Origin of the sequence: Larkinella insperata, from assembly GCF_026248825.1 — a bacterium.
GTDB classification, from domain to species: domain Bacteria; phylum Bacteroidota; class Bacteroidia; order Cytophagales; family Spirosomataceae; genus Larkinella; species Larkinella insperata.
Map to the genome: position 1 here is coordinate 1,499,117 of NZ_CP110973.1, position 57,671 is coordinate 1,556,787.

At 53.1% G+C, this 57,671-nt stretch carries 51 protein-coding genes and 1 tRNA gene (2 of these 52 running past the window's edge); 24 read left to right on the forward strand and 28 right to left on the reverse strand.

From position 1 onward, the window contains the following. Positions 1-1,082, reverse strand: the 5' portion of a protein-coding gene (locus tag OQ371_RS06040; RefSeq protein ID WP_265992885.1) for a sigma 54-interacting transcriptional regulator. It extends 973 nt beyond the left edge of the window; the window shows 1,082 of its 2,055 coding nt (coding positions 1-1,082); it begins with the start codon at positions 1,080-1,082; its stop codon lies off the left edge, out of view. 55 nt (positions 1,083-1,137) lie between these two features. Here OQ371_RS06040 and OQ371_RS06045 point away from each other — a divergent pair, with 55 nt between their 5' ends. The 3 genes from OQ371_RS06045 to OQ371_RS06055 all read left to right on the forward strand — a co-directional run bounded on the left by OQ371_RS06045 (position 1,138) and on the right by OQ371_RS06055 (position 3,276). Beyond that, positions 1,138-1,380, forward strand: coding sequence for a hypothetical protein (locus tag OQ371_RS06045; protein WP_265992886.1), 243 nt, complete (start codon positions 1,138-1,140; stop codon positions 1,378-1,380). A 195-nt stretch (positions 1,381-1,575) separates the two neighbouring features. Then, positions 1,576-2,040, forward strand: a complete 465-nt coding sequence (locus OQ371_RS06050) for a nuclear transport factor 2 family protein (RefSeq protein WP_265992887.1) — start codon at positions 1,576-1,578, stop codon at positions 2,038-2,040. Between the two features lie 240 nt (positions 2,041-2,280). Continuing rightward, positions 2,281-3,276: an alpha/beta hydrolase gene (locus tag OQ371_RS06055; protein WP_265992888.1), complete on the forward strand. Its 996-nt coding sequence runs from the start codon at positions 2,281-2,283 to the stop codon at positions 3,274-3,276. Between the two features lie 92 nt (positions 3,277-3,368). On the opposite strand, the gene OQ371_RS06060 is transcribed toward OQ371_RS06055, so the two are convergent. After that, on the reverse strand, positions 3,369-4,286 hold the full coding sequence (locus tag OQ371_RS06060) for a pirin family protein (protein WP_265992889.1): 918 nt from the start codon (positions 4,284-4,286) through the stop codon (positions 3,369-3,371). A gap of 119 nt (positions 4,287-4,405) precedes the next feature. On the opposite strand from OQ371_RS06060, the gene OQ371_RS06065 reads away from it, so the two are divergent. Continuing rightward, positions 4,406-5,419: a bestrophin family protein gene (locus OQ371_RS06065; RefSeq protein ID WP_265992890.1), complete on the forward strand. Its 1,014-nt coding sequence runs from the start codon at positions 4,406-4,408 to the stop codon at positions 5,417-5,419. Between the two features lie 47 nt (positions 5,420-5,466). Here OQ371_RS06065 and OQ371_RS06070 read toward each other — a convergent pair whose 3' ends face one another. From OQ371_RS06070 to OQ371_RS06090, 5 genes are all read right to left on the reverse strand, one after another. Beyond that, positions 5,467-6,372: a ThuA domain-containing protein gene (locus tag OQ371_RS06070; RefSeq protein ID WP_265992891.1), complete on the reverse strand. Its 906-nt coding sequence runs from the start codon at positions 6,370-6,372 to the stop codon at positions 5,467-5,469. Between the two features lie 187 nt (positions 6,373-6,559). Next, positions 6,560-8,065 (reverse strand): RagB/SusD family nutrient uptake outer membrane protein, encoded by a 1,506-nt coding sequence (locus OQ371_RS06075; RefSeq protein ID WP_265992892.1) that lies wholly within the window; start codon positions 8,063-8,065, stop codon positions 6,560-6,562. A 23-nt stretch (positions 8,066-8,088) separates the two neighbouring features. Then, on the reverse strand, positions 8,089-11,571 hold the full coding sequence (locus tag OQ371_RS06080) for a SusC/RagA family TonB-linked outer membrane protein (protein WP_265992893.1): 3,483 nt from the start codon (positions 11,569-11,571) through the stop codon (positions 8,089-8,091). A gap of 32 nt (positions 11,572-11,603) precedes the next feature. Continuing rightward, on the reverse strand, positions 11,604-12,602 hold the full coding sequence (locus OQ371_RS06085; RefSeq protein WP_265992894.1) for a FecR family protein: 999 nt from the start codon (positions 12,600-12,602) through the stop codon (positions 11,604-11,606). Positions 12,603-12,666: 64 nt separating this feature from the next. Beyond that, positions 12,667-13,353, reverse strand: a complete 687-nt coding sequence (locus tag OQ371_RS06090) for an RNA polymerase sigma-70 factor (protein ID WP_265992895.1) — start codon at positions 13,351-13,353, stop codon at positions 12,667-12,669. Between the two features lie 341 nt (positions 13,354-13,694). On the opposite strand from OQ371_RS06090, the gene OQ371_RS06095 reads away from it, so the two are divergent. Beyond that, the gene (locus tag OQ371_RS06095; RefSeq protein ID WP_265992896.1) at positions 13,695-14,138 is read left to right on the forward strand and encodes a GNAT family N-acetyltransferase; all 444 of its coding nucleotides are present in this window, start codon (positions 13,695-13,697) and stop codon (positions 14,136-14,138) included. 35 nt (positions 14,139-14,173) lie between these two features. Here the strand turns inward: OQ371_RS06095 and OQ371_RS06100 are convergent, their stop codons facing one another. The 4 genes from OQ371_RS06100 to OQ371_RS06115 form a co-directional block, all read right to left on the reverse strand. Continuing rightward, positions 14,174-14,614, reverse strand: coding sequence for a VOC family protein (locus OQ371_RS06100; protein ID WP_265992897.1), 441 nt, complete (start codon positions 14,612-14,614; stop codon positions 14,174-14,176). 90 nt (positions 14,615-14,704) lie between these two features. Then, positions 14,705-15,331, reverse strand: a complete 627-nt coding sequence (locus tag OQ371_RS06105; RefSeq protein ID WP_265992898.1) for an NAD(P)-dependent oxidoreductase — start codon at positions 15,329-15,331, stop codon at positions 14,705-14,707. Between the two features lie 74 nt (positions 15,332-15,405). Beyond that, entirely contained in the window at positions 15,406-16,221 is an 816-nt protein-coding gene (locus tag OQ371_RS06110) for an AraC family transcriptional regulator (RefSeq protein ID WP_265992899.1), read from the reverse strand. A gap of 421 nt (positions 16,222-16,642) precedes the next feature. Then, positions 16,643-17,287 (reverse strand): CatB-related O-acetyltransferase, encoded by a 645-nt coding sequence (locus OQ371_RS06115; RefSeq protein ID WP_310586616.1) that lies wholly within the window; start codon positions 17,285-17,287, stop codon positions 16,643-16,645. Between the two features lie 204 nt (positions 17,288-17,491). Between OQ371_RS06115 and OQ371_RS06120 the strand changes: the two genes are divergently transcribed. Beyond that, a complete protein-coding gene (locus OQ371_RS06120; protein ID WP_265992900.1) occupies positions 17,492-18,640 on the forward strand; it encodes a glycoside hydrolase family 18 protein in 1,149 nt (382 codons plus the stop codon). 165 nt (positions 18,641-18,805) lie between these two features. Continuing rightward, positions 18,806-19,573 carry a glycerophosphodiester phosphodiesterase gene (locus OQ371_RS06125; protein WP_265992901.1) on the forward strand — a complete coding sequence of 256 codons (768 nt, stop codon included), beginning with the start codon at positions 18,806-18,808 and terminating at the stop codon, positions 19,571-19,573. A gap of 93 nt (positions 19,574-19,666) precedes the next feature. Here the strand turns inward: OQ371_RS06125 and OQ371_RS06130 are convergent, their stop codons facing one another. Further along, positions 19,667-20,836 carry an MFS transporter gene (locus OQ371_RS06130; protein ID WP_265992902.1) on the reverse strand — a complete coding sequence of 390 codons (1,170 nt, stop codon included), beginning with the start codon at positions 20,834-20,836 and terminating at the stop codon, positions 19,667-19,669. Positions 20,837-21,142: 306 nt separating this feature from the next. On the opposite strand from OQ371_RS06130, the gene OQ371_RS06135 reads away from it, so the two are divergent. The 7 genes from OQ371_RS06135 (at position 21,143) to OQ371_RS06165 (ending at position 32,356) form a co-directional block, all read left to right on the forward strand. Further along, positions 21,143-21,472, forward strand: coding sequence for a DUF6660 family protein (locus tag OQ371_RS06135; RefSeq protein WP_265992903.1), 330 nt, complete (start codon positions 21,143-21,145; stop codon positions 21,470-21,472). A gap of 103 nt (positions 21,473-21,575) precedes the next feature. Beyond that, positions 21,576-25,985 carry a CusA/CzcA family heavy metal efflux RND transporter gene (locus OQ371_RS06140; protein WP_265992904.1) on the forward strand — a complete coding sequence of 1,470 codons (4,410 nt, stop codon included), beginning with the start codon at positions 21,576-21,578 and terminating at the stop codon, positions 25,983-25,985. Next, entirely contained in the window at positions 25,982-27,220 is a 1,239-nt protein-coding gene (locus OQ371_RS06145; protein WP_265992905.1) for an efflux RND transporter periplasmic adaptor subunit, read from the forward strand. Before OQ371_RS06140 ends, OQ371_RS06145 begins: the two co-directional genes overlap by 4 nt. Positions 27,221-27,232: 12 nt before the next feature. Then, positions 27,233-27,853, forward strand: coding sequence for a hypothetical protein (locus OQ371_RS06150; RefSeq protein WP_265992906.1), 621 nt, complete (start codon positions 27,233-27,235; stop codon positions 27,851-27,853). 5 nt (positions 27,854-27,858) lie between these two features. Beyond that, positions 27,859-29,856, forward strand: coding sequence for a heavy metal translocating P-type ATPase (locus OQ371_RS06155; protein ID WP_265992907.1), 1,998 nt, complete (start codon positions 27,859-27,861; stop codon positions 29,854-29,856). A 5-nt stretch (positions 29,857-29,861) separates the two neighbouring features. Further along, positions 29,862-30,437, forward strand: a complete 576-nt coding sequence (locus OQ371_RS06160) for a YdeI/OmpD-associated family protein (RefSeq protein ID WP_265992908.1) — start codon at positions 29,862-29,864, stop codon at positions 30,435-30,437. Between the two features lie 77 nt (positions 30,438-30,514). Next, a complete protein-coding gene (locus OQ371_RS06165) occupies positions 30,515-32,356 on the forward strand; it encodes a M61 family metallopeptidase (RefSeq protein ID WP_265992909.1) in 1,842 nt (613 codons plus the stop codon). Between the two features lie 54 nt (positions 32,357-32,410). On the opposite strand, the gene OQ371_RS06170 is transcribed toward OQ371_RS06165, so the two are convergent. The 4 genes from OQ371_RS06170 to OQ371_RS06185 form a co-directional block, all read right to left on the reverse strand. Next, on the reverse strand, positions 32,411-34,450 hold the full coding sequence (locus OQ371_RS06170; RefSeq protein WP_265992910.1) for an OPT family oligopeptide transporter: 2,040 nt from the start codon (positions 34,448-34,450) through the stop codon (positions 32,411-32,413). Positions 34,451-34,558: 108 nt separating this feature from the next. Then, positions 34,559-35,017: a regulatory protein RecX gene (locus OQ371_RS06175; RefSeq protein WP_265992911.1), complete on the reverse strand. Its 459-nt coding sequence runs from the start codon at positions 35,015-35,017 to the stop codon at positions 34,559-34,561. A 167-nt stretch (positions 35,018-35,184) separates the two neighbouring features. Continuing rightward, positions 35,185-36,117 (reverse strand): RraA family protein, encoded by a 933-nt coding sequence (locus tag OQ371_RS06180; RefSeq protein WP_265992912.1) that lies wholly within the window; start codon positions 36,115-36,117, stop codon positions 35,185-35,187. Positions 36,118-36,127: 10 nt separating this feature from the next. Next, positions 36,128-37,063, reverse strand: coding sequence for an RraA family protein (locus tag OQ371_RS06185; protein WP_265992913.1), 936 nt, complete (start codon positions 37,061-37,063; stop codon positions 36,128-36,130). A gap of 296 nt (positions 37,064-37,359) precedes the next feature. Between OQ371_RS06185 and OQ371_RS06190 the strand changes: the two genes are divergently transcribed. Continuing rightward, the gene (locus tag OQ371_RS06190) at positions 37,360-38,832 is read left to right on the forward strand and encodes a mandelate racemase/muconate lactonizing enzyme family protein (protein WP_265992914.1); all 1,473 of its coding nucleotides are present in this window, start codon (positions 37,360-37,362) and stop codon (positions 38,830-38,832) included. 69 nt (positions 38,833-38,901) lie between these two features. Here the strand turns inward: OQ371_RS06190 and OQ371_RS06195 are convergent, their stop codons facing one another. From OQ371_RS06195 to OQ371_RS06210, 4 genes are all read right to left on the reverse strand, one after another. Then, on the reverse strand, positions 38,902-40,803 hold the full coding sequence (locus tag OQ371_RS06195; RefSeq protein WP_265992915.1) for a DUF3857 domain-containing transglutaminase family protein: 1,902 nt from the start codon (positions 40,801-40,803) through the stop codon (positions 38,902-38,904). After that, the gene (locus OQ371_RS06200; RefSeq protein WP_310586617.1) at positions 40,796-42,757 is read right to left on the reverse strand and encodes a DUF3858 domain-containing protein; all 1,962 of its coding nucleotides are present in this window, start codon (positions 42,755-42,757) and stop codon (positions 40,796-40,798) included. Before OQ371_RS06200 ends, OQ371_RS06195 begins: the two co-directional genes overlap by 8 nt. Before the next feature lie 61 nt (positions 42,758-42,818). After that, on the reverse strand, positions 42,819-43,511 hold the full coding sequence (locus OQ371_RS06205; protein ID WP_265992917.1) for a DUF1684 domain-containing protein: 693 nt from the start codon (positions 43,509-43,511) through the stop codon (positions 42,819-42,821). Beyond that, positions 43,423-43,875, reverse strand: a complete 453-nt coding sequence (locus OQ371_RS06210) for a hypothetical protein (protein ID WP_265992918.1) — start codon at positions 43,873-43,875, stop codon at positions 43,423-43,425. The genes OQ371_RS06205 and OQ371_RS06210 overlap by 89 nt, the downstream gene beginning before the upstream one ends. A gap of 578 nt (positions 43,876-44,453) precedes the next feature. Here OQ371_RS06210 and OQ371_RS06215 point away from each other — a divergent pair. The 3 genes from OQ371_RS06215 (at position 44,454) to OQ371_RS06225 (ending at position 46,612) form a co-directional block, all read left to right on the forward strand. Continuing rightward, positions 44,454-45,008 carry a DUF4142 domain-containing protein gene (locus OQ371_RS06215; protein WP_265992919.1) on the forward strand — a complete coding sequence of 185 codons (555 nt, stop codon included), beginning with the start codon at positions 44,454-44,456 and terminating at the stop codon, positions 45,006-45,008. 742 nt (positions 45,009-45,750) lie between these two features. After that, a tRNA-Gly gene (locus tag OQ371_RS06220) sits at positions 45,751-45,823 on the forward strand. A gap of 312 nt (positions 45,824-46,135) precedes the next feature. Next, the gene (locus OQ371_RS06225) at positions 46,136-46,612 is read left to right on the forward strand and encodes an SgcJ/EcaC family oxidoreductase (protein WP_265992920.1); all 477 of its coding nucleotides are present in this window, start codon (positions 46,136-46,138) and stop codon (positions 46,610-46,612) included. 66 nt (positions 46,613-46,678) lie between these two features. On the opposite strand, the gene OQ371_RS06230 is transcribed toward OQ371_RS06225, so the two are convergent. From OQ371_RS06230 to OQ371_RS06240, 3 genes are all read right to left on the reverse strand, one after another. Further along, positions 46,679-47,569 (reverse strand): Nif3-like dinuclear metal center hexameric protein, encoded by an 891-nt coding sequence (locus OQ371_RS06230; RefSeq protein ID WP_265992921.1) that lies wholly within the window; start codon positions 47,567-47,569, stop codon positions 46,679-46,681. 162 nt (positions 47,570-47,731) lie between these two features. Next, positions 47,732-47,908, reverse strand: a complete 177-nt coding sequence (locus OQ371_RS06235; protein ID WP_265992922.1) for a SpoIIAA family protein — start codon at positions 47,906-47,908, stop codon at positions 47,732-47,734. Positions 47,909-47,917: 9 nt separating this feature from the next. Then, positions 47,918-48,088, reverse strand: a complete 171-nt coding sequence (locus OQ371_RS06240; protein WP_265992923.1) for a hypothetical protein — start codon at positions 48,086-48,088, stop codon at positions 47,918-47,920. Between the two features lie 357 nt (positions 48,089-48,445). On the opposite strand from OQ371_RS06240, the gene OQ371_RS06245 reads away from it, so the two are divergent. The 4 genes from OQ371_RS06245 to nadD all read left to right on the forward strand — a co-directional run bounded on the left by OQ371_RS06245 (position 48,446) and on the right by nadD (position 50,653). Then, a complete protein-coding gene (locus OQ371_RS06245) occupies positions 48,446-49,060 on the forward strand; it encodes a sigma-70 family RNA polymerase sigma factor (protein WP_038120200.1) in 615 nt (204 codons plus the stop codon). Between the two features lie 147 nt (positions 49,061-49,207). Next, entirely contained in the window at positions 49,208-49,444 is a 237-nt protein-coding gene (locus tag OQ371_RS06250) for a zf-HC2 domain-containing protein (RefSeq protein ID WP_265992924.1), read from the forward strand. 6 nt (positions 49,445-49,450) lie between these two features. Next, entirely contained in the window at positions 49,451-50,050 is a 600-nt protein-coding gene (gmk, locus tag OQ371_RS06255; protein ID WP_265992925.1) for a guanylate kinase, read from the forward strand. Between the two features lie 30 nt (positions 50,051-50,080). Then, entirely contained in the window at positions 50,081-50,653 is a 573-nt protein-coding gene (nadD, locus tag OQ371_RS06260) for a nicotinate (nicotinamide) nucleotide adenylyltransferase (RefSeq protein WP_265992926.1), read from the forward strand. Between the two features lie 30 nt (positions 50,654-50,683). Here nadD and OQ371_RS06265 read toward each other — a convergent pair whose 3' ends face one another. Genes OQ371_RS06265 through cysS form a run of 3 tightly spaced genes read right to left on the reverse strand, consistent with a single transcriptional unit; the run spans position 50,684 to position 53,658 of the window. Continuing rightward, a complete protein-coding gene (locus tag OQ371_RS06265) occupies positions 50,684-51,115 on the reverse strand; it encodes a hypothetical protein (RefSeq protein WP_265992927.1) in 432 nt (143 codons plus the stop codon). Between the two features lie 16 nt (positions 51,116-51,131). Continuing rightward, entirely contained in the window at positions 51,132-52,139 is a 1,008-nt protein-coding gene (locus tag OQ371_RS06270; protein WP_265992928.1) for a M28 family peptidase, read from the reverse strand. A 19-nt stretch (positions 52,140-52,158) separates the two neighbouring features. Next, a complete protein-coding gene (gene cysS / locus OQ371_RS06275) occupies positions 52,159-53,658 on the reverse strand; it encodes a cysteine--tRNA ligase (protein WP_265992929.1) in 1,500 nt (499 codons plus the stop codon). A 168-nt stretch (positions 53,659-53,826) separates the two neighbouring features. Here cysS and OQ371_RS06280 point away from each other — a divergent pair, with 168 nt between their 5' ends. Together OQ371_RS06280 and OQ371_RS06285 are read left to right on the forward strand one after the other, a co-directional pair. Further along, positions 53,827-55,011, forward strand: a complete 1,185-nt coding sequence (locus OQ371_RS06280; protein ID WP_265992930.1) for a hypothetical protein — start codon at positions 53,827-53,829, stop codon at positions 55,009-55,011. Between the two features lie 89 nt (positions 55,012-55,100). Continuing rightward, positions 55,101-56,018: a PfkB family carbohydrate kinase gene (locus OQ371_RS06285; RefSeq protein ID WP_265992931.1), complete on the forward strand. Its 918-nt coding sequence runs from the start codon at positions 55,101-55,103 to the stop codon at positions 56,016-56,018. 61 nt (positions 56,019-56,079) lie between these two features. On the opposite strand, the gene OQ371_RS06290 is transcribed toward OQ371_RS06285, so the two are convergent. Then, complete coding sequence (locus OQ371_RS06290; RefSeq protein WP_265992932.1) at positions 56,080-57,363, reverse strand: M16 family metallopeptidase; 1,284 nt, start codon at positions 57,361-57,363, stop codon at positions 56,080-56,082. Between the two features lie 71 nt (positions 57,364-57,434). Beyond that, positions 57,435-57,671: the end of a type IX secretion system outer membrane channel protein PorV gene (gene porV / locus OQ371_RS06295; protein WP_265992933.1), read on the reverse strand. 1,014 nt of this gene lie beyond the right edge of the window; the window shows 237 of its 1,251 coding nt (coding positions 1,015-1,251); its start codon lies off the right edge, out of view; it ends in the stop codon at positions 57,435-57,437.

The window sequence follows — 57,671 nt, forward strand, 5'->3', positions numbered from 1 at the left end:
TGCGATACCTGGTTGAACACCCGCAGCAGGTGCTGACTGGTTCCGATGATTTCCTCGAAATTAGCCGCGGTTTTGACCTCTTCCAGCAGGTAAGAATTTTCCCGTTGGAGCTGCTCACTAAGCCGGGCCACTTCCTCAAACGCCAGAACACGCTCCAGCGTCAGCAGCATGGGTTGCTCCAGCCGTTCGAGCAGCGCCAGGTGACGGCCCAGGTAGGTCTCGGGCTGGCGGCTGAGAAAAGTAATCGTGAACGTTTCGGCCTGCCCGGTTTTCAGCGGCACCACCAGCGCCGATTGCAGCCGGAAGTTGGTTGCCAGCAGGTGGATGAAAGGATTCTGCTGGCTCAACCGGTCGAACGCTTCCTGATTGTAGCGGCCCGCCCCTTCGAAAACCAAGCTGGTCTGCATCCGGAACAGTTGCTCGGGCGTCGTTTTGGTAAGGTGCAGAAAATCGGTTTCGCGAATAATCTGGTATTCTTCAAATCCCACCCGGTAGTAGCTGTACGTGTGCTCGGATGCGGCTTTCTGGTGCCGAATGGTCAGGTAATCGAACGGGATGTGCGGCTGAAGCAGTTGCGCAGCCTTCAGCAGCTTGGTTTCCCAGGGCTCCTTTTCCGACAGGGCGTCGGTCAGGGCGATTTGCAGGGCCTTTTCTTCGCGCAGCTTCAGTTCCGCGCTGTGCGCATGCCGGTAGCGTCCGATTTCCAGCGTCGTCAGAATGTCTTTTTCCCGAAACGGCTTTACAATGTAACCGCTGGGTTGTGTGGCTTTTACCTGTTCGAGAATACTGCGGTTGTCGTTGGCCGAAATAAAAATAAACGGGATGGTACTGTCTTCCAGTTCTTTGGCCAGGTCAATGCCGGTTTCCTGGCCTTTCAGGTAGATATCCAGCAAAACCATATCCGGCTTCCGCTGGCCGATCATGCCCCGGGCTTCGGCCACTGATTCAGACACGCCCAACACGGAATACCCCGCTCCGCCCAGAATCAGACTCAAATCGTTCGCAATCACAAATTCGTCTTCGACGATGAGGACATGGCAGTCGACGGTCGAGGCCAGTGGCGTATTGATTGGTTTTTGCATGGTCTGAAAAGAGGTTTTTCAAGAAATAAGCAAACGATAACCCGCCCGGCGACCCGTGAAAAGCAAGGAAATCATCAGAAAAGCAATTGAAGCCGCTGATTCGCAGCGCGGCTTCAGGAAAACAGCAAGAATTAAACCCTTTCTGCTCCTTTCCCGAGTCGACAAGCCGGCATCATTGGGCGTTCTGGCTAGTGCCGGATGCAGTCAAATTTCCTGGACGAATGTAGCAGGTAAAAGTCTGATAGTCAATCTAAATAAGAAATCCGATCGTCTAAAAACCTCTGAATTGGAGTGCTAATGAGCTGGTAAATACCGACTTTCAAATTCATTTGAGTTTTGGAGAAACCCTCCAAAACTTCTGGATAACTCCAGATTTTCTGGAGAAACACCGATCAGGTCGGAATACGCACGGTATTTTGTTGGAGCTCTCCTTCGCCAAAAGCTGGCATTCCCCTTGATACAGAACGAACCCATACCGTTCCTCTCAGTCACTATGGCTTCTTCAAAGCACCTCATCGAAGAAATTTATGACCACATCGCCCGGGGAAATTTAAGCAAAGTGCTCCCGGTTCTGGACGAACACATCCGGGTGTACGTTCCCGAATCCCTGCCGTTCGGGGGCGCCTATCTGGGTCGTGACGGCTACGTTTCCATGCTCTCGAAGGCAATGCAAACCTGGCAAACACCGATTGTGCGACCTCAGCACTATTATCTTCCGGAGAACGCTTCCGACGACCTTCTGATTGTATCGGGCGAATTTGAGGTCACCCTTCCGGGAGCGGAGGCTACCAGCGTTTTTCCATTTGTGGACCAGTGGCGGGTGCGGGACCGCACCATTGTCGAACTGCGGATTTTTTACTGGGATACGGCCCGGCTACTGCTGGACCTCCACCGGGCAGCAACCGGCCTCACCTCCCAGAACAGCACCTCGGCGGCCGATCCGGAAAGCACGTTCTGATCCTCGTTGTGAATACCGCCCGTCGCGTTGCCCAGACTCCGGAAGTTTTGGAGTTTTCCGAAAATCTCCAGCGGATTCGGAGAGTGGTATTCGTGTACAACCGTCTTTCCGTAGCCCTTAGGCGGCTCCTACGGTCTGGATTCGGCGCTTTTTCACGATTTGCTCCGTAAACAAGCCACTGGCATACAAATGGCCCTGCTCTGAGCGACGTATCTTTTTTCACCAATCCAATCTAGCGGTATGACAAGCGCAATTCATTCCAAAGTAGTCCCCCTGGCGGTAGCCGATGATCCGGCAGTTTCCGAACAAACCAAAGTTTTTTTAGCCGCACTTAACTCCGCTGGCGGTCCCCCACTCGAAACCCTGTCGCCTGCGGAGGCCCGGAAAGTGCTGGTAGGCGCCCAGGCTTCCGTAGAAGTAGACGTATCCGGTATTGAGGAATCGGAGAAAACCATCACGGCCGACGGCTACACCGTTAAGCTGAACATTGTCCGTCCGGAAGGCATGGAAGGGGTTCTGCCGGTTTTTATTTTTATTCACGGCGGAGGCTGGGTGCTAGGCGACTATCCGACGCACAGGCGGATGGTGCGCGACCTGGTGGTTTTGTCGGGCTACTGCGCCGTCTTTGTCAATTACACACCCAGCCCGGAAGCGCAGTATCCGCAGGCAATCCAGGAGATTTATGCCGCAACGAAATGGGTCGCCGAAAACGGGGCCGAGATTAACGTGGATGGCCGCCGACTGGCGGTGGTGGGCAATAGCGTGGGCGGTAACATGACGGCCGTCACGGCGCTGATGGCCAAGGAAAAAGGCGGTCCGGACATCAAACTCCAGGTCATGTTCTGGCCCATCGTAGACGCCGACTTTGAAACCGAATCATACCAGCGGTACGGCGAAAACCGCTTCCTGACAACCTCCCTGATGAAATGGCTGTATGACCAGTACACCACCGACCCGGCGGAGCGGAAGCAAATTTACGCATCGCCCCTGCAAGCCACGACCGATCAGCTAAAAGGCCTGCCGCCAGCGCTGATTCAGGTGGCTGAAGCAGATATCCTGCGGGACGAAGGGGAAGCGTACGGCCGGAAACTCGACGAAGCCGGCGTTACCGTTACAACGGTTCGGTACAACGGCATGATCCACGATTTCGGGCTGCTCAATGGTTTAGCCACCTTACCGCAGGTTCGTTCGCTGTTTGTACAGGCCGCAGCCGAGTTAAAAAAATACCTGGGCTAACAAATACCGTCTGTCCTACCTCAAAACCGTGCTATAGGCCACTACGCTACCCCGGTTGGTCAATCAACATCAACCGGGGTTTTGCTATTTTCTTACGAAAAAGCCTGCGGTGACGGAGACGATCCGGCGGGCCGGGAATGGTCTTCGGGCAAGGGAACAAACTCTTTATCGTCGTTGGGCGGCAGGGCAATCCGACCCGCCTGCCAGTCGGCTTTGGCCTGTTCGATCCGGTCTTTGCGCGAGGAAACAAAGTTCCACCAGATAAACCGTTCGCCCAGCGGCTCCCCACCCAGCAACATGAGCGTACTGGCTTCGCGGGCTACGATGATGGGGTCGGTTCCGGGCGTAAAGACCAGCAATTGCCCAACGCCGTAGGTCCGCCCGTTTACTTCCACGCTGCCTTTGGCGACGTAAGCGCCCCGTTCCGGGTAGCCCTGCGGCAAGCCGAAGCGCGCACCGGGCTGAAGAACAACGTGCACGTAAAACAAGGGAGAATGCGTTTTAACGTCGTTTTGCAACCCGAAAGCATTTCCCGCAATAAGGCGCAGCCAGACGCCTTTGTCGGTGAAAATGGGCAGTTCGTGCGGCTGGTAATTCTCGAAGGTCGGTATGCTTTCCTCGGCGGCTTCGGGCAGGGCCACCCAGGTCTGAATCATTTCCAGCGATCCGCCCGCCAGCATGGCCGGGTCCTCAAACCGTTCGGAGTGAGCAATTCCCCGCCCCGCCGTCATCCAGTTGACTTCCCCGGGGCGGATTACCTGACGAACCCCCAGGCTGTCGCGGTGGGTAACCTGCCCGTCGAACAGATAACTGACCGTCGACAGACCGATGTGCGGATGGGGCAGCACGTCCATGCTCGGCGCCTGTTCCGCCGAAAAACTCACCGGACCGCCGTGATCCATGAAAATAAACGGCCCAAGCATCCGGCGCAGCCGGTACGGCAGAATCCGGCGGACGTTAAAACCGTTTCCAAGAGAAGCCGACCGGGCATCGATGATCTGATCTAACATACAAGAGGTTGGTTCAGCAGTGAGCGTTTGAGTAAGACTAAGGTAGGCAAACGGATTCTTTCCCGGCGTAATTTAGACACAAAAACGTATATTGTCCTCCTCCACCTACCTCCTGACGTATGTTCACTACCAAACGCGTTCCATTCACTATTCTGTTTCCATTTACCTGGCGGGCTGTTCTGCTTTTTCTGAGTTATTCCTTCCTGATCTGTTTTCTTTACGATGAAATGGACTGGAAGTTCCTTGCCATTCCGTTTGTTCCCGTCGCCACGATCGGTACGGCGGTGGCTTTCTACGTCGGCTTCAAAAACAATTCATCGTACGACCGGCTCTGGGAAGCCCGTCGGATCTGGGGCAGCATCACCAACGCCAGCCGGTCGTGGGCCATCATGGTTCTGGATTACATCTCTACCCAGCACTCGGCTCATACGCTGACGGACAGCGAGTTGCAGCAGATTCGAAAAGACCTGATTTACCGGCATCTGGCGTATATCACGGCGCTGCGGGTGCAGCTTCGCCAGAAACCGGTTTGGGAGCTGCACCACAACCCGGCGCACGAAGTCGTTGAGCGCATTGAGGCCTTCCGGCAGTGCAGTCTGGACAAGGAGCTGAGCCGGTTTTTACCGCTGAACGAAATCGAAAGCCTGATCCGTCACCCCAATCCAGCCACGTTTCTGATGCGCCAGCAGTCGGCCCAGCTCCGGGACCTGCGCGAAAACGGTCTGCTCAGCGACTTTCACCACGTTGATCTGGAGCGGATGCTGGTCGAATTTTACAACCAGCAGGGGGCCTGCGAACGCATCAAATCCTTTCCGTTTCCCCGCCAGTACGCCTTTTTCAGTTACGTTTTTACCTGGCTGTTCATCTTCGTGCTGCCCTACGGTCTACTAACCGAAATGGCAAAAGTGGGCAACTGGCACGTCTGGCTGACGGTACCGTTTTTCACCATCATCGCCTGGATTTTCAACACGATGGAAATTGTGGGCGACACCAGCGAAAACCCGTTTGAAAACAGCATCAACGACGTTCCGATGACGGCCATCTGCCGCAACATCGAAATCGACCTGCGCGACATGCTCGCGGAAACCGATTTACCCAAACGCGTTCAGGCCATCAATAACATTCTGATGTAACAGCAAAAAACCCGGCGATTGCCGGGTTTTGCACAAAGCAGTTGGCTTTATTTGGGATGGCCGTACGGCACATTGATATCCATTTTGCCTTTCCATTTCTTCGGAATCGGCTTGTTCAGCGCCCAGTGAATGCTGTTGACCACCAGATGCTGGAACGATTCAACCTGAAAATCTTCCGGGTGTCCCATCGTCGTCATGAACGCCCGGCCGCCCCACTGGTTTTTCCAGGTCCAGGCCACGGGGTTCTCAATCGCGGCTTTGTCGGCGTTAACGGATTTGCCCATCAGCAGGGGCGTTGATCCCTGGGCCGGATAATTGGGCTTGACGCGGTAGAGCCAGGAGGCAACGTGGAACGACGGCGCTACCCCGTTCAGAATCGGGTTCTTGGCCGCTTCCGGAACGATCGTTACGTCGGTGGTGCTGTTGTGGCCGTAGTGCGTGTGTTTGGCCGCGCCCCCCCAGCCCGGCGGACTCCCAAACGCAAACTCACCGAAGGCGTTCCAGCGTTGGCGGGGATCTCCCTCGGGGTAGTTAAAGGCGTGCGTAGTGGTCCGGAAACCGACCACGGGTTTGCCGGATTTCAGGTATTCGTCAATGTAATCCAACTGTTCCTGCGGAAGCAACCGCCAGCGCAGGTAAAAAACTGCCAGATCAGCTTCGCGCAGAGCTTCCAGACCGGGAATGTCTTTCTCCCCGGCGTAGTCGGGCACGGATTTCAGAACCTTCGTCCGCATTCCGTAATTTTTTTCGAGTTCGGCAGCCAGCAACGGCAAGGTTAGTTCGCTGCTGTATTCGTGGTCGCCCGTGACAAAAACAACGTACGGTTTGTCAGCCTTGGCGGAAAGAGAGGTCAGACTGTTGGCGAGGGCTTCGTTTCCGGTCAGACCCAGCAGGCCGGAAAAGCCCAGCAAGCCGGAGGTCTGTTGCAAAAAAGCTCTGCGTTTGGTTTTCATGAAGCGTCGGTTTGGGGTCACGGAAAATTTCTACTACGTAAGTCGAACGAGCGCCGAATATACCCATAAATTTATTGGAAACTCATTTTTAGCGCGGTATTGCGGGTTTGAAACAAACCCCGGCGGGAGCAACCGAATGAGCGTTGCGCACTCAGGTCGCTCCTGCCGGAGTTCAGATCACGAAACCTTAGTAACCCGGATTCTGAACCAGCTTGTTGCTGTTCCGGATTTCGGCCGTGGGAATCGGAAACAGCAACTCGCGCTCTTTCAGAACCGGGCCGTACGAAAACTTGTGACCGACGTAGTTTTCAAAGCTCTTCGTGGTTACGTTGAACGCTTTCCGGAGCCGGACCATGTCAAACCAGGTTTTGTTTTCAAAGCTCAGTTCATACCAGCGTTCTCTCCAGACCGCTTCCCGCAACTGCTCCTTGGTCAGCCCGGTCAGGTTGGGCAGGTTCGCCCGCCGACGGATTTTGTTGACGGCTTCGTAGGCTTCCGGTGTGGGGCCGCTCACCTCGTTCTGGGCTTCGGCATAGATGAGCAAAATCTCCGCGTAGCGCATCAGCGGCCAGTTCAGATCGCTGCTGGTGGTGGTTAGCTGAGCCGCTGTGTCGAAATGCTTGTAGATGTAATACCCACCCAGATCAACGGTTTGGGAGCGGTTATCGCTCAGCGTGTAAGTCCGGTAGTAAAACTGCTTCTCTTCGGCCCGCTTGTCGCCTTTTTCGTACGATTCAACGAATTCTTTGTTGGCGAAAATAGCCCCGGTTTCATCGGAATAGGCCGAAATTCCCTGGTTGTAGGGAATGATGGACGTTTGCCAGTTGGACGGTTGAATGTTGGCGGCAAACTGAACCATAAAGATGTTTTCGCCCGTGTTCTTCTTGCTCGGGTCGTGCAGATCATCGTACGACGGGAACAGGCTGTACTGGTTGGACGTAATCACTTCGTTAGCCTTGTCGGCGGCTTTCTTGTAGTAGTCCGCCCCTTTTTGCAGCGGATACCCGGCCATGGTCAGGTACACACTCGCCAGCAGCGACTTCACCGCCCCCAGCGACACCCGACCGCTTTTGTCCAGGTACGGCAGTCCGGAGGCTTCGGCTTCGGTCAGATCGGCAACGATTAAATTGTAAACGGCTTCTTCCGTGGCGGCTTCCGGATACAAGTTTTCCGACGTTAATCCGACGGGCTCGGTAATGAGCGGAACTTTACCGAAAATCCGGACCAGGTTGTAATAATACCAGGCCCGCAGAAACCGGGCTTCGCCCAGGACCTTCTTCTTGGCGGTTTCATCCATCGAAATACCCGGAATTTTGGCAATGGCCAGGTTGGCGTTTCCGATGCCTTTGTAGCTGCTGACCCAGTACACCCGACCGTATTCGTTATCCGAGTTGTTGACCAGGTTGCGCACGAAGATGCTGTTGACGGCCTGCCCTAGCTCGGTGTTGGCCAGCCCGGTCGCAAACTCGAGCATCATCCAGGGCGCTCCGCCAAAACCGCCCCCGGTGGTGGTTTTCAGAGCGTCGTAAATGGAATTGACGGCGCTGGTCGCGTGTTCGGGTTTGGTAAAATAGTTCTCGACCGTGAAGTTAGACTGGTCGGATTCTTCCAGAAAGTCGGAACAACTGGCCCCGCTCAGCATCAGGGCCGTGCAAAGCATCCATTGTCCAACGGTTTTTAGGTTTCGTTTCATCGTGATGACAGGTTAGGGGGGGGTTAAAGACCAATGTTCAGACCGACCATAAACACGCGCGGTTTCGGATAATCGTACAGCGCAACTCCCTGGTCGAAGGCGTTGCCGGTGGTCGATACTTCCGGATCATAACCCGGATACTTGGTGCTCAGGAAAAAGTTCTGCACCGACGCGTAAGCCCGCAACCGGTTCAGCTTCAACTTGCTGACGGTTTGAGACGGGAACGTGTACGCAAACAGTAGGTTCCGGCCCCGCAGGAAGGAACCGTCTTTGACGCGGTGCGTATCTTCGTTGGTGTTGTAGCCAGCGGATACGGGGCGCAACTGAGCGATGGGCGTATTCTGATTTTCGGGCGTCCAGGCGTTCAGTACGGTTTTGAAGCTGTTAGCAATCCCGGTGCGGTCTTCGGCGGAGTGTTCGCTGCGGTACAGCACGTCATTGCCGGTCATAAACTGCAAATCCACCGTCAAATCGAAGTTTTTGTACTTAAACGTGTTCAGGAACGTACCAAACATATCGGGAATTCCTTTCCCAATGATCACGCGGTCTTTGTCGTTGATGACCCCGTCCTGGTTCACATCCTGGTACTTCACATCGCCCGGCCGTTTCAGGTATTTGGTCGCTTCCGACTCTTCCGAGGTGCTCCAGGTTCCCTGGTGAACGAAACCGAAGAACGAGCCCACCGGCTGCCCTTCCCGCACGACCGTTGAACCCACAAAAATGTCGGAGCCGCCGGTCAGGGCAATTACTTTGTTTTTGTTGTACGAAATATTGAAGGTCGTATTCCAGGAAAAACTACCCGCGTTGACGTTGACGGTGTTCAGGGCAAGCTCGATTCCCCGGTTTTCCATGCTGCCGACGTTTTTGGAAACCGTTTCATAACCACTGCTGTACGGCACGGGTGCGCTCAAGAGCATGTCGGTTGTCAGTTTGCGGTACACATCGAGTTCGACCGCAATCCGGTTCTGGAACAGGCCCAGTTCAATACCGGCGTCGACCTGGTGGGTTTTTTCCCAGCGCAGGTCCGGATTCGCCAGCCGCCCCATTCCGATACCGATGGCCCGTGCTCCGCCGAAGATCACCGAATAGTTGCCCATACCGGCCAGAGCCTGATACGCCGTGATTTCGGAGTTACCCGTTACCCCGTAGCTGGCCCGGACTTTCAGGTTCGAGATGGCCGGAATGTCTTTCATGAAATCCTCCTCAGCCACGCGCCAGGCTAGGGCCGCCGACGGGAAGAAGGCGTAGCGGTTTTCGGAACCAAATTTGGACGAACCGTCAATCCGACCGGTCAGCGTCAGCAAATACTTGTCTTTCAAACCGTAGTTGACCCGGCCGAAGTACGAGTTCAGACCGTACGCCACCGCTGATGAACTCGGAGCCTGCGGGTTGGAGCCAGCTCCGAGGTTGTTGAACAGGAAGTAGTCGTCCTGAAAATTCTGGGTTGACGCGGCCGCCGTAAACCGGTCGACGTGCTGCCAGGAAAGCCCCAGAAGCCCCGTAAACGAGTGGATGTTGTTGAACTGGCGGTTGTAGGTCAGGTAATTTTCAAATTGCCAGGAGTTGTGCCGTTCGTTGGTGACGCTGGCAATCCCGTTCTGGTTGCGGGAGATGTAATTGAGCGTGCGGCCGCTGTAGAGATCAATCCGCTGGTTGATGATGTTGGCCCCGACGGTGGTGCGCAGTTCCAGTCCTTTCGCCAGGTTGAGGTTGGCATACACGTTGCCGAGCAGGGTCTGGGTTTTGATGTAATTCAGCCGCTCTTTCAGGATGTTGATCGGGTTGCCGCCCCCTTCCATACCGGGGTAGTCTTCGTTGCCGCCCCAGCGCCCGTTTGGGTATTTGACGGGAATGATGGGCAGCGCTTCCAGCACCTGGCGCATGGCAATAATACCGCCCGCGCCCAGCGGATCGATCTGGTTCTCGTTCTGATCGTTGTAGCTCAGGCTCCCGCCCACTTTCAACCAGTTTTTGAGCTGGCTGTCGAACACAAACCGGCCAGAATACCGTTTCAGCCACGATTCCTTCACCAGACCGTTTTCGTTGCGGTAGCCAAGGTAAACCCCGTAGCTGTCGTTGGCGTTGCCGCCGGAAAACGAGAGCTGGTGGTTTTGCGTGAAGGCTTGCTGGAAAGCCTCGTCCTGCCAGTCGGTGTCGTACAGGGGCTTTCCGTTGGCGTCGAACAGCAGCGGATTGGTGCGCTTGGTTTTCGGGTCTTTGTATTTACCGCCCGCCCAGCCAACGGGATCGTATTTCTGGGCATTCTGGTAGGCAATGTCTTCGACTCTTAAAAACTCTTCGGAGTTCAGCAATTCCAGCTTACGGGGCAACACGCCAATGCTCAGGTCGGTGTCGTACGTTACGCGGCCGCCGGTCTGGCTACCCCGCTTGGTGGTTACCAGGATAACGCCGTTGGCGCCCCGGGCACCGTAAATGGCTGTGGCCGACGCATCTTTCAGGACTTCAATACTTGCAATGTCGTTCGGATTGATGTAGTCAATGGGCGTACTTCCGTTGGTCAGGCCGCTGGCGTTCAGGATAACCCCGTCGATAACGTACAGGGGGTTGTTGGCCACACTCACCGACGTATTTCCCCGAATCCGGATGTTGGCCCGTCCGCCCGGGCGACCCGAGTTGACCGAAACGTTCACCCCCGTAATTCGGCCCGAAAGCCCCTGGTTCAGCGAAGCCGCCGGGCGCTCCTGCAGAACTTCGGCTTTAACCGTTCCGACGGCCCCCGTTAAATCCGATTTCTTCTGAACACCGTATCCGACCACCACCACTTCGTTCAGGGTTTTCTGATCGGGCGCGAGCTGCACGTTGATGGTGGTGCGGCTGCCGATGTTTACTTCCTGGTTCAGGTAGCCCACAAACGAGAAAACCAGCGTGGTGGCGTCATCCGGCACGTTGAGTTTGTAATTGCCCTCGCCGTCGGTGGACGTACCGCGCGTTGTGTTCTTCACCACCACGCTGACGCCGGGCAGTGGCTCGCCGGTTTCGCTTTTCACCGAACCGCTGATGTTTTTTTCCACCACCATAACCGCGGTTGGCGCACCGGTGGCTTCGGGGAGCTTTTCGGCTCCGGTTGATGCCTGGGCAACGAGTTGGGCCATCGAAAGCGAAGCATCGAGTCCGGCGGTTCGGGGGCTTTTCCTTTCGCTGATCACCAGATACGAACTGGCGTTTACCTTTTTATACCGGAACCCAATCGGCCGCAACAGAGCGCTCAGGTTCTTCTCCAGACTAACATCGGGCCGGATGGGTTCGCCCGTCACGGAAACGCCCTCAACGGCCTGTACTTCAAAAAGAATATCGACGCGGTAACGCGTTTTCAGTTCTGTCAGCACCTCCTTGAGCTGGCGGGGTGCTCGGGCAAAAACCCGACGGTTCCGTTGCTGCGGGTTGCTGGCCAGCAGGTCAGACTGCGCCCAGCCCGGCTGAAAGTTCAGCAGCAGGAGGGTAAGCAGGAGCCCCGTTTTGGAAACTTTCTTAATAGAGTTGGTCATAACAATAAAGGGTAAGGGATATAGAGATTGGCTTAGTGGCTGTTTAATTGAACCTGACGGCCCTGACGGACGACGTTAACGTCCAGCAGTTCGGAAATCGATTGCAGCAACTGATCGACGTTGTCGGCCCGAAACGAGCCCATCAGCCGGCGGTTGGCCAGTACGGAATCATTAATACTGACCTCCAAACCGTAATTATCTTCCAGCAGATCAGCGACTTCCTGCAAGGGCGTTTCTTCAAACACGAATCGTTTTTCATCCCAGGTGGGAAGCCGTTGCGCGGTACTGACTTTTTTCAGCGCAAGGTGGTTCTGCGAATCGAGCGTTACCCGTTCGCCGGGCTTCATGGTTACCTGTTGCCGGGTGGTTCCGGTTCGGTAGTTCAGCCGCACCTGCCCTTTGTTCAGCGTGACGCGGGTACCCCGTTTGCGGGCAAAAACCGTAAACTCGGTACCCAGCACAACCACCTCGAAGTCCTTGGCCGTTTTCACCACAAACTTTTTGTGATCCGCTGTGTGGGCCACCGCAAAGCTGGCTTCACCGGTCAGCAACACGTCGCGCGTTCGGCCGCCAAACCCCCAGCGGGGCACCTGCAGGCTGGAATTGGCGTTCAGCAATACCTGACTGCCGTCGGATAAGTGCAGCGAGCGGGTTTCGCCGAAGGCCGTTTCGTAAGTCTGGTAGAGCAGCTGATCCTGAAACACCAGCCCCCCCAGGTTCAGCAGAAAAAGCAGCGAAGCCGCCACCAACCATTGCCGCCGGCTCCAGGGCGCATCTTTCCGCAGTTCGGGCGATTCCGGGGCTTCATCGGTCTGGGGGTTACTGGCTAAAAAAGCCGTATACCGCTGATGCGCTGCGTCGGTCTGGGCCCGGTACTGCGGGTGGCTGGTCTCCCACTCTTCCAGCCATTTGTAGTACTGTTCCTCGTTTTTTTCATCCCGTAGCCACTGCGCAATCAATTCCCGCTGCAACGGAGATGCCGTTCGGCCGAAGTAGCTAAAAATCAAATGTTTGTTGACTTCATAGTCCATATTTCATCACAAGTGTTTAAGGCGTAGGACTCCAGTTGATGAGCAATAAGGGAGACGGACAGCATTAGAGGAAAAGCGAATGACCCAGCGCCGAAACAACCACCAGCCAGTGGTCTTTCAGCCCGCGCCGGACGATGCTCAGGGCTTTTACCATGTGCACCTCAACAGTCTTGATTGAAAGGCCCAGCTCCGTCGCAATGTCTTGGTACTTACAGCCTTCAAACCGGCTCAGCAGGAATACTTTGCGACACTGCGGAGGCAGCGATTCCACCAGCGATTCGAGTTTGTGCGCCACTTCTTCAAACTGAAGCACCTGATCCGGCCGCTGGCTGAGCGCCCCCTCCCGAACCTCGGCGGTTTCAATGCCGTCAAGCTTCTGAAACTCCAGCCGGAGGTAGTTGTAGGCTTCGTTCCGGACGCTGCGGAAAAGGTAAAGGCGGTACGACGAAGTGACGGTTGCGTAGGCCCGGGTTTTCCAGAACTTACAGAAGACATCGCTCACCAGATCTTCCGCCGTTTCTTTCGAGTACACGTACCGCACGGCGTGGCTGCACAGCGCCTGATGGTATCGCCGAAACAGCAGTTCACAGCCTTTCTGCGGATTTTCTTCAAACGTCCGCCGGATAAACAGTTCCGTATCGTTGAGCGCCGGTTTTCCGTCCAGTCCATCATCTGGATCATTTTGATCCAGCGGTGTTGTATTTAGCGGAAGTTGCTGACTGGGGAAATCGATTCTTGGGTGAGCTTGCATAGTCCTGGCGTAACCTTAATTATCCCTCTAAAAGTCAATTCTGTATTTATAAAGACAACTTTCACCCAAAACCACCTTAGTTCTTTTTAAAAAAATCTGAAAAAAGTTAAAATAACTTGATTAGACCCCTCAGACGGGTTGTCAGACACCGTTCTGTTTTCGTCCGCCAGAAAAGCCGGACGTTGGACGGTGGTGTTGGCAAATTGGGAGTTATGCGATACTTTGCAGTCGTTTGAGGGCCTTCTGGAAGGAATTGCCTGATCTTTACAGCGCGGGATCTTTCTCCTGAAAACAGATCTGAAGATCGGTGTAAAACCGGAGCCATTTTACGTTCATTATCCATGCAACTGCTTATCACTGCCCTTGCGCCGACGGACTATCCTGAAGTTGTGGACGTTTGGGAAGCTTCCGTGCGGCCAACGCATCGCTTTCTGACGGAAGAAGATATTCAATTCTTCAAACCCCTGATTTTGAATGAATACCTGAAAACCGTTGCCCTGGTGGGCGTGCGGGATGAGCAGGGTAACCTGATGGGTTTTCTGGGAACGGCGCAGGACAAAATTGAGATGTTGTTTGTTCACCCGGCGGCTATGGGGAAAGGGATCGGGAAAACGCTCATGGATTACGCCATTCACCAACTGGAGGCCACAAAAGTAGACGTCAACGAAGATAATCCGCAGGCTGTCGGTTTTTATAAACACCGGGGTTTTCAGGTTCTGAGCCGCTCGGAGGTGGACCCCGCCGGCAAACCGTTCCCAATCCTGCACATGGCCCTGGTGAAGTAGCCGCTGCCCTTCACCAGGGTTCCGGAAATGCTCGTTTACAAATCAGCGATGCTGTTATGCGTCAGGGCATTGCCTGCTTCATCCAGCGGAATGTAGGGGTTGTAGGCAATTTCCAGAACGTTGCCTTCCACATCGGAGAAATAAAAGAAGTAGCCGCCAAAAAACGCTTCCGTCGGTTCCTGATACAGGGCTACCTTTCGCGCTTTCAATTTCGCAAACCATTCATCAACCTCCGCTCGGGTCGGCACGTTGTAACTGATCGTAAAAGCGCGAAAACCCGTTCCGTCGGGCTTGACGCCAATCAGCGGAGCGAGTTGTTCTTTTTTACAGATGCTAAACAGAAAGCCGTTGCATTTGATAAACAGAATATCCTGATTTTCAGCAACCGGCTCCCAGCCGAGCGTCTCCACGTAAAATTGTCGCATGGCCGGCAAATCGTCAGCCGCGAGCGTAATCACACTGATTCGTTGTTGCATTGAAAGGTTGTCTTTTCGTTGTTAACGGCATAAGCGGGCGGGGTGCCTGCGGAATAGCTCCGGTTTGCGAAGGTAGTCCGCCTTTGCATATCAATACGATAGCCCCGGTGTTTTCTTCATGTATTCGTCGGTGGTCAATTGCGTCAGCAGAAAGCCCGCTACGTCGGCGCGGGAAATTTTCAGGGTCAGCGATTTGGCGTCGCCGGAGAACCCGTGCCGGTAGTTTCCCGTTGCCGCCCCATCCGTAAAAGCCGCCGGGCGAACAATGGTCCAGTCGAGGTTGCTTTGCCGGACGTACTTTTCCTGCAATTCGTGGTCTTTCATCGCTTCTTTCAGCAAAAAACCAAACATGATGTACTTCCAGAAGAAATTCAGGTTGCCCCTGCTGTCGCCCGCTCCCAGAGTCGTCTGACAAACGAGCCGTTTGGTACCGGTTTTCTCCATTGCCCGGATGATGTTTTTCGTTCCTTCTGAGCGAACCGTTCCTTTGCGTCCGGCCCCGAGCGCACACACAACCGCGTCGTGACCCTTTACCGCCTGCTCCACCGACGCGGGGTTTAACGCATCGCCCTGGTGAATGGTCAACCGCGCCGGTGGCAGATCCTGCAAAACCGCCGGATTGCGGGCAAAAGCCGTAACGGTATGTCCCTGAGCCAGCGCCTGAGCAACGACCAGGCGCCCTACACTTCCTGTTGATCCAAAGATGATGAGTCTCATAGTTGTTGTCGTTTGTTGCGACAAAACTAGCTGAGCTTCACAGGCCGAAATAGAACGAAACCGACAGCCGCAATTTAGTAGATAAAAGACCGGTTTTCGGCAAACGGGTCGGCAAACCGGTGCAGATTCAGCGGGGAAAAACCGGTAAATTCCTTGAAAGAGCGAATGAAGTGCGACTGGTCAGCGTAACCGTTGTCAAAGGCAACATCGGATAGCTTCTCGTAACTCCGGCTGTTCAATTGCCGGAGCGTGGATTGAAACCGGCAGATTCGGGCAAACAGGCGGGGAGAAATGCCAACGTACTGCTCAAACCGTCGCTCAAACGTTCGTTCCGATACGGCCAGGGTTTTCTGCAACTCCGGGAGGGACGTATGACCGTTGGAAACCTGAATCCGGCTGACGGCAAAATCCAGCATCCGATCGGCTTTGGGATGGTTGAGCTGGAGCATTCGGAGTAAACAGGATGCTATCGTTTCGGCTTGTTCGGTTACCGAATCGGTGTGAGAAAGACCTTCCAGCAGCGGAACCCCGGAAAGGGTGGGCAACGGGCCCAGATCAAAACAGGTGTCGGTCAGTTCATCGGCTTTGATGCCCAGCAACGGCCGGATGGCGTAGGGATGCAGCAAAAAAATAAGGATCCGGAACCGCCCACCGGTTGTCATGTGCACCGGTTTTAGCGTTTGCCCATACAGAAAAACGGATAGAGACGAATAATAATCCTCATTCAGCGAAAGGCCCTGTTCCGACTGCTGAAAGAAAATGCCCGGGCAGCCATCGGCAAAAAACCGGAACGAATTCGACGAGATGACGTGCTCACAACCTTCCAGAACCAGAATGTCTTTCAGGTATGGTCGCAAAGCCGCGTGGCGATTGATGAGTGGCTGTACCATGCCGTTTGCCGTTAGGTGTTCCCGAAGCTATTGAAATGAAAACCATAACGCAACCGATAGGTGTTGAGCGGCTATTTTCTCATGTCCAGTTTTGCCAAAACGCGTGGCCCGTTCCACGCCGGACGCTCCGCATTTGATAAATGCTCCAAAATAATTTTGAAAAATTTTGCCGCCATTTTTCAACCTTTGAAACAACTTGTCCTGTTTCTTGTTATTAGTATATCTCTCACTCGAAGTAAGGATATGGACGGAAACGTGAATTATCCTTACCCATTGAGTGAACAGAAGCCAGACGACGAAAGCGTCTGGCTTTTTTTGTTACATCAGTTTCCAGAGCAGCGCCTGAAGCCCTATTAATTGATCGAAGCGCCGGCCATTCTGGGGTTGTGGCCGCCGGGGATTGAATGGATGACGAAAACCGTTAGGTGGGATCGCTGCGCACAGCGGCCAGAAAATCGGTTACGTTGCCCGTCAGCAATCCGGCGTAACGCGTAATCTTTTCCAGCGGCCAGTCCCACCAGGCGATTTCCAGCAGTTCGGCAACGGTTTCTTCTTTAAATCGGGAGCGAATGATCCGCCCGGGGTTGCCACCAACAATGCTGTAGGGCGAAATGTCGCGGGTGACAACCGAATAGGAACCGATGATGGCCCCGTGGCCAATCGTGACTCCGGGTAAAATGCTGGCCCGGTACCCCAGCCAGACGTCGTTGCCAATGACGGTATCCCCTTTTACCGGGTACGCTTTGCCGTCCATCGCCGTGGCCCAGTCCCCGCCAAAAATGGCAAAGGGATACGAACTGACCGCATCCACCAGGTGATTGGCCCCGTTCATGATAAATTCCACGCCGGACGCAATCATGCAGAATTTGCCGATCGTCAGCCGGTCGCAGGTAAAATCAAAGAGGTAGCGGATGTTTTTCTGAAAATTTTCGACCGACTCAAAGTCATCGTAATACGTATAATCGCCAACGGTAACCTGCGGATGCCTGACCACATTTTTCAGGAAACACAACCGCTCATAACCGGCCAGCGGAAAAACAGTAGACGGATCGACAAGTGCCATCATCAGAAAGATTTTGGCAAGAATACGGCGTCAGAGCGGTAAAATCAACCCAAAGGTCCGGTGACGGGTGAATCACGTTCATCCATCCGGCAGGTTTTTGTGCAACGTTCCGGCGAAAAGGGCGGCTTTTTCGGAGCGCTTTGCGGGTTCCGCCCCTCCTGTTAATTTTACAGTTTCAGTACTCTTTTATTTCTTACTAACCTTCTGATGAAACGATTTCACGCGTTAACCCTGCTGGCTCTTTTTTGCCAGTTTTCTCTTGTTTCCAAAACCGTCCTGGCGCAGTCGAAGCCCAAAAAATATGTCCTGATCGGCTACGTGGGTGGGGGCGGCTGGACCAAAAACGACATTGAAGCCCAGAAGCTAACCCACATCAACTACGCCTTTGCCGTACCGGCCGAAAATGGCGAACTGGCCCCCATCAAAGCTCGGGATTCTGTCAACCTTGCCACGTTGAATTCTCTCAAAATCGTTAATAAAGACCTGCAAATCCTGATTTCGATCGGCGGCTGGGGTGGGTGCCGGTATTTCTCGGATGCGGCCCTGACGGAGGCTTCCCGCAGGAAATTCGCCAACAGCGCGGTTTCGTTCATGAAAAAACACCGGCTCGACGGGGTTGACATCGACTGGGAATACCCCGATCAGATTGGCGAAAACAACATTTTCCGGCCGGTCGACAAGCAGAATTTTACGCTGCTGCTGAAGGAACTGCGTGACCAACTCGACGCGCAGGGCAAAAAAGACAACCGCCCGGCTGCCCGGCATTACCTGCTGACGGCTGCCACCGGGGGCGATACGGCGTTCGTAAACCACACCGAGCTGGGCAACGCGCAGAAATACCTCGACTACGTGAACATCATGACGTATGACCTGTACCACGGCAATGATAAAAAAACCGGCCACCACAGTCCGCTGTACCAATCGGCGCTGAGCGACCGGTCGCGCAATAGTTCAGACGATGCCGTCAACGGTCACATTAAAGCGGGCGTTCCGGTCGGCAAAATTGTGCTCGGCCTGCCTTTCTACGGACGCGGCTGGACGGATGTTAATCCCGTCAACAAGGGACTTTTTCAGCCGTCGGCGGGCAAGCACATGAGCCCTAATTATTATGACCTAGTGGATAATTACATTAACAAAAACGGTTACACCCGGTATTGGGACGACAAAGCCAAAGCGCCCTATCTGTGGAATCCGGAAACGCGTACGTTTATTTCCTACGCCGACAAAGAGTCGATGGTGTACAAAATTGAGTACGTGAAATCCAAGGGGCTGGCGGGTGCCATGTTCTGGGAGTATCCGCTGGATTACAAGAAAGACAAGCTGCTGGACGTGCTGGTTCGGGAGCTGGCCAAGTAACGAGTGGACCGGGGAGAACATCAAAACTTCCCGGTCTTTTTTTTACGGAGCTCCGCTTTTGTTACCGTAATATTATATCTTGAAATGGCGTGCTGAATTTTAGCAAGTACCCGGCTTGATTGACCCCATCTCGTTTACTTTTGCGAAGTCAATTTGCTTATTCGTATGAAAATCGTCTTCAATACCGCCATTGCCGCCGTTTTGCTCACTTGTTCTACTTTACCGAGCATGGCCCAAACCAAAGTAATCGCCCACCGGGGAGCCTGGAAAAACACCGGCGCTCCGCAAAACTCGATTGCCTCGCTGCAACAGGCCATCAAACTGGGTTGCTACGGCAGTGAGTTCGACGTGCACATGACCGCCGATTCAGCACTGGTGGTCAACCACGATCACGACCTGCAGGGCGTCAATCTCGAAACTGCCCCCGCGGCCCAGATCAACGCCCTGAAACTCAGCAACGGCGAGTCACTGCCGACGCTGGAAAGCTACCTGAAAGAAGGTCTGAAACAGAAGAAAACCCGTCTGATTCTCGAAATCAAAGCATCGAAAGTCAGCAAGGAACACTCGCTGGCCCTGGCGACAAAATGCGTGCAGGCCGTTAAAGCCCAAAAAGGCCGGAAGCTGGTCGATTACATCAGCTTTGATTACGACGTTTGCAAGAAAGTAAAAGAACTGGACCCTTCAGCCAATGTGGCCTATCTGATGGGCGACAAAACCCCGGAACAACTGGCCGCCGACGGTTTATACGGCCTGGATTACCACCACAGCATCATGAAGAAAAACGAAAACTGGATTCAGGATGCGCACCAGAAAAAGCTGACCGTCAACGTCTGGACCGTCAACGACCCGGACACCATGAACTGGCTCCTGGAACGCAAAGCGGATTTCATCACGACCGACGAACCCGAAAAATTGCTGACGCTGACGAAGTAATTTTTTAGAAGAAAAAAGAGGTGAGAAGAAAGTGTATCAACCATCTTTCTTCTCACCTCTTTCTTATTATCTCACCTCTCTTGTCTTTTCTCTTTATTCTCCTTTTACCTTACCGCCCATCAGCGCAACGCATAGGCCCATGCCGGCGATGATGGTGAACGAAAGCCGCAGGCTCGACCAACCCGCCACAAAACCGATTACCGGCGGACCAATCAGGAAGCCCAGAAAACCAATGGTTGAAACCGCAGCCAAAGCCACGCCCGGCGACATGACCGTTGACTTTCCGGCTGCGCTGTACACCAGCGGCACCACCGACGACACACCAAAACCCACGAGGAAAAAGCCGAGGATCGCCGTGCCCAGATACGGTAAAGCAACCGACGTCAGCAAACCGGCGGCAATCAGCACACCGCTCACTTGCAGCGTCCGCTTCAGGCCGTAGCGGGTCGCAAACCAGTCGGCAATGAAACGGCCCATTGCCATGGTGCTCATGAATGCCGTGTACCCAGCGCCAACCATTGATTTGTTAGCCATCACCACTTTTTTGAAATAAATACCGCTCCAGTCAAACATAGCGCCTTCGCAGATCATGGCACAGAAAGCAATAATGCCCAGCGTCAACAGCGTTTTATCCGGTTTGGCAAAAATGGGCTGATCGCCGTTGGTATTAACGTCTTCGGGCAAAATATACCGGGAAGCAACGGCCAGCAGCGCCAGTGCGAGAAACAAAACGGCCGCAAAATGCTGATACGGAACAATACCCGCGCCAATCATGAACGCTCCGAGCATGGCTCCGGCAAAACCCGCCAGACTCCACAGCCCGTGAAACGACGCCATCACCGGCCGATTGTACATGGCCTCAACCCCCACGGCCTGCGTGTTGATGGAAATGTTCGCCATGTTACCAAACAGCCCGAACATGAACAGACAGCCCATCAGTTGCGGGGTGCTTTGCGCCAACCCCAGGGTCAGCAAGGTGATTGCGTAAAGGCCAACCGCCAGCGTAGCGACTTTACGGCTCCCGATTTTGGCTGTCAGCCAGCCCGCAATCGGGAGCGACAACATCAGACCAGCCGGAAGAGCCAGCAGAACTCCGCCCAATGCCGCATCCGACAAGCCCAGCGTCTGCTGAATGCTTGGAATCCGGGACGCCCAGCTGGCAAACGACAACCCTTGCAGGAAGAACATAGTGCCCACAGCCATCCGGCGTACACTACGCGTGGAGAGTGATGGCGAGGGAAGTTGAAAAACTGTAAAATTCATTCTAGGAAAAAGTCAATATTTCAGGTTGTATTCAGATTTCGTTTAACGAATAACGGCGGCAAAAATAGCTTTATTTTACAGCACTTAAAAGCATTTTTCTGCAACCACATAATCAAAACTCTCTCAATTAAGTTCTTTGATTTAGTCAATTCTAAAACGTTTCGTATCTGTTACAGAAAATGTACAAAAAGCTTGTCAATTACCCTCGCGAGTCCAGCGGACTTGGGGTAAGTACTAGCAGCATTTTTTAGAGCCTGATGCATTTATGACTACCTGTTGCACGAGTTTTTCGGGTAGCTTTGCCGCATGAAGTCTCTGATTTGCTTGTTGATGAGCGTCCACCTGCTTTTTTTATCCGTTTGGCCCTGCGCCGACGGATGCCTGAAGGTGCGCGCCGACAAACAGGCAACAGCGACGCTTGCCAGCGACGACCACCAGCACGACGACGGCAATCCCGGCGCCGATCTGTGCTCTCCCTTTTGCGGGTGCGCCTGCTGCGGTACGGTGCTCGAACCCGGCCCGGATTTTCAGTTTGCCTTTGCGGTCTTTTCGTTTGCTTCTCCCCGGTACACAACTTCAGTACCAACCTTACCAACTGCCCCACTTTCTTTCTGGCAGCCGCCCCAGCTCGGCTGAGATAGGATACGTGCGCCCAATCGGTTCTGTGCAACCGGGTTGCATTGCCCGCCCCCGATGGCGGGTGTAAATCGCTTTCTTATCTTCTATTTTTCTCTACGGTATGCTGGATTCCATCATCCGATTTTCCATTCAGAACAAACTCATTATTGGCCTGTTGACGTTGGGGCTGGTGATCTGGGGCGGTTATTCGCTCAGCCGGTTGCCCATCGACGCCGTGCCCGACATCACCAATAACCAGGTTCAGATCATCACCCGATCACCCGCGCTGGCGGCTCCCGAGGTTGAGCGGCTGATTACCTTTCCGATTGAGCAAACCATGGCGACCATTCCCGAAATCGCCGAGATTCGCTCGTTCTCCCGTTTTGGGCTGTCGGTCGTGACCATCGTTTTTGGGGAAACAACCGATCTGTACTGGGCGCGCCAGCAGATCAGTGAACGGCTTTCGTCGGCCCGCAGCCAGATTCCGGCAGGAACCGGCGAACCCGAAATGGCTCCGTTGACAACCGGGCTGGGCGAAATCTACCAGTATGTCATTTACGCCAAACCGGGTTACACCGATAAGTATCCCCCAACCGAACTGCGCACCTTGCAGGATTGGGTGGTTCGGCGGCAGTTGCTGGGAACGCCCGGCGTGGCTGACGTCAGCAGCTTCGGCGGTTTGCTGAAACAGTATGAAATTGCCATCGACCCCGACCGGCTGCGTTCGTACGGCCTGAGCATCGGCGATTTGTTCACGGCATTGTCCCGCAACAACCAGAACACCGGGGGCGCTTACATTGACAAAAAACCGAATGCCTACTTCATCCGCTCGGAAGGACTCGTTGACAGTCTGGCCGACATCGGCCGGATCGTCATTCGCCGGACACCGGGCGGAGTGCCGGTTCTAATCCGCGACGTGGCCAGCGTGCAATACGGTTCGGCCAACCGTTACGGCGCCCTGACCCGCAACGGACAGGGGGAAGCCGTGGGCGCGCTGGTGCTGATGCTGAAAGGAGAAAACGCCAACCAGGTCATCGAACGGGTCAAAAACCGGATGGAGCAGATTCGCAAAACGCTGCCCGAAGGGGTTGATATCCACGCATTTCTGGACCGGAGCAAGTTGGTGGGCCGGGCCATTCATACCGTTACCCGCAACCTGATCGAGGGGGCGCTGATCGTCATTTTCGTACTCATTCTGTTTCTGGGCAACTGGCGGGCCGGGCTGATCGTCGCGTCGGTGATTCCGCTGTCGATGCTATTTGCTGTTGGCATGATGCAGGTGTTCGGCGTATCGGGCAACCTCATGAGTCTGGGCGCGATCGACTTCGGCCTGATTGTCGACGGTGCCGTCATCATCGTCGAAGCGACTGTTCACCACCTGGGTTTACGTAAAATAAGTCGGTTGACGCAGGCACAGATGGACGAGGAAGTCTTTGAATCGGCCAGCCGGATTCGCACCTCGGCGGCTTTCGGCGAGCTCATTATTCTCATTGTTTATCTGCCCATCCTTGCCCTGTCGGGAATTGAAGGCAAGATGTTTGGGCCGATGGCGCAGGTCGTCGGGTTCGCCATCGCCGGTGCGTTCATCCTCTCGCTGACGTATGTACCGATGATGTCGGCGCTGATGCTGAATAAACAGACGACAGCCCAACGGACCATTTCCGACCGGCTAATGGACTTTTTTCTCCGCCTGTACGAACCCGTCATTCAGGTTGTTATGCGTCGGAAAACCGTGGTACTGGCCGTAGCGACTTTGCTATTGCTGGGCGTGGGCTGGCTGTTTACAACGCTCGGGGGTGAATTTATTCCGACGCTCGACGAAGGAGATTTCGCCGTGGAAACCCGCGTTCTGACCGGTTCGTCGCTGAGCCAGACGATCGAGAAAACCACGCAGGCCGAGCGGATTCTGCTGCAAAAATTTCCGGAAGTCAAAGAGGTGATCAGCAAAATTGGCGCGGGCGAAATCCCCACCGACCCGATGCCCATCGAAGCCGCCGACATGATGGTCATCCTGAAACCCCGCTCGGAATGGACCACCGCGTCGGATCGCGAGGAGCTGGCCGGAAAAATGACCGAAGCCCTGGAAGCCATACCGGGCGTGACGTTCGGATTTCAGCAACCGATTCAAATGCGTTTTAACGAACTGATTTCAGGAGCAAAACAGGATGTAGCCGTGAAAGTATTCGGGGAAGATCTGAACGAGCTAACCCGGCTTTCAAAACGCATCAGTGGCCTGATCAGCAGTGTCGAGGGAGCCACCGATTTATACGTGGAGCAGGTGCAGGGCCTCCCCCAGATTGTGGTGAAATTAGACCGTGAAGCCCTGGCGCGCTACGGCCTGTCGGTCGAAGACGTTAACCGAACCATCAGCACGGCTTTTGCCGGAGAAAGCGCGGGCCTGGTTTACGAAGGAGAGCGCCGGTTTGACCTGGTGGTTCGGCTGGCGGGCGAAAACCGGCGGAACATCAACGACGTGCAGGCTCTGACCGTTGCCAGCGCCGACGGGCCGCCCATTCCACTCTCGGAAATTGCGGTGGTTGAACTGGTGCCCGGACCCAACCAGATTCAGCGCGAAGATGCCAAACGCCGGCTCACCATCGGTTTCAACGTGCGCGGCCGCGATGTGGAAAGCGTCGTCACCGAACTCCACCGCAAAATAGGTCAGCAAATCCAGTTCCCGACTGGGTATTACGTAACCTACGGCGGGCAGTTCGAGAACCTGGTTGAAGCCCAGCAACGGCTCCAGGTGGCGGTTCCGGTGGCGCTGGGGCTTATCTTTCTGCTGCTTTTTCTGACATTCCACTCCCTGCGCCAGGCATTGCTTATTTTCTCGGCCATTCCGCTGGCGGCCATTGGGGGCGTGTTGGCCCTGTGGATGCGCGGGATGCCGTTCAGCATCTCGGCGGCCGTCGGTTTCATTGCGCTGTTCGGGGTGGCCGTTCTGAACGGTATTGTCTTGCTGGCCGAATTCAACGACCAGCGACGCAACGGCATCACCGACCTCCAACAGGCGATTTTCCGGGGAACCCGCATCCGGCTCCGGCCCGTGCTCATGACGGCCACCGTGGCTTCCCTTGGCTTTTTACCAATGGCGCTGTCCAACACCGCCGGGACGGAAGTGCAAAAACCGTTGGCAACGGTCGTTATCGGCGGCCTGGTGACAGCGACGTTACTTACCTTGCTGGTGTTACCGGTTTTGTATTTTCTGGTGGAAAAACGATTTGGCAAACGAGATACCTCGCTGCTGCCCAACGCCAAAACCGTTGCGGCTGGCGGCTGGCCGGTCATTGGCCTTCTGACGCTGGGACTCGGTGCGGTTTCGACCAACGGCCACGCGCAGGTCCAAACCGTGCGAAATCCGTTTTCGCTGGAACAGGCGCTGAATCAAACCTTTCAGCACAATCCGCAGGTACGGGTTTCCACGCTGAACCAGGATTACCAGCAGGCGTTGAGTGGTACGGCAAAAGCCATTGATAAAACCGACATCGTAGTAACGGCGGGTCAATACAACAGCCGCTACGTCGATCAGTCGCTGCAAATCGGGCAACGACTGCCCGCGCCCGGGCTACTTCGCAATCAGAAGGCGCTGGCGGACGCCCGGATTGCCGGTGCCCAAGCCGAAAGCCGCGTCACCCGGCAGGAATTGACTTTTCAGGTAAAAGCCGCTTATTACGAACTGGTTTACCGGCGAACGCTCCACCGGGAACTAACTCGGCAGGACAGCTTGCTGAGCGCCGTCGTTCGGGCTGCGGGGGTTCGGCGACGCACGGGCGAAGGGTCACTGCTGGAGCAGACAGCCGCCGAGGTCGAAGCCCGGCAACTCCGGATGACGATGATTCAGAACCGGGCCGATCAGCAAATTGAGTCCCGGCGGCTGCAAACGCTGTTCGGAACTGATCAACTACCGGAAATTGCGGATTCGGTACTGACGGCCCGGGCGCTTCGTTTGCCGGATTCGGCGGCATTGACCCAGAACCCCGAACTCGCCCTGCTGCGCCAGCAGATCGAAATTGCCCGGCGCGAAACCGACGTGGAGCGGTCCCGGCTGAAACCCGATTACTCGATCAACGTGGTCAACCAGTCGCTGCGGGGGATTCAGACCATCAACGGAAATGACCGGTTTTACACGGGCGTTGATCGGTTTACGTATGGGCAGGTGGGTATTTCAATTCCGCTTGTCGCCAAACCGTTGCGGGCGCGGGTTCGGGCGGCCGAGTTGGGCCAGCAGCGCACCGAAGCGCAGTGGGCGGCCCGTTGGCGCAACTTGGAAGGAGCGTTTGCGGAACTCCTGCAAACCCACAAAAAAAACCGCGAGACGCTGACCTATTACGAGGAATCCGCCCTGCCGCAAGCCGCGCTGATCCGGCAACAGGCCGACCGAGCCTACCGCGCCGGGGAGATTGGATACATCGAACTGTTCCAGAACCTGCGAACGGCGAGCACCATTCAGACGGGTTACCTGGCCGCCCTGAACGCCCTGAATCAGACCATCATCAACCTTGAATACCTCCTGGGAAGTACCGAACCATGAAAAACATTCTGAAAATCAATCTCTTTCTCCTACTGCTAACCGTCCTTGGTTTCTCGGCCTGTAACCGGCAAACGGATACCGAGGCTCACGCCGACGGGCATCCCGAACAAGGAGAAGACCATACCGACGAGCACGAGGAACACGCCGAAGGGCTGGTCGAACTGACCGACGAGCAGTTCAAAACCGTTGGTATCCGGCTCGGTAGCCCGGAGGAGCGGACGCTTAGCAACCTCATTCGGGTCAACGGAATGATCAACGTGCCCCCCCAGCAGAAAGTGTCGGTTTCGACGCCCTACGGCGGCATCCTGACGTCCACCCCCCTGCTTCCGGGTCAGGCCGTCAAACAGGGGCAGTTGCTGGCAATGCTCGAAAATCCGGAGTTTATCCGGTTGCAGCAGGAATACCTGGAAACCACCAGCCAACTCGAATTTCAGGAACAGGAATACGAACGCCAGCGCGAACTGAGCCGCGAAAACGTCGGAACGCTCAAAACCTTTCAGCAGGCCACATCGCAGGTCAAAATTCTGCGCTCCCGGGCCGAAGGACTGCGGCAGCAACTGGCCCTGCTGGGGGTGTCGATGGGCGAGTTGGCGAAAGGAAAAATAACGCGCACCGTCGCCGTCCGGTCGCCCATTACGGGCACGGTGACCGAAGTGAACGTAAACCGGGGCCGGTTCGTCAACGCCAATGATATTTTGTTTGAATTGATCAATACCGCCGGCCTTTATGCTGAATTAACGGTTTTTGAGGGCGATATTGCCAACGTACAGGTCGGGCAGCGGGTGCAGCTTTCGGTGATCGGCGAAAACGGCGGGCCCAGGAATCGGGAACGCATTGCGCGGATCCGGTACATCAACCGAGAAACCGGGACCGACCGGACCGTAAAGGTGTTTGCCGCGCTGGAAAAACCGGATGCCGCGCTCCGGCCGGGCACATTTTTGAAGGCCCTGATCGAAACGCAGTCGGCTCCGCAACCGGCTTTACCGGAAAGTGCGGTCATAAAAGCGGGAACGGTTTCGCAGGTTTTTGTTTATGAAGGAAGAGAAGAACACGAAGGCGCGGTTCACCACCAGTTTCGGCCCGTGGCAGTACAGGCTGGCGTGGCGGAAAACGGTTTTCAGGCCGTCACCTTACCCGCAACGGTCCGGAAAGGCGCTCAGGTGGTGGTGGCCGGAGCCTACGACCTGCATTCTGTCTTGAACAACTCGGAAGAAGCGGGCGGTCACGTTCATTAACGAATTATTTTCATGTTATTTAATCTGCTTGTTGGTAGTATTTTGCTCGGAGCCGTGCACGCGGCCATTCCGAATCACTGGCTTCCGGTGGCCCTCATCGGGCGAAGCGAAAGCTGGACCCTGCGCGAAACGCTGGGCGTGGCGGCTCTGAGCGGCTTTTTTCATACGCTTAGCACCGTCGTTCTGGGCGTTTTGATTGGCGCCATCGGCGTCGAACTGTCGGAGCGGCTGGAAGACCAGACCCGCTGGATTGCGTCGCTGATCCTGATTTTCATGGGGCTGGTGTATTTCGCGGTCCATAATCCGCACGGCGCCCACGAACACGTTCCGAAAGGGTTATCGGGCCGGTCGAAACGCACCATCATTGGCACCCTAGCCGTTGCGATGCTGCTTTCGCCCTGTCTGGAAATCGAGACGTTTTTCTTTACCGCCGGAACGCTGGGCTGGCCCGCCATTACCACGCTGAGCATTGCCTACACCATTGTCACGATTGGCTGCATGGTCGGACTGACGGCTCTGTCGTTCCGGGGGCTGGCAAAATTGCACTGGCACTGGCTCGAGCACCACGAAAAACAGATCACCGGTGGTATTCTGATTGCCCTCGGCATCCTCAACTTTTTTATCGAACTGTAAACGATATGGCAACCCATCACCATCATTCCCACGACGACGGCCCTGATCATGATCACGACCACGGTGCGCTGGACCTGGTCGAAACCGAATCCAACGCGGCCGAAAACGCGGGTTCGGGCCACGCCCATTCCGCCTGGGAAGGTTTCCGGGAATACATGCCGGTGGTAATCAGTCTGGTGTTACTGCTGGGCGGTATTTTGCTGGACCACTACGCCGGCTGGTTTCGTGATCCGTGGCGGTTTGGCTGGTACCTGGCGGCATACTGGCCCGTCGGCTGGCCGGTGCTGCGCCGAGCCATCATGAACATCCTTAAGGGCGACATTTTTACCGAGTTTTTCCTGATGGGCGTCGCAACCGTCGGTGCCTTTGCCATCCGTGAATACCCCGAAGGGGTAGCCGTCATGTTATTTTATACCATCGGCGAACTGTTTCAGGATGCTGCGGTGCTGCGGGCACGTCGTTCCATCAAAGCCCTGCTCGACGTGCGGCCCGATACCGTGACGGTCCTGCGCGACGGAAAAGCCGTTTTGACTAAAGCCGCTCAGGTGACGATTGGAGAAGTCATTCAGATTAAGCCGGGTGAAAAAGTGGGACTGGACGGCAAGATGCAGTCCGAAACCGGCTCGTTCGATACGGCAGCCCTGACCGGCGAGAGCGTTCCGCGCACCATTACCAAAGGCGAAGACGTACTGGCGGGGATGATCAACCGGCAAACGCTGGCCGAAATGGAGGTGACGACGCGCTACCAGGATTCCAAGCTGTCGCGCATTCTGAAACTGGTGCAGGAAGCCACCGGCCGCAAGGCCCAGACGCAGGAGTTCATTGCCCGTTTTGCAAAAATCTACACCCCGATTATCTGCGCACTGGCGGTTTTGATCACGGTCGTTCCGTACTTTCTGGTTGCGGATTACCGCTTTCAGGACTGGCTGTATCGCGGCCTGGTTTTCCTGGTGATCGGCTGCCCATGCGCGCTGGTGATCTCCATTCCGCTGGGCTATTTTGGCGGAATTGGTGCGGGGTCGCGGCAGGGAATTCTGTTCAAGGGCTCGGTTTTTCTGGACCTGATTACGCAGGTCAAAACCGTGGTGATGGACAAAACCGGCACGCTGACGCAGGGGATTTTCAAGGTGCAGGAGGTACAAGCGAACGGTAGTTCGGAGCAGGAATTAATCCGGCTAACGGCAGCTCTGGAAAGCAAATCAACGCACCCGGTAGCCACGGCGATTCTCGCTTACGCCCAATCCGGTGCAACAATGCCGCTAGTGGAAAACGTGGAGGAAATCCCCGGTCACGGCTTAAAAGGAACCGTCGACGGAAAAACCGTGCTGGCCGGGAACGCCAAACTGCTCCGAAAATTCAACGTTTCGTTTGACGAGAGCCTGACCTCCATTCCGTTTACGGTGGTGATAGTGGCCATCGACGGGCAATTTGCCGGGTATTTCACGATTGCCGACCAGGCGAAGGACGATGCCGCCGACACGGTAAAGCAACTGCACCGCATGGGGCTGAAAACCGTCATGCTGTCGGGCGACAAATCGGCGGTGGTGCAGGCCGTGGCCCAGCAAGTGGGCGTCGATGAAGCCGTTGGCGATTTGCTGCCGGAAGATAAAGTTCGGGAAGTGGAACGGCTGAAGCAGGCGCTGACGGGTAATTCAAAGCAAAAACTGGCTTTTGTGGGCGACGGTGTGAACGATGCGCCGGTGGTGGCGCTGGCCGACGTGGGCATCGCGATGGGCGGACTCGGTTCCGACGCAACGATTGAAACCGCCGACGTGGTGATTCAAACAGACCAGCCCTCGAAGATTGCCACGGCGATTAAAATCGGGAAAGCGACGCGGCAGATCGTCTGGCAGAACATCACGCTTTCGCTGGTCGTCAAGGCCATTGTGCTGCTGCTGGGCGCGGGTGGCGTGGCTACGATGTGGGAAGCGGTTTTTGCCGATGTGGGCGTTGCTTTGCTGGCAATCCTGAACGCTGTGCGGGTCCAGAATCTGAAATTTTAACACCCATGGCAACTTTTTTTGCAACGCCGGCCGAGTTTCGGCAATGGCTGGAAGAAAATCATAGCACCGAGAAGGAACTGGTGGTGGGTTTCTACAAAGTGGGCTCCGGCAAGCCGAGCATGACATGGCCGCAGTCGGTCGATGAAGCTCTGTGTTTCGGCTGGATCGACGGTATTCGCAAATCCATCGACGACACCAGCTACCAAATCCGGTTTACCCCCCGCAAAGCCAAAAGCATCTGGAGTGCCGTCAACATCAAACGCATCGGTGAACTCATGGAGCAGGGGCTGGTCCGGTCCGCTGGTTTAACAATTTTTCAGGAGCGGGATTTAAAAAGGGCCGGCTTGTATACCCACGAGCAAACCGACTGGCAACTGAGTGCAGAGTTCGAAGCCCGGTTGAAAGCAAATGAACCGGCGTGGCAGTTCTTCCAGAAACAGGTTCCGTCGTACCAAAAATCAGCGATCCACTGGGTGATGGGTGCCAAACAGGAAACTACCCGACAGAAACGGTTAGCCGACCTCATCGAAGACTCCGCCAACAGCCGGAAAGTCGCCCCATTCCGGCGCAACGGCGAGTAAGGGCGGGTTTGAATTAACCCGTAGAATGGTTAACATGGGTGGCCAATGCTCCAATTTGCCCGCAAATGGCCGTATTCATGGAAACTCTTGTACTTCTCACAGCTCGAACCAACCGCTTGATCCGACACCTGCCGAAGCTAACGCTTGCGGTCCTTCTTCTTTTTACAATACCGTATTCTTTTGGGCAAAAAACCGAAGCCAAACTGGCGTTTACGGTAACGATGGAAGACCCCGCTTCGCAGCTTTACCACGTCATATTTCGGTGCGAAGGGTTGAAGGGCGAGACGCTGAATTTTAAGATGCCGGTCTGGACGCCGGGTTACTACCAGTTGATGAATTATGCCAAATCGGTGGAGAACTTCCGGGCCACCGACGGCTCCGGCAACGCGTTGAAATGGGAGAAAACCGCCAACAGCCGCTGGACGGTGCATCCCAGGCAGGCCGGAACCGTAACGCTGACGTACGACATCCGGGCCACCCGCAACTTTGTAGCCGGAAATTTCCTGGACGAAAGCCACGGCTACATCTCCCCGGCGGGCGTGTTTCTGCACCCTGAAGGACAACTGAAGCATCCAGTTACCGTTACCTTGAAACCCTATACAAAGTGGCCCCAGCTCATTGCGACGGGCTTGGATTCGGTGGGCGGACAGCCGCAGACGTACGTTGCCCCCAACTACGACATTTTGTACGACAGTCCGATGCTGATGGGCAAGCTGGAACAACTGCCGTCGTTTGAGGTTAACGGTATTCCGCATCACTTCATCGGTTATAACCTGGGGCCGTTCGACCGGGCGCAGTTTATCGCGGACCTAAAAAAGATTGTTGCAGGGTCGGCGGCCGTCATTGGTGATATTCCGTACAAGCATTACACGTTTATTGCCATTGGTCCGGGCGGGGGCGGCATCGAGCATTTGAACTCCACGTCCATCAGTTTCAGCGGAGAACAGTTGAATACGCGGGCGGGCCGAAACCGGATGTACAACTTTCTGGCGCACGAGTATTTCCACCATTACAACGTCAAGCGCATCCGGCCCGTTGAACTGGGGCCGTTCAATTACGATCAGGAAAACCGTACCCGAATGCTCTGGGTTTCGGAGGGTTTTACGGTTTATTATCCGTACCTGATCTTGAAAAAAGCGGGTTTGATGACGGAGGAGGAAGTATTCAGTGGCTTGCAGAGCAATATCGCCAGCTACGAAAACAAACCGGGTCACCGGTTTCAGTCGGCGACGCAGGCCAGCTTCGAAACGTGGGAAGACGGACCGTTTGGCCGGACCGGCGACGAAGCTTACAAAACGATTTCGTACTACAGCAAAGGGCCGGTTCTGGGCGCGATGCTCGACTTTAAGATCCGGCACGAAAGCCAGAATAAGAAGTCGCTGGATGATGTGATGCGGGCGCTTTACCGGACGTATTACCAAAAGCAGCAACGCGGTTTTACCGAAAAAGAATTCTGGGCCGAATGCGAAAAAGCCGCCGGAACTAAACTGACTGAGCTCGCCGATTACGCGGCCACCACGAAGGAGATTGATTATCCGAACTACTTCGCCTACGCCGGTTTAGCCATTGACACCACGTCCAGCGAATTGCCGGGTGTCTGGCTGGGCATTTCTTTCCGCGAAAAAGGCGACAGTTTGCTGGTCACGGAAACCGAATGGCAGTCCCCCGCCTGGAACGCCGGACTTCGGAACGGCGCGGTGATTTTGGCTATCGACGGTCAGAAAGCAACGGTTGATGCACTAAGCGCCATCAGCAAAAACAAAAAACTGGGTGATTCGGTCAGGCTGCTGGTGTGGCAAAACGGTCAGCAAAAGGAAACGACGGCGGTAGTACGTAAAAAATCCGAACGCAATTTCCGAATCAGCCGCCTTCCCAACCCCAACCCGCTCCAGTCCGCCATCCTAAAAAGCTGGCTATAAACCGCAACCCCTTTGGGGTTAATCCCGGATAGCCTCCGGGGCTATCCGGGTATGTCAAGCGCGTTTCATGGCAACCCGGTAGAGGATGACGGCCAGCCCCAGAAACGACAGCGCACCCAGAAGCTGGTAACCGCCCGCACCGAGTGCCCCTTCCAGCGCCGGTTCCAGCGTCAACCCGGCCAGAAAATTGTAGATGGATTCGTTGACAGAAAGCAGGGCCACGAATACCCCGGCCAGTGCCCCACCGGCCACCAAACCGGTTGAGAACAGGCTGCCCCGTCCCAGATCGGCGTCTTCCTCAACGATGCCTTTCCGCTTGAAATTCCAGTCGACCAGCGCTTTCACACAGCCACCAGCGAAGATTGGCAGGGTTGTCGAAAGAGGTAGGTACAGGCCAACGGCAAAGGCCAGCGCACTAACCCCGCAAATTTCGACAACAAACGACATAAAAGCGCCCACCAGTACAAACTGCCAGTCGAGGTTAAACGACAGCAGCCCTTTGATCAGGGTAGCCATCAGCGTTCCCTGCGGAGCCGGAAACCGGTCGCTGCCGATGGCGTGGGTAATGCCCTGCGCGACGAGATCGGGGGTGGGCGTATCCAGGATTTTAACCGTGGCCCCGACCGCCAGCGATGAAACAATCACCCCGATGAATAGGGCCATTTGCTGGTATTTGGGCGTTGCGCCGACCAGAAAACCGGTTTTCAAATCCTGCGAGGTACCGCCCGCGTTGGCCGCTGCGATGCAGATCATGCCACCCACCACCAGCACTGCCGGTTCGTAAATTTTGCCCGTCAGGCCAACTCCGATGAATACCAAGGCCGTGCCCATGATGGTGGCAATGGTCATGCCCGAAACCGGCGACGAACTGGAACCGATCAGCCCGACAATCCGGCTGGCGACGGTCACAAAGAAAAAGCCAAACACGACGACCAGTATGGCAATCAGCAGCTTGGTCAGAATGGAATCGCCGGGAATTTGCGGAAGAATGACCATCAAAACCGCCAGGGCAATGCTACCGAAAATGACGACCCGCACCGACAAATCCTGCTCCGTCCGCCGAACCTGCGCGCCTTCCGCGGCCACATCCACTTTTTTGAAGCTGTCGCGGAACGAGGAAACGATGGTCGGGATGGTTTTGAGCAGCGTCATGAAACCGCCCGCCGTAACCGCCCCCGCGCCGATTTGCCGGATGTAGGCCCGGTAGATGGCGGCCGCCGTGTCGCTAAATGTGTGCGATGCCGGATTCCAGCCGCCGGGTCCGCCCGCCGTTTGCAAATTGGTCAAATAGCCAAGTTTGATCAGTTGTAGCGCAATGGTATCGCCCGGCACTAGTGTTGCCAGCAACGGAATCAGGGCCAGCCACGCCAGAATACCGCCCCCGACCAACACCGCCGAAATCCGAAACCCGATGATGTAGCCAACGCCCAGGTACTCCGGCGTAATCTCGCCCGATACCTGCGCCGACGGGAAATACCGGTTTGCCTGCTGGGTAGCCCAGGTAGGCGCTTCGGCAATGACGTGCAGAATCTTCTGGAAAATCGCATACAGCAAGGCCACGCCCAACCCCCGGTAGGCCATCTTGGCAAAATCACCGCCCCGCTCGCCCGCAATCAGCACCGAGCCGCAGGCCGTTCCTTCGGGATAGGGTAGCTTGCCGTGTTCTTCCACGATGAGCGCCCGTCGCAGCGGAATCATCATGAGCGTACCGAGCAGCCCGCCCAGAATCGCCAGCGTCAGAATGGTCCAGTAATTGAAAAAGTCCTCGCCAACCCCGTCGGTCAGGAACAGGAAACCGGGCAGGGTAAAAACTACCCCGGACGCGATGGATTCGCCCGCCGAGCCGGTGGTCTGGATAATGTTGTTTTCGAGGATGGTCGTCTTCAGGAATTTCCGCCCGAGCGAAATGGCCAGGACCGCAATGGGAATGGACGCCGAAACGGACAGCCCGGCTTTCAGCGACAGATAAACCGTGGCAGCTCCGAACAAGACCCCAAACAAAGCCCCCGTGATGACGGCTTTGAGCGTAAATTCGGCGGTTGACTGGTTATCGGGAATGTAAGGTCTGAACTCGGTAGACGGTCTGGTTTCCATGGGCAGGGGTCAGGATTTTCGCGAAAGATAATCAAATGCGATCTTGTTCAACCACCCGATGCCGCTTCCGCCGGAAAAACCGGGGAAAATGAGTTTCGGGCCAGCCGTTTATTCGTCTCCTCCCAATACCGACCACACCATGTCGCTTTCGTAGCCTTTTCCGATGGCGAAGCGCACCAGTTTCTGCTTCATGACCAGCGGACTCTCGCCCTGCAGGCTGCGCTTCTTTTTCTCGAGCAAATCGACCAGCGTCTGGCGGTAGTCGTCGGGTTCAATTTCTTTCATGGCCTGATCGAGGTTATAGCCGGTGATGCCGCGCTGCTTCAGGTGCTGCTTGATTTTGTGTTTGCCCCAGCGTTTCACCCGGAATTTGCTACCCGCGAACGTTTTGGCAAACCGCTCTTCATTCAGGTAGTTCTGTTCGATTAGCCAAACGATGATTTCCTCGGCCTCGTCGCCGTACACATCCCATTCGTTCAGCCGTTCACGAACTTCCCGCTGCGTGCGTTCCTGATAGGCGCAAAACGAAGCCGCCCGGCGCAGAATATCTTTTGATTGCTCGGTCATTTTCTAGAGGTGGAAGGTTAGACAAGAGACAAGAGAGATGGGACAAAAGATCAGAAAACCGGTTTCTTTTTTCATCTGTCTAACCTCTCTTATCTTACATCTCCTATCTATTAATAACAAAAAACGGCCGAAGATAGCTCCGGCCGTTGTGTCCTTATAATTCAAAATTACCAGGTTCGTTTGCTCATCACCTTGTCCAGTTCGGCGCGGGTCATGGTGCCAAGTTCGGGGTGCTGACCGAGCCATTTCAGGAACTCGACTTTGATTTCGTCGGTCCACTGGCTGTCGATCTGGCCCGTGGTGTAGCGGGCCGATTTGACCATTTCAAAACCGAACTGGTCTTTGCGGGTCACAAATTCGCAGGTTGCCACAACCTGTTCGGCTAGGTGCGCCGGTACGAACAAGACACCTTCCCGCTGGGCAATCACCAGGTCGCCGGGCAGCACCATTGTGTTTCCCATCCGGATCGGTGAATTCAGGCCCATCAGGACCATTTCTTCCAGAAACGACGGGTGAAAATCGCGCACGTACGCGTTGAAGCCTTTGATATTCTGCAGCTCCTGCAAATCGCGGGCGGCCCCGTTGAACACGACCCCGTTGCCGGTTTTGCTGAAAATGGCATTGCCTAAAGTGGCGCCCACGAGCGTACCTCCGCCAATTTTCCCGAAACCGTCGGCCACATACACGTCGCCTTTCGTCAACGTTTCAATCGGCCAGGTGTTGGTGTTGCCCTTGCGGCCCTGCTTGCTGATGCCCCGGTCTTTGATGTTTTTCTCCACATCCGGCCGGCTGGGCATAAACATTGCCGTAACGGCCCGGCCCACCACCGCCACATCGTCGTGGATAAACTTCCAGCCGCCTTCGAATTGATTCAGGTATCCTTCATTTTTCAAAACCGTCCAGGCATCATCAAGACCAATCTTTTTAGCCCGTTCGATCAGCGCATCCGGAATTTTGGGGCGCCCGTCGGGGAAGCGTTCGCCCTTCCATTCGGACGTTAAAAAGACTAGTTCCTCTTTCGGAAGGGTTTGCGCAACAGCAGAAAAACCAGTAAGCAGAACCGCAAAGAAGGATACGAAACGAGCAATTCGGTAGTTCATAGTGGGTCAATTAATGGCCGCCTTTGGCCAGGTACGCTTCAATGTCTTTTTGAGTGATTGCCAGTTTTTTGGGGTATTTAGCCACCCAGGCTCTGAATTCATTCTTGATTTTGTCCGACCAGTCGCCGTGGATTTCACCGGACGGGTACTTGCTTTGTTGCAGCAGGAACCGCTCAAACTCGTCGCGCAACGCCGTCATTTCCGAAGCCGACACCAGCCCTTCGACCAGGTGCGCCGGGATGAAAACTACGCCGTATTCGTTCGCAAACACCACATCGCCGGGCAACACCGTTACGTCACCGACGCGAATCGGCGCGTTGATGGACGTGGGCGTCATGTCTTTGATGTACGACGGATCGTGGCCCTTCACCCAGGCGTTGAACCCTTTGGTGTCTTTCAACTCCTGCATGTCGCGGATGGAGCCGTAAAAGATAACGCCCTTGCCGGTTTTGCCGTAAATGGCGTTGCCCAGGCTGGAACCAATCAGCGTGCCGTCCTTGATCTTGCCGTATCCGTCGGCCACGTACACATCGCCTTTGGTCAGGATGTCGATCGGCCAGATGTTAATACCGCCTTTCTGCGAGCGCCCCTCGGCTTTCCCGGTTTTGCGAACCAGGCTATCGAGGTCGGGGCGGGTGGGCATGAACTGCGCCGTTACCACCCGGCCGGTCATGGTTTCACCCGGTTTAAGGATAACCCAGTTTTTCTCGACCTGATTCCGGTAGCCTTTGTTGCCCAGATAGCCCCATACCTGCTCCAAGGTACAATTCTGTAGTCGTTCCAGGACCAGATCCGACACTTTCGGACGCCCATCCGGGAAGCGTTCGCCCTGCCAGTTGGCGGTCAGGGCCTTCACGTACTCCGGAGACGAACCAACTTGTTGGGCCTGCGCCACCAAACTTCCCGAAAGAGCGATGGCCAGCGCTAGTAAAGTTTTCTTAATCATTGCTTTATAAGGGTAAGGATGGCTAATCAGCGAAATTATACTCTTGATGCCGTGTGTAAAAGTAAAAAATTGGGACTTTTTCCCCGTCGGAAATCACTTGCCAGCATCAAAAAGGCAATCCCATGAGTAAAATACTGACTAAAGTCGGATTTAGAAAAAAATAGCGGCCGTCAGACGGGAAGTGAGCTTTTTTAGTATCTTTCCCAATGAATAGAACTATATCAAGACGTAAATTTACTATTCTAACTAAGTATTGATCCGGTGACTTATCCAAGTACCTAAATCCCGTTGAACGCATGAAGAAAGTACAACATCTACTTGAGTGGCTCAAAAAGCATCCCGCCCCGACAGCGGCCTCCCAGCCGTCAATCGAACCCTCTGCCGGTGTTGACCGGCGCAACTTCCTTCGCAATTCGACGCTGGGCGGTTTGTCGCTCGGCCTGATGTTCGACGGCAAACCGGAGCGCGAAATGGAGTTCATTACGCAGAAAGTTAAGAAGGATTCGAAGCCGTCGGAACTGAAAATTACCGATCTCCGGGTAGCGGTTTTGCAGGGCGTACCCTTTTCCAGCCCCATCATTCGGATCGACACGAACCAGGGCCTGGTCGGCTGGGGTGAAGTGCGCGACGGAGCCAGCCCCAATTACGCCCTGATGCTGAAAAGCCGTCTGCTGGGTAAGAACCCGTGTCATGTCGAGAAAATTTTTAAAGAGATTCGCCAGTTTGCCGGTCACAGCCGGGCCGCAGGTGGGGTTTGCGGGGTTGAAATGGCGCTGTGGGATCTGGCCGGTAAAGCCTACAACGTACCGGCATATCAACTGCTGGGCGGCAAATACCGGGATTACATCCGGCTCTACGCCGATACGCCCGAAGGCCGGGATTACGACGAATTTGCCAAGCACATGGTTCGGCGCCGAGATCAGGGGTATACCTTCCTGAAAATGGACTTCGGGATCGGGATGCTGGCCGATACGCCGGGTATGCTGGTGGGCGCTAAAAACTGGAGTGTCAAACAGCAGTGGAACGATGCCAAACCGGGCATGATGGGCAACTACGCCCAGACCAAACACCCGTTTACCCGGATTCAGGTAACGTCCAAAGGGATCGATGCCCTAGCGCAGCACGTGGGGAAGGTCCGGGAGATTGTGGGCTACGACACGCCTTTGTCGGCCGACCACTTCGGCCACTTCGACGTGAATACCGCCATTCAGATCGGGAAGGCGATGGAACCGTTCCGCCTGGCCTGGCTCGAAGACCTTGTGCCCTGGTTCTACACCGATCAATGGAAGCAGATTTCCGACGCCATCGATACGCCGACGCTGACGGGTGAGGATATTTTCGGCAAAAAAGAATTTATCAAGCTCATTGACGCCAAAGCAATCGACATGATTCACCCGGATCTGGCTTCGTCGGGCGGGCTGCTGGAAACGAAGAAAATCGGGGACTACGCCGAGGAAGCCGGTATTCCGATGGCGATGCACTTTGCGGGCTCACCAATCTGCATGATGGCCAACATTCACTGCGCGGCCGCTACCGAAAACTTCGTTGCCCTCGAACACCACGGGGTTGATGTAGATGGTTGGGAAGACATTGTAACCGGAATCAAACCAATCGTGGAAAAAGGCTTCGTGAAAGTTCCCGACAGACCGGGTCTGGGCGTCGAACTCAACGAAGAAGTGGCGAAGAAATTCCTGAAGAAAGGAGCTACCTGGTTTGCTCCGACCGAAATCTGGAACACCCGCGACTCCGCTGACCGCGAATGGAGCTAAAAGGAGTTAAAAATTAAGCGTTAAGAGTGATGAGTTAAAGTGCGCCAGCCAACTCATCACTCTTAACGCTTAATTCTTCAGCAGGATTTGCAGCCGGTCGGCTTTGGCTATTTTCCGGCGGAAATCCACGTATTCCGTGTAGAGTTCCGGCGCATACCTTCCTGCTTCCATCACCAGTCGGCGACTGTACTTCACGGTATTTCCCTCCACCTTTGCCGATGCCTGATAGGTTCCGAAACGCGATTTGAGCTGTACCGGCTCAAAAAGGTATTCAACCGCCATCCCGGTCGGCAACTGATACGTAATCGTATCGGTGTCCAGATAACTGGTTGCCAGTTGAAATTCCGCCGTACGATGATCGGTCTGAACGGGCAGCGATTGACTCGATGTGAGCTGGCTGGGAACCAGAAACAGGCGATTGCCGCTGCGGGAGGCACAGGTTGGCACCTGCATGATCAGGCGTTCGACAATCGCTGGTAACGTATTTTTCTGCTCCTGAAAAGAAAACGATGAAATCGTAAAATTAGGCATGGTGAATTGCCGGTAAAGCCACTGCCGCTGATCGTCCGAACTCGCAGTACGCATCACCGACTCCACCCCTTCTGTCTGAATACCGGTATACAGGGTACTGACATCGAACGTTGCGCTTCCGGATGCCTCAAGCCGGGCCACCGCCGAACGGTTTTGCCGGTTATCGACCGGGCGGTAAACCGGCGTTCGTACCAGCTTCCCGCCTTCGGGCATCAGCAACAGAGCGTGTCGGTTGTCTGTAAAACTGCCCAGATAACCAGCCGGTGCGTGCTGATCGGTACATTCCAGCCAAACGGTATCCTTCGCCAGCGGAACGCACAAAATCATGTGATTGAAGCGCAGAGCCGGAAAATCAGGTTCCACATCCACTTTATGCCGACCTGCCGAAACCAGCGCCCAATACGACGGAATTCCGACGGCTTTCAGCAGGGCGTACGTGTAATTGGAAAGCGCCTTACAGTCGCCGTAGCCTTTCTCGGCCACCACAGAAGCCGGAAACGTTTGCCAGCCGCCAATGCCCAGCTGAATACTGACGTAGCGCGTATGCTGCTGTACAAATCCGTAAATTTTCTGAATTTTCTTGACGGCATCGGTTTCGCCGGCCACCAGTTCCAGCGCCTGACGCCGGAGCGACTCCGGGAGCTGATCGCGTCCCTCATTGAGTTGGTAGACAAACCGGCCCAACTCCTGCCAGGTTTGCATCCGTCCTTTGCGGGCTTCCAGTTCAAACTCATCGGGAGCCGTCAATACCCCCGGCCCCAGGTTCGTGTAATACGGAGCCTGCGATTCCTGTTCGTGTATTTTTTGCTGTTTGAGCTGCCAGGTGTACACGCGCCCGGCCGGACTGGTTGCCATTTCGGGTGCTGCCAGTTGGTTCAGGATTTTATACCGTAACGTTTGCCCGGCTGGCACCACTACCTGAAACTGAGCCAGCTCCAGCGCCAGTTTATCATCGCTCTGCGGAAACCAGGCCGGATACGACATGGTGTTACGCGTGGTGATCTCGTAGCGAAATTCAACGGTAAACGGGTAATCGGCGTACGAAAACGCTGCTGATTTTGCCCGATTGTCTTCAAACAATGAAAAATCACTGATCGAACTCAGGTCTTTGATATCACTGCGTTTCAACCGACGAAGCACCTTCCCCTCCGCGTTGTATAAAGTTCCTTCAATGCTACTTACCTTCGAAAGCTTATCGTAGGGAATCTCCAGATTGGCGTAAGACTGCCCTTCTTCCTTCAGAATCGTAACGGCATAATGCACGGTTTCGACCGCTTCGGCCTGCGTCCGGACCTGAAACGTCTGCTCATGGACCCGCATCACCGCGGCCGCTCCTGCCGACAGATTAGCGGGAATGGCCGCAACGGAGAACGGTTCTCCCGCCCAGGCGGTCAGACTCAGCAGCCAGCCGCCGACCAACCCGTACCAACGCTTATTCATTTGATTTTTTCAGGACAACCTGTTCGTTATGTTTGGCAGTAACCTGGTTATAAAATTCCCGCAGTGAACCGTATTCGTCAGGCTCAAAAACCGCCTTGTTGAAGGTTAGTCGGCTAACTACCTGTAAGCTGTTCCCGTTCATCTGCGTCATAAACGTAAATCGCCCCGCATTCCCCGGTAACGTCAAGGCCACATTTTTAGGCACTTCTTCGACTGTGTACCCTTCCGGCAGGGTATAGCTGGCTACATATGACTTTTCAATCGGCACGCCCATATCGACCGGAAACCGCCGTTCGAGGCTCTTAAACGGATTGTTCATTAAGTCAGAAATGGGAAGTGGCCGCAAAAACATACGGTTTTCAATCCGGCTTATGGCTTCCGCTACCGTGACACTTCCTTTAATGGTAAGCGGCAGATCGCTAGAATCGGCATTCTGAACTTCCAGCTTGCTCCATTGCCAGTCGGGGTTTCGGCTTTTAACCGCCTGCCGGAACTTTTCCAGACTTACATCCCGCAAGTGCTGCCGGCTGTCGGTGGCTGCGTATCCAGAATGGGTGATGCTGATGGTACCGTCCAACTGCGCATCCTTGTTCACCGTCAACTGAAACTGCCCGGCCTCGCGCCGTTTTTCGGTTGGGGTCAGCGGAACCCAGCGGGGGCGCCGGTTGTGCACAAGACGTCCTTCGCCATTCAGGCAACGCACGGGCAGTACCCCGACCTTGAGACCCGGTTCACAAACATCCAGCAGCAAATCCTTACCCCGCCAGGGAACGGCCGCAATCACGTAGTCAAACCGGGTCATCAGCGGGTACTCTTTGCTGAGCAAACCGTTCTGTTTCGTACTCAGGATGACGGGGTACGCTTCCAGCCCCATTTCCCGCAGCAGACCCACCAGCATGAGGTTCAAATCCGCCACGTTGCCGGTCTTGGCTTCGAAGGCGTTTTTCAGGCTGTTCTTGGTAAAAATACCGCGATGCCGGTTCCAGGTCATGGCCTGACGAATAAATTTATACGCTGCTGTCACCCGCTGCAAGGTGTCGGTGGATTGCTTTTGCAGCGAAGTAGCCACATCCTTCAAAAATCCCGTCCGGTTGATGGCCAGCCCGAACTGGCTGTCAGCCAACAAATATTTATCGAGATCTTCCCACTTCTTGGCGAAATTCTGTGGTCCCACCTGATGCGGCAACGACGTGCGAATCAGTTCAAACCAGACCTTAGCGCGGTAATTATCGGGCGTGGCCATAAAATCTTCTTCACGCAGGGCGCTCAGGTTTTTCATCGCCCACCGGTAATGAATATCACTACCCAGCCGCTGGCTTTCATCGGTGGCCAACGCTTCAAATCCCTGAAAAAGAATTCGGTATTCAAAGCCCGGTATCAACGTTAAGTCATACTGACTCCAGCGAACGGGTATATCCTTCTGGAAATCCCACTCGCGCAGCTCAAACACAAAATCGGACGTAAGCGTGTATTTAAATTCGATGATGGAGCCTTCGCGGACGTTCGGCAGGGTAAACCGCTTGACATACGCATTTTCCGTCCGACGCTCCTCGAAAATGGCATCTTTGGTGAGCCGATTGGTGGTAAATGATCCATCCGGTAATGGATTGTAGGTTACGCCTTCAATGTCGGACACCTCTTCCCGTAAATCCACACGGATATTGTGGAACGGAACTGTTATGGTAGCGCGATCAAACGCGCTTTTTTTAAGTATTTTAATTCGGACATGGCGCTCGTAATAGACGTAATAACCCCGAGTATCATTTTGAGTAATTGAAGATTTCCCAACATCTGATAAAACAACAGCCTCCGCCGAAGAATCGGCAGGATAAACTTTCATTTTAAGATCTTCCGGATTAATCTGGCCAAACTTATCAGTCTGACAAACGGCATAAAAGGAGATAAAAGAGAAGGCAAAAGCCAATCCGCGCCTAATAAAGCGGAAAAAGATCATACAAGTACGGTATATCTACTTAATTTTTCCGCAAACTACAAATTAACTTATTAGCAAGCAATCACTTTTTGCCAGCAAACTGTTTTTCCCCTGCTTCAACGCTTACCGTCAACTGATTTTCTTTCGGCGGAATCGGGCAGGCATATCCGTCGCTGTAGGCGCAGTAAGGGTTATAGGCTTTATTGAAATCGAGTAGTAGCTTTCCGTCTTTTATATTACCCACGCGCAGGTCCATATAACGCCCTCCGCCATACGTCGATTTGCCGTTGGTGGCGTCTTTAAAGGGCAGAAATAAATAGTCGCGGTATTGGGGCAGCTGAGCCAGTTGCAGGCTGCGATAAAGAGTAAGTTCGTACGGATTTCCTTTCAAACGGAACAAGAGTATGGCATACTTAACATATGTTTTTTTCTTACCGTCGTAAGTGGGTAATTCGAAAGGCTCGGCCTGGGGAGTGCGCTGCACGGTGGCTTCTACCTGGTAGGTTGAATCAGGTTCAAAAAAACGCAGATAAGGTAGATCGTCTTTTTTTAATGGACTCTTCGGAGATTTGAGAAAACCCGCTTTATATTCCTCGCGGTGGGCAGCAATTTTGTTAGAATACGGTATTTGAGAAAAGCCGGAATGACTCACCAATAAGGCAAGCAGCATTCCGGCAATTCGGTGCTTATTCTTCCGATTCATCTGATGCACCAGTCCGTGGCGTTTGCTGATCGGATACCAGTTCAAATCCGGAAATATCGTCGCCAAAATCATACGGTCTGATCGTAAACGTATACTCGTGATCCTGGAAATTAAGACCTATTTTTTGCAGAACTCCTTTCAACGGAATAGAATATCCGCGACCCGTTTTTGATAATTCAAAGGCTTCAGAATCACCTTGTTGGGTTGGCATTAGATACAGCGCTTTCACGCCTTTCCGACGATTAACCGTCCCGATTTTGTAATACGGTTTCGTTGGATCAATGTTGAGCCCTTCCATTAGTTTTTGCGGAAAAGCCAACCGTCCAGTTTTAGTTACAGAAGTCGAGAAGGTGGTCTCTTTCGGAGTTACTTTGGGTGCTTCATCCGCGTTATCTTCTGGAGAAAAAAAGCGGATTTTGTCTGGTTTAACTTTCATTGGGTGTGTCAAAAAAACGTTTATGTGCAAAACTATTAATTCTAAAGTAAATTATTTATTTCTAATACTTTTTTAATCAATAAGGTACTAGGTTCAGGTGCTACTTCTTATTTAAAATTACTTCCGCTTAGCTACCATTCCTCAAGAACTGTAAACTAAAAGAATTATATCTTACTTTCCAAAACTCCTATAAAGTCTTAAAATCTCCACAAAAATCGATCGACAGCAATTTTACTTACCAAGTTCCATTTATTATAGAAACGACACTTTGGATTTATTATTTTTAACAATAAATTTTTAAGGCTTGTGCACATTCGTTGTTGTCGGAGCAAATTTCAAGCTAGTTACTTCATGACTACTCCGATTCGTTTAAGATGATGCTTTAGAAACGTACATTATAAATGCTAACAAATAGCGTTCCAAAATATCGCCCCTTTCCGGGTCATGACCAGGCTAGCAGAGGTATATCTTTTCGTCATTTCTGACCAGTGCTACAAAACTTTCAGATAAGTAGTTGGTTCTATTAGAACGTTGTCGATGAAAACGTGCATTACTATCTTTAACAAAACTCAACGATCATGAAAAAGCTAAGTTTAATTCTGTTCTTGTTGGTGAGCGTATGGACCTTACAATCCTGTAACAGCAGTGAAAAAAAAGACAGTGCCGAGCAGGCTGAAGAAGTCAACGAAGCGAAAGATATGCCCGAAGATGATTCCGAATTCGCGATAAAAGCCGCCAGCGGTGGTCTTATGGAAGTAGAGTTGGGCAAACTGGCCGAGCAAAAAGCTCAAAGCCAACAAGTAAAAGATTTTGGTGCGATGATGGCTACTGATCATTCAAAAGCCAATGAAGAATTGAAAACGCTGGCAGCTTCCAAAAATATTTCTATACCTGCAACGCTTAGTGAGGATCATCAAAAACACGTCGATGAATTAACCAAATTATCCGGAGCGGAGTTTGACAAGGAATATGTCAAACTGATGGTCGATGACCATAAAGAAGACATTGATCTGTTTAAAGAAGCTTCTTTCAATGCAAAAGACCCCGATATAAAAGCCTTTGCCGGAAAGACTTTGCCGACTCTGCAAAAACATTACGACGCCGTCAAAGCAATTCAGGATGGCATCCAATAACCTTTTGATCTTCTGCTTATTAACGGAGCGTAGCATTTTGCTACGCTCTTTTTGCGTCTATCCATTCCGTTAACTATATACGATTATCAATAAGATGTGTAAAATTTAATTGTAACATATTAGCGACTGTTCAGTAAAGGCTATTCTTTAGCCTTTACTGAATTTAAATAGTCTAACATTCAAGAACTGTAGCCGGGAACTGATAAAGGATGAAAAGATTATAGTTTACCTATCCTGTAATTACCAAGCTTTCTAAAGGTCTATAATGATACACCTGAGTATATATGGTAATAAAAGTTGCTTCTTTATACTAGCCATCCTAGAAAGCTGAAAGTGGTATGTGCTTCATGATTTATAAGTAAAATTCTGGCAGACAAAAACTTTTATTTATTGAAACAAGCATATCAGTAAATACTTAACCATTCGCATTTATTTAACAACTAATAATAAGAACGGTTAATTTTCTTTTGAACCAATGAGCGCCGGGTGTAACTTATCAGTTTCTTCATAAACCTCTAATTTCCAAGAATATATTTCCTACTTTTATAATAGCATAAGCTTTTGGCAGAACCTTAAGGCATTCCTGTCTATATACGCTCGCAGGATATAGTTAGTGATTAGTAGAATATAAATACGTTTTACGGTTTAACTATTGCCATCTTTCGGCGTTGATTATAAAAACAAGTCCCTGATAGAAATCCTTGACTTTTCCATTCTTTCTTTAAACATTTGCAACTGTTCCGCGGGAGTAGCTCAGTTGGTAGAGCGGCAGCTTCCCAAGCTGCAGGTCGCGAGTTCGAGACTCGTCTCCCGCTCTTGTTATTCATCGCCTTCCTTAAATCACTTAGTTCATTAGCTGAGTAGTCTTTCAATAATTAGCCATTTATTGGTTCGTGCTACTATTTGCCTTAAGGAGGCCCCTTACTGCTACGGACAGCCGCCAGTTCGCTCGTGTATAGAGCTTATGTTGCCCTGACGATCAACCGGTTAATCAAAAATGGCCGTAAATGATTTTTAGTACGTCTATCTTTAGCCACCAGAACGCTTATTCAAAATTCTTATGGCTTTCATCTTATTCCGCTAAGTTTTCCATGCCGGCCCCTTTCTCCATAAAGACGACTCTTCTTTTGCCGCTCCTACTTATCACTCCCCTGCTCCATGCGCAAAGCAGGCAAGATTCGACGGCTGTACAAGCGATCATTCAGGATCAGGTAACGGCCTGGAACCAGGGCGACGCGGTGGCGTATTCAAAACAGTTCGCCCGAGAAGGTACTTTCACCAACATTATGGGGCTGTCTTATACAGGTCACAAAGCTTTTCTGGAACGACACGATCAGATTTTCAAAGGCGTTTTCAGGAATACCGTATTACAGCAGAAAATCATTTCTTTACGGTTTATCCGTCCGGATGTGGCGACGGTCGAAACCCTAACCCGGGTCTCCGGTCTTTCGGCAGCTCCCCCGCCCGGAATTTATTTAGACAATAAAGGACGTTTTCACACGCGGCTGTTGCAGATAATGACTAAATCGGCTACGGGCTGGGAGGTTGTTACCTACCACAACGTCGATCTGAAGTCCGGCGTACCGGTACCCGAAATTGACTGACCGGAACAAGTTCCGCCCTATACACGCAAGTAGTAGCTGCAAACAGCTTCTTGCTGGCAAACAAAATTATTTGACGGGTTTATCCGGGCGCCAGAAAGGTTCGGCTGATGGAATAAACTCAATGGGCACCTCTTGGATGAACTCCTTCAACCACTCAGCGCAGTATTTCATACCGGCCTGCTCAGACACCAAGTGGCCCAATATGATCAACGCCTTTTTTTGACCCGATGCAATGGCGTCCTGAACATACTCGACCAGCTCCCACTCGTGCGTTTCTCCAACAACCAGCACATCGGCCTGCGCCAGGTACGGAATGCCCGGCATTAAACTCACATTACCCCAACTCGCCATCACGCGTTTGACCCGTAAGGTAGGATCACCAACCACCCGCATGGTCCGGATTTTCAGCTTCGACTCAATTGACTGAGCAAAACGAGCCAGTGATGTTTCGTCAAAGGTAAACAGTTTGGGCTGCTGCGGGTCGGCACTTTTCTCCCAGCCCAGCTCCCGGATCATCCCCGTGGCAATCCCGTCGGGGCGACGTCCGTGCCAATGATCGTGAAAATGGAAGATGGCCAGGCCGTGTTTCCGGATAAAATCACGCTTATGCTGGTAAAGCGCATCCTGTTCAATGGGTTCAATCCGGTCCTGGTGGGAGAAATAAGTCGGCTCGTGCGTGATCACCAGGTTCATCCCTTTGGCCGCAGCCCGTTGCAGCACCTCCAGGGTCGCCATCATGGTTGTGGCAATTCCTTTTACGGTTTGCTCCCGGGTACCCATGATCAAATTATCGACCGTCTGCTCGCGCCAGGAAATACCAACATTGGTTTTTATACGATCGATCACCTGACCAACGGTCAACGGTTCGGCATACGGGGTTCGGATGATCTGAGCAGCAGTGAGGCCCAGGGAGGCCAGCAAGAAGCTGCGTCGTGATGCCTTGAAAGTAGTCGTCATGCCTGAAAATGTGGTTATCGGTTAGGAGCGAGAAGCCGTAAGCCAGTCAGCTCAAATCAGCACAATATAAAGGCAGGAAAGAATTTACGCGAAGCGTTAAGATCACTTTATCACTTCAGAGCAGGTGGTACCTTGCCTTTAAACCTTACGCTGGCAGCTTGGCTACCTCCTGATCCACTGCTGAGCCTGCTCTTTTTCGGCAAACGAAAAGGTCTTTACTTCGAGATTAGGCGAAAATCCGGCAACCTTTGCGGCTAAATTCAGCCACGTTTTGTCGCTGACGATGGCAGCTTTTTCAAAATCGCCCAGGTGTTTCAGGTCAAACTTCAGGTCCTGCACAAGGGCGTTTCAGGTAATGCCCGAGACCTGCTCATACTCTACGTAGACGCGTAACTTTCCCTCCTGCTGAATTTTATTTTCCAGCAACGTCGCCCAAGGCTGAATGTCGGCGGCAGTAATCGGGCCGTTCACTCGAAAACCAACAATGCGGGGAACTCCAAAATCGATGGAAGCGATCATAACGAATTTTTATTTTTCGGATGAAACCGCGGACACGGGGGAATGTTTCAGGCAATTAGCCAGACCGGTTTTCACGCTCGATTTCCGGCCTTCCATCTACCTGAACCGACCATCCATCAGACCAGACTTGCATCCTGCCAATTTGTCCTGTTCCTTGCAGATTCCAATGCTAAAAAAGACTAGGAGTGATTTTTGCTATGTTCTTAAAACATTGGCATTGAATTTTTTATTATCCGTTAAAGAGTTTTCTGCGCCATCTAAAATGCTGATTCCATGAAACATCGCTACTTATACTGCATCCGTATGTATTGAAGCCGTGAAAAAAGTGGATGCTATTTCATTTACATTTGTAATTTTATGACGACGATGCCCGAAATTATGTCAGATACGCAACTCCAAGGGTATACAGACGAACAGAAGTACCAGGTGTTCAACAAAGAGTTCATGCCCCACATTGACTCGATGTACAACTTTGCCTTCCGCCTGACGATGGACGAAGATGATGCAAACGATCTGGTGCAGGATACCTATTTGAAAGCTTTTCGATTCATCTCCTCGTTCGAACAGGGAACTAACGCAAAGGCGTGGTTGTTCCGCATTCTGAAGAACAGCTTCATCAACGATTACCGCAAGAAAAGTAAGGAGCCGGCAAAAGTTGATTATCAGGATGTAGAAACAACCTACAACTCTGATGAAGCGGCCGAAACCGAGCACACGACAGACCTACGGTTTGAAACGGTGCAGGATATGATCGGCGATGAGGTGGCTTCCGCCCTGAACTCGCTGCCGGTCGATTTCCGAACTGTAATTATTCTTTGTGACATCGAAGGATTTACGTACGAGGAAATGGCTAAAATTCTGGATATTCCCATCGGAACGGTCCGCTCTCGGCTGCACCGCGCCCGGAATCTTCTGAAAGATAAGCTGAAAGAATACGCGGCTTCGATGGGATACAATAAAAATGATGAATAACTGAAACTTTTTAGAGCAGGTAATTGGTTATTAAGGCAAGTCATATAAATTATAACAATTTCTGGAATAAATTAAATTTTTCCAATGTCAGGCACATTGCATTCATCGACTACGGTTGGTATGGAGGGTAGGCAGACGACTGCCTCCATGAAAGAATCCTGCGAACATCAGGCTGAATGCCTGAAACGAATTCAGGCTATTCTGGACGGGGGAGCCACCGATGAAGAAAAAGAGTACTTTAAGGATCATATCGAAATTTGCAAACCCTGCATCGATATGTATCACCTCGAAAAATGCATCAAGGAAGCTTTGCAGGGTAAAGTAGAGAAGAAATGCTGCCCCGAGAAGATTGCAGCAGCTATTCGGGCAGAGATAACTAAATAAGCGGCATTGGAAGGCAAACTGATTATTTTTTCGGCACCCTCCGGTTCAGGTAAAACTACCATTGTCAGGCACCTGCTGGCTTCGAATTCCAACCTGGGTTTTTCTATTTCCGCCTGTACCCGCGACCGGCGGGGTCGCTCTGAAGAGAACGGCAAGGACTATTACTTTCTGACTCCCGAAGATTTTAAGGAAAAAATTGACAACGACGAATTCGTCGAATGGGAAGAAGTATATGTCGGTGCGTTCTACGGAACCTTGAAATCTGAGATTCAACGGCTCTGGGACAGCGGCAAACACGTCTTGTTTGATGTGGATGTGCAGGGTGGTCTGAAACTAAAAAAATACTACGGCGATAAAGCCCTGGCTATTTTTGTGAAGGTCCCGGATGAAGAAACTCTGACACAACGTTTATTGGCTCGTGGTACCGAAAACGAGGATAGCCTGTCAAAACGGCTGTTTAAGGTGCATTTCGAAATGAGCTTTCAGGATGAGTTCGACGTTATTCTGATAAACGACGACCTGGAAGATGCGCTGGCCAAAGCCCAGAAACTAACCGACGACTTCCTGAAGGAAAACATTATACCGGAAAAGGCCACCGTTATCTGAGACGAGCCTTACCGTCGGCTGTCAGCGCGTATGAAAATCGGCTTATTCTTCGGGTCTTTCAACCCGGTCCATATGGGGCACCTGATCATCGCCAACACCATGGCGACTTCGACCGATCTGCAACAGGTCTGGTTTGTGGTTTCCCCCCAAAATCCGTTCAAGAAAAACAAAAGCCTGTTGCACGAGTTCGATCGCATCGACCTGGTGGAACGGGCTATTGCGGATAACGCGAAGCTCAAAACAACGGATGTTGAGTTTTCGATGCCGCGCCCAAGCTACACGATAGACACACTCGTGCGGCTTCAGGAAAAGTACCCGCAACACCAGTTCACGCTGATCATCGGCGGTGACAATCTGGCGCAGTTCCCAAGCTGGAAAAACTACGAAAAAATTCTGGAGTTCTACGGTCTTTACGTGTATCCACGACCCAACAGCGCGCCCAGCCCGTTGGAACAGCATCCGAATGTAAAATTTATTGAGGCCCCCCTGCTCGACATTTCCGCAACCTTTATCCGGGATTGCATCAAAAACGACCGCTCAATTCGTTATCTGGTGCCGGATGTTGTGGAAGAAATTATTGCGCGGAAAAAGTTTTACATCTAACGACCTTATCAACCAACCTTCGCGACGGACTTACGGCCTGCCCCGCTGAAACGTAATCTCTGTCACGTAGCCAATTGCGCTGATCCGCAGGGCCACCGAACGGCTTTGCGTTTTTAGCTTAGGGTCCTGACATTGGGGGCCACTTTCGAGAAAATAAATGTAGAACTTCTGGTTCCGATCGTCCAGTAATTCATTATCCGGTCGCCCCAGGATCTTCCCGATTTCATTCGCAGACTCCCCTTTCAACTCCTGCCGAACGGCCTTGAAATCATTAATCTGAGCCGTTCTAACGCCCTGGCAGCCGTTTCGGTCGCTACGCCACTTCACCAAATCCAGCGGCCCCAATCGATCCGGCGGAGCCGAACAGCCTGATACAACCAGTACGGAATAAACAAGGAGCAATGAAGAAGAGAAACGCCCGAACCAGCGCCACAACCGTATCACCCCGTCTTCCTGATTCATTGTGCACGGCCTCAAATCACTGCTCATTGTACAACGTTTGCAGCAATACCTGGCCAACGGCTTTGAGTGTGTTGCGATCAATGTTGTCCAGACCGTCACCCGTGGTATGCCAATCTTCAAAGAACCCACCGGTTCCAACGTTCAGGTGAATGATATCAATCATTGGAATTTTAGCAACCTGGTTTACCGGCAAGTGATCATCCGTGATGGCCGGACCGGCCTGACCGGTATCCACAAAATATTGGTTGTAGCCCATTTTACTGGCCGTTTCCCAAACCGTATTGACCACCGTAGGCGCGTACTGCATGGAGTTGCCTTCTTTCAGAAAAGTAGCCCCTTTGGCACCGACCATATCCAGCAGAATACCGTAGTAGGCGGTATAGTCGGGTTTGTGTTTATTAGCCGCCCAATACTGCGAACCCAAACAGAAACCGCCGAATTCATCCCGGGCTAGATCGGAGTTTCCCCAGTCCTCGGCGTCAAAAAGAATAAAATCGATTCCCACGGATGGTTTTGTTCCGGACTGCTGAATGGTGCGGGCCATTTCGAGCAGAATACCCACCCCACTGGCGCCGTCGTTGGCTCCCATCACCGGCTTAACCTTGTTGGCATTTGTGCTGTCCTGATCGGCAAACGGGCGGGAGTCCCAGTGCGAAGCCAGCATAATCCGCTTGGTGGCCTGGGGATTGATGCTGCCGATAATATTCCGGGCATTCAGTTTGAGATTATCGTACGTCGTCGCGGTAAAATCTTGCACCGTAACCTGGCAGCCCAGCGCTTTCAGCTTGGCAATCAGGTAGTCTCCGCAGCGCCGGTGGGCATCGGTATTGGGCACCCGCGGCCCAAACGAAACCTGCTTGGCAACGTAGGCGTAGGCCGAGTCGGCATTGAACGACGGAGCCGCCACCATTTTGGCCTCCGTGGCCTGGCTTTCCCCCTGCTGATCCTGTTTTTTGCTCTTGCAGGAGCTAACGGTTACGACGGCCGCCAGCCAAAAGAAAATGAGTTTCCTGTTCAGGTGCATGTTTGTTCTAAGAATTAGATTACTCTTCGTAAGCCCAGTCAATCCGGTGCTTCATGTCTTTGATCACCAGTCCCTGCGACTTAAAGTACGAACGAACCTGATCGACTTTATCGTACTGCTTCTGTTCTTTGTATTCGCGGTATAAAGTCAGCATACCGTCCAGAACCGCGTTGCTTTCGGCTTTTTCTTCGCGCAGCCCCAGCACATCCTCCGTAAACTGGAGGAACGAATCTTTCAGGAGATTAAATAACTCTTCGCCCAGTGCGGCCGGCTGGAGCTGGTTGAGATACAGCATGTTTACGTACTTCAATAGCGTAAACAACTGGGCGATACCGACGGCCGTGTTCAAATCGTCGTTGAGCGCACCGTAAAAATCTTCGACGGCTTTCCGGATGTCCTGCTGCTTTTTCTCATCCACGGCCATGTCGTCCGCTGCGGTATAATCCAGCGTCCGGGCGATTCGCAAACCGTTGGCGAGCCGTTTGTAGCCTTTCTGAGCGGCTTTAAGGGCTTCGTTCGAGAAGTCGAGCGTACTCCGGTAGTGCGATTGCAGCATGAAAAACCGTACGGTCATCGGGCTGTAAGGCTGCTCAAGCAGGTAGTGCGAACCGGTAATCAGTTCGGACGGCAGAAACGAGTTGCCCAGCGATTTGGACATTTTTTGCCCGTTAACCGTCAGCATGTTCGAGTGCATCCAGTACCGGGCCGGTTCTTCGCCGTAAATGCTTTTCCCCTGGGCCACTTCGCATTCGTGGTGCGGAAATTTCAAATCCATTCCCCCGCCGTGAATGTCAAACTGCTTGCCCAAATACTTGGTACTCATGCAGGTACACTCTAGGTGCCAGCCCGGGAAGCCGTTGCTCCAGGGCGACGGCCAGCGCATGAGGTGTTCGGGCGCGGCTTTTTTCCAGAGCGCAAAATCCAGCGGGTTCCGCTTCTCCGACTGTCCGTCCAGATCCCGGGTTTCGTTCAGCAGGTCTTCCAGAACCCGGCCGGACAACTTCCCGTATTCCCCTCCTTCCTGGTTGTACTTGGAAATATCAAAATACACCGAACCGTTCGATTCGTACGCGAGTCCTTTGTCGATCAGCAGCCGAACGGCTTCAATCTGCTCAACCATGTGTCCCGTGGCCGTCGGTTCGATGCTGGGCGACTTCAGGTTGAAGAGTGTTGTTACGGAATGAAAATCGTTGGTGTAGCGCTGCACCACTTCCATCGGTTCGATTTTCTCCAGCTTCGCAATCCGGCCAATCTTGTCTTCCCCCTCGTCGCCGTCTCCCACCAGGTGCCCCACATCCGTGATATTTCGCACATAACGAACTTTGTAGCCAATGTGCGTCAGGTAACGAAACAGGATATCGAAGGTCATAAACGTTCGGATATTCCCCAAATGCACGAAGTTGTAAACGGTTGGCCCACACACATATAAACCAACGTAAGGCGACGCAATGGGTACAAACAGGTCTTTCCGGCGGGTAAGCGTGTTATATAACTTTAGCGGTTGTGTCGGTGTTGTCATCCTTCGATCCGTCAGCGCGGTAATTTGCAGCCACAAATCTACATAATGTTCGGCGGAAGTCAGCGAATTATGATCAGTGGCAAGTGCGGTACTTTTCCTATCTTCGCAACAGGCTACCGGCGTGATTTGTTGGTAGCTATCTTATTTTTTCACTTTGGATCATACCGTATGCAGCTTGTTGAAGTTGGCGAAAATCCTGCTTATCAGAAAGAATTCATACAGTTACCGGTTCGGTTGTACCGTAATAGCCCCTGTTGGATTCGTCCGCTCGACAAAGACATCGAAGACGTTTTTAACACGGCCAAAAACAAGTATTTCCAGCAAGGAGAGTGCACCCGGTGGCTGCTGCTCGACGACCGAAACCAAGCCATCGGGCGAGTAGCGGCTTTTATTGATCAGAAGACGGCCAACCGCAACAACGACCAACCCACGGGCGGCCTGGGCTTTTTTGAATGCATTGACGATCAGGCTGCGGCTTTTCAGCTTTTTGATGCGGCCAAAGAGTGGCTGCGGCAGAAAGGAATGGAAGCGATGGACGGCCCGATTAATTTCGGCGAGCGCGACCGCTGGTGGGGCCTGCTGGTCAACGGTTTTGACAAGGAGCCAACCTACGGAATGCCGTATACCCAACCGTATTACGTGCCTTTTTTTGAGAACTACGGTTTTCAAGAGTACTTTCGGCAGTTTACGTACCTGCTACCCATGCGGGAAGACAAGGTGCGTCATCTTTTGCATCCCTCCGTTTTTGAGCGGTCGATGCGCGCCCTGAACGATCCGACGTACGACTTTCGCCACATTACCAAAGCCGAACTCGATAAGTACGCGGACGATTTCCGGTACATTTACAACAAAGCCTGGGCGCGCCATTTGAGCGTCGGCGAAATGTCGGCCGATCAGGCCCGGAGGCTGATGCTGCGGATGAAACCGGTCCTGGACGAAGAACTGATCTGGTTTGGGTACCACAAAGAAGAACCGATCGCTTTTTTTATCATGCTGCCGGAGCTGAACCAGATTTTCAAGCACGTCAACGGCAAACTCAACCTCATCGGGAAACTGAAGTTTCTGTACCACAAACTCATGAAAACCAACAAAAAGGCGTTCGGAGTTATTTTCGGCATTATTCCGGAATATCAGGGAAGGGGCATTGAGTCCGCCATTGCGCTGGCGTTCACCCGGGTGGCCTGGCGACCCAAGTACCAGTACGAAGAACTGGAACTGAACTGGGTGGGCGATTTCAACCCCAAAATGATTCGCTTCGCCAAGATGCTGGGCGGGGTCGTCAACAAAGAACACGTCACGTACCGGTATCTTTTTGACCGAACCAAAGAATTTAAACGGCATCCCGTTATTTGAAAAAGCCAATATTTTGGCAGACTTTTGGGTGAGTAACACCCCATATTAGTATCTCAATCTGTTTTTAGAACCGAATTTATCCATTCAGCATGAGTTTATTAACCGTTGGATCAGTAGCCTTTGACGCGCTGGAAACGCCCTTTGGCAAAACCGATAAAATCATCGGCGGTGCCGCTACCTACATTACGCTGTCTGCTTCGTACTTCACGAATAAAAACAATCTGGTAGCGGTTGTTGGCGACGACTTCCCGCAGGAAATGATTGACATTCTGAAAAAGCGCGGCATCGATACAGCGGGGCTGGAAATCCGGCAAGGCGAAAAAACCTTCTTCTGGTCGGGCAAATACCACAACGACATGAATACGCGCGACACGGTAGAGGTTCAGCTCAATGTCATGGGGAATTTTAACCCGGTTATTCCGGAGCAGTACGGTGACTGCGAATTTCTGATGCTGGGCAATACCGCACCGGCCATTCAGAAAATGGTCATCGAACGGCTGCCCAACCGCCCCAAGCTCATCGTGCTCGATACCATGAATTTCTGGATGGACAGCGCCTGGGATGACCTGATGGAGGTAATTAAGCTGGTGGACGTGATCACCATCAACGACGAAGAAGCGCGCCAGTTGTCGGGCCAGTATTCGCTGGTCAAAGCCGCGGCTGCCATTCAGGCGATGGGTCCCAAAACCGTTATCATCAAGAAGGGGGAACATGGTGCGCTGCTTTTCCACGGCACCAGCATTTTCTTCGCTCCGGCTCTCCCCCTGGAAGAAGTATTTGACCCCACCGGCGCGGGGGATACGTTCGCGGGCGGTTTTATTGGCTACCTGGCCAGCACCGGCGATGTTTCGTTCAACAACATGAAACGCGGCATCGTCTACGGTTCTGCCATGGCCTCTTTCTGCGTCGAAAAATTCGGAGCGGAGCAGCTTTTCAATCTGTCAGTCGACGAAATCAACGAACGGGTTGCCAAATTTGTGCAACTGTCGGCGTTTGAGATTGCTTAACAATGGTCCTGAAGAAGGATCACGGGAATTAGAACGGTTCTCGTGATCCTTCTTCAGAAATTTACTTGCCTCCCACAACAACCTCCACCAGCGAACCCTCCGGCAAATACCGGTTCGCCATTTCCTGAACCTGCCCGGCTGTTACGGCCTGAATTCGGTCGATGTACGTGCTGATGTAATCGGCGGGTAAACCGTCAAACAGAACCATTTTATAGCGGTCGGCAATTTCAAAGGGTGTGTTCAGCGAACCAACGTAGGAACCCGCCATGTAGTTGCGAACGGTTTCCAGTTCCCTCTCCGGTACGGGTTCGTCGCGCAACTGCCGGATTTCCTTCCAGATTTCGTCGAGCGTCTGCTGGGTGTTTTCGCGCTTGACATCGGTCCCGATCAACAGACAGCCTTCTTTCGGGAAGATCGACAGATTCGACCAGATGCCGTAGGTAAATCCTTTCTCCTCCCGAATATTCTTCATAAGCCGGGAGCCGAAATAACCGCCCAAAACTTCATTCATGACCAGCACGGGAAAGTAATCCGGGTGCTGGCGGGTAAATAGCAATCGTCCGAGACGAATTGACGACTGGAGGCTGTCGGCCTTTTCGATCAAAGCTGGGGAGAAATCGCTCACCACATTTTTATCCGTTCCGTTAACCGAAGGAAGCGGCTCGACCGACTGATGACCGAAGTATTGGTTGATCAGGGCAATTTCCGTTTCAGTAACGTGTCCGGCTGCTATAATCCGGAACGGGCGCTGGCGAATCCGTTGCTGGTAAAATGCTTCCACCGAATCCCGCTGAATGGTTTCCAGCGTTTCCGGATATTGGTGCTGCCCATACGGGTGTTTTTTGCCGAAAACTTTCTCCCGAATTAGCCGTCCGGCTACAAAGTTGTTTTTCTCCAGATTAACCCGCAGGTTCTGGACGGCGATGTTTTTCTGGTGATTCAGTTCCTTTTCCGGAATAATTGAATCCATCAGCATCTCCTGGATCATGGGAAGAATAGCGGGCAAGTGCTTCGTCAAGCCGTACACAGTCAGGCTGGCGCGGTTTGTCCCGCTATGTTGTTCCAGAAAAGCACCATACCGGTCAAAATATTCGCTGATTTGCGCCGACGTGTGTGAGCGAGTCCCTTCTGTCAGCATCTTCATGGCCAGCGATGATACGCCCGCAATGGGCTCATACCAGGCGCCGGCATCAAAGATGATTTCCAGGCGGATAATCGGCTGCTGACCAGCGTTGATCCAGTAAGCCGGCTGGCCGTTATCCAGCATTTGACTGGCAATTGCCGGGACCTTAACTTCTTCAATCTGTTTGTATTCAGGGGCTTCGGTTCTATCTATAACGTCCATTGTGCCGATAAGCGAAAAAAAGAATGGCACTTCCGAAGAAATGCCATCGCTAATTTAAGAGTCTTTCTGTTTTATCTAAGATCCTCGCTCTCTTCAATGTCTTCTGCTGAGCGGGCTTTTTTATTTACATCAATGATGAGCGAGATCCGGAACGTCTGCGCCAACGGACTGCCTTGTGTAACCGGAATCATGTAGGCGAAGTCGATACCGTATTGCTGTTGCAGGCGAATGCCAAGACCCGTCGTAAAGAATTTCCGATCACCTTTAACGCGGGGCTCGTGGTAGTAACCCAACCGGGCAGCGAATTG

Coding starts and splice junctions, on each gene's coding strand:
- OQ371_RS06130 (WP_265992902.1), bottom strand. CDS start 20,836: ATGAATTTTACAGTTTTTCAACTTCCCTCGCCATCACTCTCCACGCGT.
- OQ371_RS06265 (WP_265992927.1), bottom strand. CDS start 51,115: ATGAATCAGGAAGACGGGGTGATACGGTTGTGGCGCTGGTTCGGGCGT.
- OQ371_RS06090 (WP_265992895.1), bottom strand. CDS start 13,353: ATGCAAGCTCACCCAAGAATCGATTTCCCCAGTCAGCAACTTCCGCTA.
- OQ371_RS06195 (WP_265992915.1), bottom strand. CDS start 40,803: ATGAATAAGCGTTGGTACGGGTTGGTCGGCGGCTGGCTGCTGAGTCTG.
- OQ371_RS06240 (WP_265992923.1), bottom strand. CDS start 48,088: ATGATCGCTTCCATCGATTTTGGAGTTCCCCGCATTGTTGGTTTTCGA.
- OQ371_RS06070 (WP_265992891.1), bottom strand. CDS start 6,372: ATGAAAACCAAACGCAGAGCTTTTTTGCAACAGACCTCCGGCTTGCTG.
- OQ371_RS06280 (WP_265992930.1), top strand. CDS start 53,827: ATGCAGCTTGTTGAAGTTGGCGAAAATCCTGCTTATCAGAAAGAATTC.
- OQ371_RS06095 (WP_265992896.1), top strand. CDS start 13,695: ATGCAACTGCTTATCACTGCCCTTGCGCCGACGGACTATCCTGAAGTT.
- OQ371_RS06150 (WP_265992906.1), top strand. CDS start 27,233: ATGTTATTTAATCTGCTTGTTGGTAGTATTTTGCTCGGAGCCGTGCAC.
- OQ371_RS06140 (WP_265992904.1), top strand. CDS start 21,576: ATGCTGGATTCCATCATCCGATTTTCCATTCAGAACAAACTCATTATT.
- OQ371_RS06210 (WP_265992918.1), bottom strand. CDS start 43,875: ATGAAAGTTAAACCAGACAAAATCCGCTTTTTTTCTCCAGAAGATAAC.
- OQ371_RS06120 (WP_265992900.1), top strand. CDS start 17,492: ATGAAACGATTTCACGCGTTAACCCTGCTGGCTCTTTTTTGCCAGTTT.
- OQ371_RS06110 (WP_265992899.1), bottom strand. CDS start 16,221: ATGGTACAGCCACTCATCAATCGCCACGCGGCTTTGCGACCATACCTG.
- OQ371_RS06135 (WP_265992903.1), top strand. CDS start 21,143: ATGAAGTCTCTGATTTGCTTGTTGATGAGCGTCCACCTGCTTTTTTTA.
- nadD (WP_265992926.1), top strand. CDS start 50,081: ATGAAAATCGGCTTATTCTTCGGGTCTTTCAACCCGGTCCATATGGGG.
- OQ371_RS06060 (WP_265992889.1), bottom strand. CDS start 4,286: ATGTTAGATCAGATCATCGATGCCCGGTCGGCTTCTCTTGGAAACGGT.
- cysS (WP_265992929.1), bottom strand. CDS start 53,658: ATGACAACACCGACACAACCGCTAAAGTTATATAACACGCTTACCCGC.
- OQ371_RS06100 (WP_265992897.1), bottom strand. CDS start 14,614: ATGCAACAACGAATCAGTGTGATTACGCTCGCGGCTGACGATTTGCCG.
- OQ371_RS06285 (WP_265992931.1), top strand. CDS start 55,101: ATGAGTTTATTAACCGTTGGATCAGTAGCCTTTGACGCGCTGGAAACG.
- OQ371_RS06230 (WP_265992921.1), bottom strand. CDS start 47,569: ATGACGACTACTTTCAAGGCATCACGACGCAGCTTCTTGCTGGCCTCC.
- OQ371_RS06165 (WP_265992909.1), top strand. CDS start 30,515: ATGGAAACTCTTGTACTTCTCACAGCTCGAACCAACCGCTTGATCCGA.
- OQ371_RS06200 (WP_310586617.1), bottom strand. CDS start 42,757: ATGATCTTTTTCCGCTTTATTAGGCGCGGATTGGCTTTTGCCTTCTCT.
- OQ371_RS06245 (WP_038120200.1), top strand. CDS start 48,446: ATGACGACGATGCCCGAAATTATGTCAGATACGCAACTCCAAGGGTAT.
- OQ371_RS06050 (WP_265992887.1), top strand. CDS start 1,576: ATGGCTTCTTCAAAGCACCTCATCGAAGAAATTTATGACCACATCGCC.
- OQ371_RS06115 (WP_310586616.1), bottom strand. CDS start 17,287: ATGATGGCACTTGTCGATCCGTCTACTGTTTTTCCGCTGGCCGGTTAT.
- OQ371_RS06250 (WP_265992924.1), top strand. CDS start 49,208: ATGAAAGAATCCTGCGAACATCAGGCTGAATGCCTGAAACGAATTCAG.
- OQ371_RS06270 (WP_265992928.1), bottom strand. CDS start 52,139: ATGCACCTGAACAGGAAACTCATTTTCTTTTGGCTGGCGGCCGTCGTA.
- OQ371_RS06205 (WP_265992917.1), bottom strand. CDS start 43,511: ATGATTTTGGCGACGATATTTCCGGATTTGAACTGGTATCCGATCAGC.
- OQ371_RS06105 (WP_265992898.1), bottom strand. CDS start 15,331: ATGAGACTCATCATCTTTGGATCAACAGGAAGTGTAGGGCGCCTGGTC.
- OQ371_RS06190 (WP_265992914.1), top strand. CDS start 37,360: ATGAAGAAAGTACAACATCTACTTGAGTGGCTCAAAAAGCATCCCGCC.
- OQ371_RS06125 (WP_265992901.1), top strand. CDS start 18,806: ATGAAAATCGTCTTCAATACCGCCATTGCCGCCGTTTTGCTCACTTGT.
- OQ371_RS06185 (WP_265992913.1), bottom strand. CDS start 37,063: ATGATTAAGAAAACTTTACTAGCGCTGGCCATCGCTCTTTCGGGAAGT.
- OQ371_RS06065 (WP_265992890.1), top strand. CDS start 4,406: ATGTTCACTACCAAACGCGTTCCATTCACTATTCTGTTTCCATTTACC.
- OQ371_RS06085 (WP_265992894.1), bottom strand. CDS start 12,602: ATGGACTATGAAGTCAACAAACATTTGATTTTTAGCTACTTCGGCCGA.
- OQ371_RS06160 (WP_265992908.1), top strand. CDS start 29,862: ATGGCAACTTTTTTTGCAACGCCGGCCGAGTTTCGGCAATGGCTGGAA.
- OQ371_RS06155 (WP_265992907.1), top strand. CDS start 27,859: ATGGCAACCCATCACCATCATTCCCACGACGACGGCCCTGATCATGAT.
- OQ371_RS06215 (WP_265992919.1), top strand. CDS start 44,454: ATGAAAAAGCTAAGTTTAATTCTGTTCTTGTTGGTGAGCGTATGGACC.
- OQ371_RS06180 (WP_265992912.1), bottom strand. CDS start 36,117: ATGAACTACCGAATTGCTCGTTTCGTATCCTTCTTTGCGGTTCTGCTT.
- OQ371_RS06080 (WP_265992893.1), bottom strand. CDS start 11,571: ATGACCAACTCTATTAAGAAAGTTTCCAAAACGGGGCTCCTGCTTACC.
- OQ371_RS06170 (WP_265992910.1), bottom strand. CDS start 34,450: ATGGAAACCAGACCGTCTACCGAGTTCAGACCTTACATTCCCGATAAC.
- OQ371_RS06145 (WP_265992905.1), top strand. CDS start 25,982: ATGAAAAACATTCTGAAAATCAATCTCTTTCTCCTACTGCTAACCGTC.
- OQ371_RS06290 (WP_265992932.1), bottom strand. CDS start 57,363: ATGGACGTTATAGATAGAACCGAAGCCCCTGAATACAAACAGATTGAA.
- OQ371_RS06075 (WP_265992892.1), bottom strand. CDS start 8,065: ATGAAACGAAACCTAAAAACCGTTGGACAATGGATGCTTTGCACGGCC.
- OQ371_RS06055 (WP_265992888.1), top strand. CDS start 2,281: ATGACAAGCGCAATTCATTCCAAAGTAGTCCCCCTGGCGGTAGCCGAT.
- OQ371_RS06175 (WP_265992911.1), bottom strand. CDS start 35,017: ATGACCGAGCAATCAAAAGATATTCTGCGCCGGGCGGCTTCGTTTTGC.